Annotated in this window: 52 protein-coding genes (1 of these 52 cut by a window edge); 34 read left to right on the top strand and 18 right to left on the bottom strand. The window is 56.9% G+C overall.

Annotated elements, in window-relative coordinates; translation table 11 throughout:
• Window positions 1–297, top strand: the 3' portion of a protein-coding gene (locus tag C3F35_RS06955; RefSeq protein ID WP_103791809.1) for an aldo/keto reductase. It extends 690 nt beyond the left edge of the window; 297 of the gene's 987 nt are visible here — the last part of the coding sequence; its start codon lies off the left edge, out of view; it ends in the stop codon at window positions 295–297.
• A 420-nt stretch (window positions 298–717) separates the two neighbouring features.
• Here C3F35_RS06955 and fbpC read toward each other — a convergent pair whose 3' ends face one another.
• The 6 genes from fbpC to C3F35_RS06925 form a co-directional block, all read right to left on the bottom strand.
• The gene (gene fbpC, locus C3F35_RS06950; RefSeq protein ID WP_103791810.1) at window positions 718–1,764 is read right to left on the bottom strand and encodes a ferric ABC transporter ATP-binding protein; all 1,047 of its coding nucleotides are present in this window, start codon (window positions 1,762–1,764) and stop codon (window positions 718–720) included.
• Between the two features lie 4 nt (window positions 1,765–1,768).
• Window positions 1,769–3,847, bottom strand: a complete 2,079-nt coding sequence (locus C3F35_RS06945) for an ABC transporter permease (protein WP_103791811.1) — start codon at window positions 3,845–3,847, stop codon at window positions 1,769–1,771.
• Window positions 3,848–3,920: 73 nt separating this feature from the next.
• The gene (locus tag C3F35_RS06940) at window positions 3,921–4,952 is read right to left on the bottom strand and encodes an ABC transporter substrate-binding protein (RefSeq protein ID WP_032616757.1); all 1,032 of its coding nucleotides are present in this window, start codon (window positions 4,950–4,952) and stop codon (window positions 3,921–3,923) included.
• 13 nt (window positions 4,953–4,965) lie between these two features.
• Entirely contained in the window at window positions 4,966–6,267 is a 1,302-nt protein-coding gene (gene uhpC, locus C3F35_RS06935; protein WP_032616758.1) for an MFS transporter family glucose-6-phosphate receptor UhpC, read from the bottom strand.
• 85 nt (window positions 6,268–6,352) lie between these two features.
• Window positions 6,353–7,894 (bottom strand): MASE1 domain-containing sensor histidine kinase, encoded by a 1,542-nt coding sequence (locus tag C3F35_RS06930; RefSeq protein ID WP_059308640.1) that lies wholly within the window; start codon window positions 7,892–7,894, stop codon window positions 6,353–6,355.
• Window positions 7,894–8,523, bottom strand: a complete 630-nt coding sequence (locus tag C3F35_RS06925) for a response regulator transcription factor (protein ID WP_032616761.1) — start codon at window positions 8,521–8,523, stop codon at window positions 7,894–7,896. Before C3F35_RS06925 ends, C3F35_RS06930 begins: the two co-directional genes overlap by 1 nt.
• A gap of 270 nt (window positions 8,524–8,793) precedes the next feature.
• Between C3F35_RS06925 and tauA the strand changes: the two genes are divergently transcribed.
• The 4 genes from tauA to tauD are packed head-to-tail and all read left to right on the top strand — an operon-like array spanning window position 8,794 to window position 12,205.
• Window positions 8,794–9,756: a taurine ABC transporter substrate-binding protein gene (gene tauA / locus C3F35_RS06915; RefSeq protein WP_032616762.1), complete on the top strand. Its 963-nt coding sequence runs from the start codon at window positions 8,794–8,796 to the stop codon at window positions 9,754–9,756.
• Between the two features lie 9 nt (window positions 9,757–9,765).
• Window positions 9,766–10,533 (top strand): taurine ABC transporter ATP-binding subunit, encoded by a 768-nt coding sequence (gene tauB, locus C3F35_RS06910; protein ID WP_103791813.1) that lies wholly within the window; start codon window positions 9,766–9,768, stop codon window positions 10,531–10,533.
• Window positions 10,530–11,357, top strand: a complete 828-nt coding sequence (gene tauC / locus C3F35_RS06905) for a taurine ABC transporter permease TauC (RefSeq protein WP_103791814.1) — start codon at window positions 10,530–10,532, stop codon at window positions 11,355–11,357. The genes tauB and tauC overlap by 4 nt, the downstream gene beginning before the upstream one ends.
• Window positions 11,354–12,205, top strand: coding sequence for a taurine dioxygenase (gene tauD / locus C3F35_RS06900; protein ID WP_103791815.1), 852 nt, complete (start codon window positions 11,354–11,356; stop codon window positions 12,203–12,205). The genes tauC and tauD overlap by 4 nt, the downstream gene beginning before the upstream one ends.
• Window positions 12,206–12,628: 423 nt before the next feature.
• Here tauD and C3F35_RS06895 read toward each other — a convergent pair whose 3' ends face one another.
• Entirely contained in the window at window positions 12,629–14,341 is a 1,713-nt protein-coding gene (locus C3F35_RS06895) for a lysophospholipid acyltransferase family protein (RefSeq protein ID WP_103791816.1), read from the bottom strand.
• 126 nt (window positions 14,342–14,467) lie between these two features.
• Window positions 14,468–15,442 carry a porphobilinogen synthase gene (gene hemB / locus C3F35_RS06890; RefSeq protein WP_032616767.1) on the bottom strand — a complete coding sequence of 325 codons (975 nt, stop codon included), beginning with the start codon at window positions 15,440–15,442 and terminating at the stop codon, window positions 14,468–14,470.
• Window positions 15,443–15,969: 527 nt separating this feature from the next.
• Here hemB and C3F35_RS06885 point away from each other — a divergent pair.
• Together C3F35_RS06885 and C3F35_RS06880 are read left to right on the top strand one after the other, a co-directional pair.
• A complete protein-coding gene (locus C3F35_RS06885) occupies window positions 15,970–18,744 on the top strand; it encodes an autotransporter outer membrane beta-barrel domain-containing protein (RefSeq protein WP_103791817.1) in 2,775 nt (924 codons plus the stop codon).
• A gap of 66 nt (window positions 18,745–18,810) precedes the next feature.
• Window positions 18,811–19,437 carry a helix-turn-helix domain-containing protein gene (locus C3F35_RS06880; RefSeq protein ID WP_032616769.1) on the top strand — a complete coding sequence of 209 codons (627 nt, stop codon included), beginning with the start codon at window positions 18,811–18,813 and terminating at the stop codon, window positions 19,435–19,437.
• Here the strand turns inward: C3F35_RS06880 and ampH are convergent, their stop codons facing one another.
• Window positions 19,438–20,604 (bottom strand): D-alanyl-D-alanine-carboxypeptidase/endopeptidase AmpH, encoded by a 1,167-nt coding sequence (ampH, locus tag C3F35_RS06875; protein WP_059308631.1) that lies wholly within the window; start codon window positions 20,602–20,604, stop codon window positions 19,438–19,440.
• A gap of 288 nt (window positions 20,605–20,892) precedes the next feature.
• Between ampH and sbmA the strand changes: the two genes are divergently transcribed.
• Window positions 20,893–22,113, top strand: a complete 1,221-nt coding sequence (gene sbmA / locus C3F35_RS06870; RefSeq protein ID WP_032616772.1) for a peptide antibiotic transporter SbmA — start codon at window positions 20,893–20,895, stop codon at window positions 22,111–22,113.
• 14 nt (window positions 22,114–22,127) lie between these two features.
• Window positions 22,128–23,228, top strand: coding sequence for a DUF1615 domain-containing protein (locus C3F35_RS06865; RefSeq protein ID WP_077227009.1), 1,101 nt, complete (start codon window positions 22,128–22,130; stop codon window positions 23,226–23,228).
• Here the strand turns inward: C3F35_RS06865 and C3F35_RS06860 are convergent.
• The gene (locus C3F35_RS06860; RefSeq protein ID WP_032616774.1) at window positions 23,225–23,527 is read right to left on the bottom strand and encodes a DUF2755 family protein; all 303 of its coding nucleotides are present in this window, start codon (window positions 23,525–23,527) and stop codon (window positions 23,225–23,227) included. The genes C3F35_RS06865 and C3F35_RS06860 overlap by 4 nt on opposite strands.
• Window positions 23,528–23,774: 247 nt before the next feature.
• Between C3F35_RS06860 and C3F35_RS06855 the strand changes: the two genes are divergently transcribed.
• Window positions 23,775–23,993 (top strand): DUF2754 domain-containing protein, encoded by a 219-nt coding sequence (locus C3F35_RS06855; protein WP_032616775.1) that lies wholly within the window; start codon window positions 23,775–23,777, stop codon window positions 23,991–23,993.
• Here C3F35_RS06855 and ddlA read toward each other — a convergent pair.
• A complete protein-coding gene (gene ddlA, locus C3F35_RS06850; protein WP_032616805.1) occupies window positions 23,990–25,090 on the bottom strand; it encodes a D-alanine--D-alanine ligase in 1,101 nt (366 codons plus the stop codon). The two genes, C3F35_RS06855 and ddlA, sit on opposite strands and share 4 nt — an antisense overlap.
• Before the next feature lie 106 nt (window positions 25,091–25,196).
• On the opposite strand from ddlA, the gene C3F35_RS06845 reads away from it, so the two are divergent.
• The 6 genes from C3F35_RS06845 (at window position 25,197) to adrA (ending at window position 30,905) form a co-directional block, all read left to right on the top strand.
• The gene (locus C3F35_RS06845; protein ID WP_103791818.1) at window positions 25,197–25,916 is read left to right on the top strand and encodes an extensin-like domain-containing protein; all 720 of its coding nucleotides are present in this window, start codon (window positions 25,197–25,199) and stop codon (window positions 25,914–25,916) included.
• Window positions 25,917–26,049: 133 nt separating this feature from the next.
• Entirely contained in the window at window positions 26,050–27,273 is a 1,224-nt protein-coding gene (locus tag C3F35_RS06840; RefSeq protein ID WP_059308627.1) for a multidrug efflux MFS transporter, read from the top strand.
• Window positions 27,274–27,511: 238 nt separating this feature from the next.
• Window positions 27,512–27,772, top strand: coding sequence for an anti-adapter protein IraP (iraP, locus tag C3F35_RS06835; RefSeq protein WP_103791819.1), 261 nt, complete (start codon window positions 27,512–27,514; stop codon window positions 27,770–27,772).
• Between the two features lie 98 nt (window positions 27,773–27,870).
• On the top strand, window positions 27,871–29,289 hold the full coding sequence (gene phoA / locus C3F35_RS06830; RefSeq protein WP_077227008.1) for an alkaline phosphatase: 1,419 nt from the start codon (window positions 27,871–27,873) through the stop codon (window positions 29,287–29,289).
• A gap of 89 nt (window positions 29,290–29,378) precedes the next feature.
• Window positions 29,379–29,699, top strand: a complete 321-nt coding sequence (gene psiF, locus C3F35_RS06825; RefSeq protein ID WP_059308625.1) for a phosphate starvation-inducible protein PsiF — start codon at window positions 29,379–29,381, stop codon at window positions 29,697–29,699.
• 90 nt (window positions 29,700–29,789) lie between these two features.
• Window positions 29,790–30,905 carry a diguanylate cyclase AdrA gene (gene adrA / locus C3F35_RS06820; protein WP_098946226.1) on the top strand — a complete coding sequence of 372 codons (1,116 nt, stop codon included), beginning with the start codon at window positions 29,790–29,792 and terminating at the stop codon, window positions 30,903–30,905.
• Window positions 30,906–30,919: 14 nt separating this feature from the next.
• On the opposite strand, the gene proC is transcribed toward adrA, so the two are convergent.
• Window positions 30,920–31,729, bottom strand: a complete 810-nt coding sequence (proC, locus tag C3F35_RS06815) for a pyrroline-5-carboxylate reductase (RefSeq protein ID WP_103791820.1) — start codon at window positions 31,727–31,729, stop codon at window positions 30,920–30,922.
• A gap of 149 nt (window positions 31,730–31,878) precedes the next feature.
• On the opposite strand from proC, the gene C3F35_RS06810 reads away from it, so the two are divergent.
• From C3F35_RS06810 to ppnP, 5 genes are all read left to right on the top strand, one after another.
• Window positions 31,879–32,337: a YaiI/YqxD family protein gene (locus tag C3F35_RS06810; protein WP_032616782.1), complete on the top strand. Its 459-nt coding sequence runs from the start codon at window positions 31,879–31,881 to the stop codon at window positions 32,335–32,337.
• A 272-nt stretch (window positions 32,338–32,609) separates the two neighbouring features.
• Window positions 32,610–33,134 (top strand): shikimate kinase AroL, encoded by a 525-nt coding sequence (gene aroL / locus C3F35_RS06805; RefSeq protein ID WP_103791821.1) that lies wholly within the window; start codon window positions 32,610–32,612, stop codon window positions 33,132–33,134.
• Window positions 33,135–33,179: 45 nt separating this feature from the next.
• The gene (yaiA, locus tag C3F35_RS06800) at window positions 33,180–33,371 is read left to right on the top strand and encodes a protein YaiA (RefSeq protein ID WP_032616784.1); all 192 of its coding nucleotides are present in this window, start codon (window positions 33,180–33,182) and stop codon (window positions 33,369–33,371) included.
• 236 nt (window positions 33,372–33,607) lie between these two features.
• Entirely contained in the window at window positions 33,608–34,285 is a 678-nt protein-coding gene (locus C3F35_RS06795) for an AroM family protein (RefSeq protein ID WP_103791822.1), read from the top strand.
• 72 nt (window positions 34,286–34,357) lie between these two features.
• Window positions 34,358–34,642: a pyrimidine/purine nucleoside phosphorylase gene (gene ppnP, locus C3F35_RS06790; RefSeq protein ID WP_032616787.1), complete on the top strand. Its 285-nt coding sequence runs from the start codon at window positions 34,358–34,360 to the stop codon at window positions 34,640–34,642.
• A gap of 44 nt (window positions 34,643–34,686) precedes the next feature.
• Here the strand turns inward: ppnP and rdgC are convergent, their stop codons facing one another.
• Window positions 34,687–35,598, bottom strand: a complete 912-nt coding sequence (rdgC, locus tag C3F35_RS06785; protein ID WP_032616807.1) for a recombination-associated protein RdgC — start codon at window positions 35,596–35,598, stop codon at window positions 34,687–34,689.
• A gap of 124 nt (window positions 35,599–35,722) precedes the next feature.
• Here rdgC and mak point away from each other — a divergent pair, with 124 nt between their 5' ends.
• Entirely contained in the window at window positions 35,723–36,628 is a 906-nt protein-coding gene (gene mak / locus C3F35_RS06780; protein ID WP_059308622.1) for a fructokinase, read from the top strand.
• Between the two features lie 77 nt (window positions 36,629–36,705).
• On the opposite strand, the gene sbcC is transcribed toward mak, so the two are convergent.
• Together sbcC and sbcD are read right to left on the bottom strand one after the other, a co-directional pair.
• On the bottom strand, window positions 36,706–39,837 hold the full coding sequence (gene sbcC / locus C3F35_RS06775; protein WP_103791823.1) for an exonuclease subunit SbcC: 3,132 nt from the start codon (window positions 39,835–39,837) through the stop codon (window positions 36,706–36,708).
• Complete coding sequence (gene sbcD, locus C3F35_RS06770; protein WP_032616790.1) at window positions 39,834–41,039, bottom strand: exonuclease subunit SbcD; 1,206 nt, start codon at window positions 41,037–41,039, stop codon at window positions 39,834–39,836. Before sbcD ends, sbcC begins: the two co-directional genes overlap by 4 nt.
• A gap of 194 nt (window positions 41,040–41,233) precedes the next feature.
• Between sbcD and phoB the strand changes: the two genes are divergently transcribed.
• The 5 genes from phoB to malZ all read left to right on the top strand — a co-directional run bounded on the left by phoB (window position 41,234) and on the right by malZ (window position 48,371).
• Window positions 41,234–41,923, top strand: a complete 690-nt coding sequence (gene phoB / locus C3F35_RS06765; protein WP_032616792.1) for a phosphate response regulator transcription factor PhoB — start codon at window positions 41,234–41,236, stop codon at window positions 41,921–41,923.
• A 21-nt stretch (window positions 41,924–41,944) separates the two neighbouring features.
• Window positions 41,945–43,240, top strand: coding sequence for a phosphate regulon sensor histidine kinase PhoR (gene phoR, locus C3F35_RS06760; protein ID WP_032616793.1), 1,296 nt, complete (start codon window positions 41,945–41,947; stop codon window positions 43,238–43,240).
• A gap of 409 nt (window positions 43,241–43,649) precedes the next feature.
• Complete coding sequence (gene brnQ, locus C3F35_RS06755; protein ID WP_103791824.1) at window positions 43,650–44,969, top strand: branched-chain amino acid transporter carrier protein BrnQ; 1,320 nt, start codon at window positions 43,650–43,652, stop codon at window positions 44,967–44,969.
• A 79-nt stretch (window positions 44,970–45,048) separates the two neighbouring features.
• Window positions 45,049–46,422, top strand: a complete 1,374-nt coding sequence (gene proY, locus C3F35_RS06750; protein ID WP_077227004.1) for a proline-specific permease ProY — start codon at window positions 45,049–45,051, stop codon at window positions 46,420–46,422.
• 131 nt (window positions 46,423–46,553) lie between these two features.
• Window positions 46,554–48,371, top strand: a complete 1,818-nt coding sequence (malZ, locus tag C3F35_RS06745) for a maltodextrin glucosidase (RefSeq protein WP_103791825.1) — start codon at window positions 46,554–46,556, stop codon at window positions 48,369–48,371.
• Between the two features lie 117 nt (window positions 48,372–48,488).
• Here the strand turns inward: malZ and C3F35_RS06740 are convergent, their stop codons facing one another.
• Together C3F35_RS06740 and acpH are read right to left on the bottom strand one after the other, a co-directional pair.
• Window positions 48,489–49,091: a peroxiredoxin C gene (locus C3F35_RS06740; RefSeq protein ID WP_032616797.1), complete on the bottom strand. Its 603-nt coding sequence runs from the start codon at window positions 49,089–49,091 to the stop codon at window positions 48,489–48,491.
• Window positions 49,092–49,218: 127 nt separating this feature from the next.
• A complete protein-coding gene (acpH, locus tag C3F35_RS06735; protein WP_103791826.1) occupies window positions 49,219–49,800 on the bottom strand; it encodes an ACP phosphodiesterase in 582 nt (193 codons plus the stop codon).
• Between the two features lie 91 nt (window positions 49,801–49,891).
• Here acpH and queA point away from each other — a divergent pair, with 91 nt between their 5' ends.
• From queA to C3F35_RS06700, 7 genes are all read left to right on the top strand, one after another.
• Window positions 49,892–50,962 carry a tRNA preQ1(34) S-adenosylmethionine ribosyltransferase-isomerase QueA gene (gene queA, locus C3F35_RS06730; RefSeq protein WP_032616799.1) on the top strand — a complete coding sequence of 357 codons (1,071 nt, stop codon included), beginning with the start codon at window positions 49,892–49,894 and terminating at the stop codon, window positions 50,960–50,962.
• Between the two features lie 55 nt (window positions 50,963–51,017).
• On the top strand, window positions 51,018–52,145 hold the full coding sequence (gene tgt / locus C3F35_RS06725; RefSeq protein ID WP_103791827.1) for a tRNA guanosine(34) transglycosylase Tgt: 1,128 nt from the start codon (window positions 51,018–51,020) through the stop codon (window positions 52,143–52,145).
• 22 nt (window positions 52,146–52,167) lie between these two features.
• Entirely contained in the window at window positions 52,168–52,500 is a 333-nt protein-coding gene (gene yajC, locus C3F35_RS06720) for a preprotein translocase subunit YajC (protein ID WP_032616800.1), read from the top strand.
• A 25-nt stretch (window positions 52,501–52,525) separates the two neighbouring features.
• Window positions 52,526–54,373 carry a protein translocase subunit SecD gene (gene secD / locus C3F35_RS06715; RefSeq protein WP_032616801.1) on the top strand — a complete coding sequence of 616 codons (1,848 nt, stop codon included), beginning with the start codon at window positions 52,526–52,528 and terminating at the stop codon, window positions 54,371–54,373.
• A gap of 10 nt (window positions 54,374–54,383) precedes the next feature.
• Entirely contained in the window at window positions 54,384–55,355 is a 972-nt protein-coding gene (secF, locus tag C3F35_RS06710; RefSeq protein WP_032616802.1) for a protein translocase subunit SecF, read from the top strand.
• 139 nt (window positions 55,356–55,494) lie between these two features.
• The gene (locus tag C3F35_RS06705) at window positions 55,495–55,860 is read left to right on the top strand and encodes a VOC family protein (RefSeq protein ID WP_032616803.1); all 366 of its coding nucleotides are present in this window, start codon (window positions 55,495–55,497) and stop codon (window positions 55,858–55,860) included.
• A gap of 25 nt (window positions 55,861–55,885) precedes the next feature.
• Window positions 55,886–56,566, top strand: a complete 681-nt coding sequence (locus tag C3F35_RS06700) for a helix-turn-helix transcriptional regulator (RefSeq protein ID WP_103791828.1) — start codon at window positions 55,886–55,888, stop codon at window positions 56,564–56,566.
• 52 nt (window positions 56,567–56,618) lie between these two features.
• Here the strand turns inward: C3F35_RS06700 and C3F35_RS06695 are convergent, their stop codons facing one another.
• Window positions 56,619–57,503, bottom strand: a complete 885-nt coding sequence (locus tag C3F35_RS06695; RefSeq protein ID WP_103791829.1) for a nucleoside-specific channel-forming protein Tsx — start codon at window positions 57,501–57,503, stop codon at window positions 56,619–56,621.
• Between the last annotated feature and the right edge of the window lie 168 nt (window positions 57,504–57,671).

Here is a 57,671-nt window from a genome sequence, read left to right as displayed (position 1 = left end):
GCCGGTGGCCGCCGGGCAACACCGCAGTTGCAGGCACAAATCAACCGCCTGCGGCCGCAACTGGAGGCCTGGGAAACACTGTGTGATGAGCTGGGGGAAACACCATCAGACGTCGCGCTGGCATGGCTGCTGCAGAACCCTGTGGTTAGCGCCGTGCTCAGTGGTCCGCGTACAGTTGAACAGCTCCGTCAGAATCTCAATGCCCTGACGCTGTCTCTTTCAGACGATACGCTCAAAAGGCTTGATACCATCTGGCCGGGACCAGGCGGGGAGGCACCTGAAGCTTACGCGTGGTAAAACGGTTATCAGTGTTAACAATTACCGGCCTTCGGGTCGGTAATTACATTATTTCGGCGAAATTTATTACCTGAAGATGTTGTACTTTTCATCAATTCTTAGATGTCCGCTTTTCGCTCATAGCGGACGCTCATCTCACTACACCCACTACGTGCATTCCGAAACTCTCCCCGCTCATCGTAACTACCCAGCGTGCCGCACCTGTGGTGGCGGCGTTCAGGTGCAACGGCAGAATAAGGCATCTGTTGGAATAGCTGAAAGCCAGAGAGAAAACAGAAAAAGAGCGCGGCTCGAAGAACTGAGAAACCGCCGCAGCTAACTTATGATGTGATGAAATCCGAACGGAAAAGTCATGTTGAACTACCGCGTGCCGCAAGAGCGGCACGCGGTATCTCCTCCTGAATGGAAAGGGAGTACAACCTAGGCTGCATCCGCCAGCACAAACATCCCGTACGGATGAATTTCCAGGTAATACGTCTCCCCGACATCCGGTTGCAGACGCGTAGCATTCACCTGCAACAAAATCTCCTGCCCGTGCCACTCGACGATCACCTCATACTGCGGCCCCATATAGGCGACGTGGCGGATCACGCAGCGCTGGCTCTCGTCGCCGTGCTGGCTCAGGGTGATCGCCTCCGGGCGCACGCCCACGGTGCCGGTTCCCTGGGCGGCAAAGTGCAGCGGACGCGGCAGGCGGTAGCCGTGGATCGCCACAGACTCGTGGCTGAAGCTGGCCGGGAACAGGTTGGCATCGCCCATAAAGCTCGCCATAAAGCGCGACGCGGGCTGGCGATAGAGATCCTGCGGCGAGCCAATCTGCATGATGTTGCCCTTGTTCATCACCAGCACGGTGTCCGAGACCGCAAAGGCCTCGCTCTGATCGTGGGTGACGTACAGCGACGTAATGTTGAACTGCTTTTGCAGCTCGCGGATCTTGTCGCGCATGCTGCGACGCAGGTTGGCATCAAGATTACTCAGCGGCTCATCGAACAGCAGTACTTTCGGTTTGAGGATCAGCGCCCGGGCCAGCGCCACGCGCTGCTGCTGGCCGCCGGAGATCTGATCCACATAGCGATCGTCAAAGCCCTCCAGGTCCACCATCGCCAGCGCCTCTTTGACGCGGGTTTTGATCTCTACACGCGGCACGCCGAGCATCTTCAGGCCGTAGCCGACGTTCTCGCCCAGCGACATGTGCGGGAACAGGGCGTAAGACTGGAACACCATGCAGATATCACGCTGCTGAATGGAGCTGTGAGTCACGTCCTCGCCGTCGATAAAGATCTGCCCGCTGGTGGGCTTTTCCAGCCCGGCGACCAGACGCAGTACCGTGGTTTTACCGCAGCCGGAGGGGCCGAGCAGCGTCACCATCTCCCCCTGCGGGATCGCCAGGTTGATGTTTTCAATCACCGTGTTCGCGCCAAAGCGCTTGGTCACGTTACGCAGTTCAACAAAATGTTTCTGAGTCATAGTGTTACGCCTGGTTTTTGGCTTTAGAACGGGAGATACGCGCCTCACCGATCAGCCAGTCAAAGAGGAAAATGATCGCCAGCATGACCACAATCAGGATCGAGCCGTAGGCAATCGCCACGCCGTATTCGCCATCTTCTACGCGGTTCAGGATGTAAGCCGTGGCTACCCGGGTATCCGGGGTGACCAGGAACACAATGGCGCTGACGGTGGTAATGGCACGCACAAAGCTGTAGATCAGCGCCGACAAAATGGCCGGACGCAACAGCGGCAGCAGGATGTGGGTGATGGTACGCAGCGACCCGGCCCGCAGGCTGAGTGAGGCTTCGTCCAGCGATTTGTCGATCTGACCCAGACCCGCGATCCCGGCGCGAATACCCACCGGCACGTTACGCATCACCATCGAGATAATGACGATGGCGGCGGTGCCCGTGAGGTACACCGGCGCGCTGTTAAAGGCCAGAATGTACGACACGCCCGCCACGGTGCCCGGAACGGCAAAGCACAACATGGTGGTGAACTCGATGGTCTTTTTGCCTTTGAACTGCTGGCGCACCACGATCCAGGCGATCAGTAAACCGAAGGCGGCGGTGATCGGTGCGGCGATCCCGGCGTACAGCAGGGTATCGAGCAGCGAAGGCCATGCGCCGTCGCTCATCCCCTGGCCGAACAGCTTGATAAAGTTATCCAGCGTCAGGGTGTAATCCACCCCCCAGTTGACGGTAAAGCTGCCGTAGAAAATGCTGCCGTAGAGCAGGGCGTTAAAGGCGATCCACACGGCCAACAGGGCGATTACGCTCCACACCAGCGTCACCGGCAGGGGCTGTACGTCGCCGCGATAGGACTTGCCGGAGACGGTTACGTAAGAACGTTTGCCGATCCACATATACTGGATGCAGAACACCAGCAGCGAGAACAGCAGCAGGAAGGCGCCCAGGGTACTCGCCGCCTGGTAATCCAGCTGAGAACCAGTGATATAGAAGTAGATCTGCGTGGCCAGCACGTCGAAGTTGCCCCCCAGCACCAGTGGATTACTGAAGTCGGCCAGCGACTGCACAATCACGATCAAAAAGGCGTTCGCCAGCGCCGGTTTCAGCAGCGGGACAAAGACGCCGTTAAAGGTCTGCCAGCGGCTGGCGCGCAGGGTATACGAAGCCTCCTCCAGCGACGGGTGAATGGTCTTGATCGCGCCATCGAGGATCATAAACGCCATCGGGGTGAAGGCCAGCACCTGCGCCAGCCAGATGCCGGTAAACCCGTACAGCCAGTTGGTGTTGGTTAAGCCAAACCAGTCAACCATCAGTTCAGTGACGTAGCCGGAGCGCCCCATCATCAGCGTCACGCCCAGGCCCACCACGAACGGCGGGGTGACGATCGGCAGGATCGAGAAGATGCGGCCAATAATGGCGCTACGTCTGGCGATGCGGGTGGTGTAGATCGCCAGCACGAGGCCAAAGAAGGTACAGCCGATACCCACCGCAATGGAGAGCAGGATCGAGTTGATGATCACCTGGATGATGTGCGACTGCGACAGCACATTCATAAATGCCAGCGGGGCGAATTCCCCTGCGTCGTTGGTGAACATCGGGATAAAGATGGCGATGCTCGGCCAGACGATAAAGATGCCGATCAGCGCGACGATGGCGATCAGCGAGCCAATCACAAAGCGGTCGCCCCCCAGCCATTCGAGACGGGTCAGGGCCAGCGTCATAATCGCCCCCAGCGCCACAAACAGCACGATGGTGGCATAGCCTAAACCGCGCCCTTCAAGGATGGCGCTGATGACCACAAAGGCCATGCACAGCAGCGCCCAGCCGGCGTCGAGGTAGTGGCGGCTGCGCTGTTCGCGCTTCGCTTCGCTGAACGGACGTACCAGCAGCAGAGTGGGGAGCAGATACCACAGCCAGCTGACGTTAAAGTGCGACCAGCTATAGGCATCGAGGATCTCGTCGCCGGTGGATTCCAGCAGGCCATAATCCAGGCTCCAGCTCGGCAGCAAGGCAAAGGCCAGCCAGCCAACGAAAACCCAAAGGAAGACCGCATCCCGTTTTTTCACGGGATGAAGAGCGAGTGTCTGTGACATAGAGAGTCCGGTGTTGAGGAATGTACAGGCCGGGTGAGCGCAGCCGCCACCCGGCATTGACTGCGTCGTGGGCTTATTTACCCATCTTCACGTCGCTGACCCACTTGTTGATCAGCGCCTTACGCACGTCCGTAGAGCCGTACTTATCCATGTCGTAGCTGATGAGTTTCAGGTCATCCAGCTTCAGCGAGTTCGGCGAAGTCTCGGCGGTGGTATTGGTCAGGATCTGATAGGACTTGCCCTGCTTCCACGCCAGCTCCTGCGCCTCTTTTGACAGCACCCAGTCCACGAACAGCTTCGCGTTCTCTTCGTTACGTGCGCCTTTCAGAATGCTCACGCCGCCGATTTCATATCCGGTGCCTTCGCACGGCGAAATCAGCTCCAGCGGCGCGCCTTGCTCTTTTTCCAGGGAGTAGTCGTGCAGGAAGCCAATACCGATGGCCGTTTCACCGCGGGCGGCGTTACGCGCCGGGGCAATACCGGATTTGGTGTACTGGGAGACGTTGCCGTTGAGCTGCTTCAGGTAGTCGAAGGCCTGATCTTCACCCCACAGCTGGACGAACGTCGCCAGCGCGGTGTAGGCGGTGCCGGAGCTTTGCGGATCGGCAATCTGGATTTCGCCTTTGTATTCCGGTTTGGTCAGATCTTTCCAGCACTGTGGCACCGGCAGGTTCTTCTCTTTCAGGCGCTGGGTGTTGACGCCGAAGCCCAGAATACCCACGTAGACTGCGGAAGAGAGGTTGCCTTTCACTTTCGCCGGATCGCGGAATTTCTCCATGATCTGCTCCAGATTCTTCGACTTGTACGGCTGCAGCAGCCCCATTTCACCGGCCTGGGATTGGGGATCCAGGGTACCGCCGTACCAGACGTCAGCCTGCGGGTTTTTCTTCTCGGCATCCACTTTCGCCAGCGTGCTGCCGGAGCCGTTGCGGATAAACGAGGTTTTGACGTCGTATTTGTCGCCAAACGCTTTGGTTTCGGCTTCGCACATTTCGTTGGTGGCGCTACAGTAAACCACCAGGCGGCCTTTGGCCTGTGCGGCACCGGTTAAGGTGGCCAGCGCGATCCCGGAAGCAATGAGGGTAGAGAGAAGCGTTGTTTTCATTATTCAGCCCTTGTTATGACGTTATGTGACTGCGAGAAGCGGTGATGCCCGCCATCAGCAGCGGCATCAGGAGTAAACCCATCAGCACGGCGGCAATCGAGAGCAAACTGAACATCCCCGACCAGCCGTAGCGTTCGATAACCTGTGACAGCGGCCACCCGGCCAGCGCGGCCCCCAGATAAGCGAACACGCCAAGAAAACCGGTAATCGACCCTGCTGCCTGCTTGTGTCCGCACTCCACGGCGGCAAGGCCGATCAGCATCTGCGGACCAAAGACAAAAAATCCCACCGTAAAAAAGCACATTGCCAGCAGGGCGTAGTGGTGAACCGGCGCCAGCCACAGGGCGGCCACCGACACCATCAGCCCCAGCGTAAACAGCAAAATCATTGGCGCCCGCTGGCCGCTGAACAGCAGATCCGATCCCCAGCCAGCGAACAGCGCCCCGAGCAAACCGCCCACTTCAAACAGCATCACCGTGGCGTTGGCGCTTAACAGGTTGACGCCGTGGCTCTCCGCCAGCCAGATGTTGCCCCAGTCGTTGAGGGCGATGCGGATGAGATACACCAGCACATACGACGCCCCGAGCAGCCAGATCATCGGGTTTTGCAGCATAGTGGTGCGTAACATCTGCCACAGCCCCATCGGCGGGCTGTGCTGTTGCTGGCGCAACTCCAGCGGATCGTTGCGCCACTCGCCCACCGTTGGCAGACCCTCTTCCTGCGGTGTGCCCCGCAGTTGTGTGGTCAGCCACAGGCCGAGCACGATACTGATGATCCCCGGTGTCAGCATCGCTGCCTGCCAGCCCCAGCGATGGGCGGCAAAGGCACAGATCAGCGGAATTATGGCCCCGCCGATGTTGATAGAGGTATTCCAGCATCCCCACCAGAAGCCGCGCTCGTTACGCGAATACCAGTGGGTGAGCAATCTTGCGCAGGGCGGCCATCCCCATCCCTGAAAGAAGCCGTTCAGCGTCCAGATAAACAGCAGTAGCGGCAGCGAGTCGCCGAAGGCGAACAGCACGTTCAGCACTCCGGTTGCCATCAGGCCGATACCCATAAATGCCCGCTGACCTTTACTGTCATGCCACAGTCCGGCGGCAAATTTCGACAGGCCATAGCTCAGATAAAACAGCGACCCGATCAGGCCGATGTCGCTTTTGCTCAACCCCAGATCCATCTGCAAAGCAGGCAGGATGTAGTTGAGGCTTTTACGCGTCAGGTAAAACGCGGCGTAACCTATCACCATGCAGATCAGCAGTTTCGGGCGAAGCCGACGGTAGCGTTGAGTAACCTGTTCAGCTGACAGTGCGGGCATGGCGTTCTCCATTTGAGATGACTGTATGAAAGCGCGACGAAAAAGGGATGAGAGAAAGTCTGGCGGGACTAAGACTTTTTCCTGGTTAGCGGTGTGTTTGTTGCAAAATTGTGGGCAGGTTAACAATTACACGGGTGCCGCCCTGCGACTCCAGCGTCATTTCCCCGCCGAGAGCATGCACGCGCTCGCGCATCCCCTGAATACCAAAACCGGGCATCTGCTGCGGGCTGATGCCGCTGCCGTTATCCCGCACCTCCAGGCGCAGCTGATTGTCGTGCTGACAGAGCAGGACGCTGACCTCGCTGGCATCGGCGTGTTTGCTGACGTTATTCAGCAGCTCCTGCAGCAGGCGATAGAGGGTAAAGACCAGGGTTTCACTCTGGGGCGGGCCAGGCAGTTGGTAATCAAACCGGCAGTGGATCCCGCGCTCGGCAAAGGCGAACTCATTCACCAGGTGGTGCAGCGCCTCCTTTAAGGAGAGTTCATCCAGCACCGGCGGGCGAAGCTGACGCAGCAATTGCCGGGTGGAGTGATGGATGCGCCGGGCCAGCTCGTTGATCTGCCCGGCCGCCTCTAAGGCCTGCGGCGTGTCGCCCGCCCGCTTCACCAGCTGGGACTGGATCTGAATGGCGGTGATGTTCTGACCAATCTCGTCGTGCAGCTCGCGGGCCAGGTGCTTGCGGGTGTCCTCTTCGGTGTGGATCAGCTTTTCCGTCAGTTCGCGACGCGCCTGGAGTTCCGCCTCCAGCCGACGGCGGTAATGATCGAGGTTCATCGCCAGATGCTGCTGGCGGCTGATGGCGATCCCCAGCCCAATCCCCAGCAGCGACTGGGTGGCGAGGAAGATCTCCAGCTCCAGCAAGTCGCTGAATCCTACCCCCACCTGGCGGGCGATGGTGATCATCATGCTGCCCAGCAGCCCGGAGAGCACGCCGCCCTGCCAGCCGAACTTCCACGCCATCACCACGTTGGGCAGAAATACTACGATCAGCAGCAGCCGCTCCAGGGCGGGGGAGAGCACCATCTGGGTGCCGATACCGATAATAAAGAACAGGCTGCACCAGATGATCAGCGAAGTGCGCAGGGGTGGGTTGCTGGTATCAAGCCCGAGCAGATGATAGCGGTGCTGCTGGCGTAAAAACTCAAATACCAGATAGACGAACGGCGTCAGCAGCACGCCGCCGGTAAAGGAGGCCAGCGCCAGCAACGTGGTCGGGCTGGCGAGAAACGGCGCCAGAATCAGCGTCTGGAGCAGCGCGTTGAGGGTTACCGCGGCGATCAGCAGCGACAGGCGCTGCCAGTAGAGCGGAAAGCGGTGCCAGTAGCGTTGCGCCAGCCACGCACTGACGGTGCCCACCAGCGGCACTCCCAGCATCAGGTGATGGGTCAGGAGTTGTTCCCCCTGTAGCCAGAGCATGGCGGCCAGCGGGGGGAGGATCAACGCGGGCCAGAAACGGCGTGCCAGCACGATCAGCAGCGCCAGATAAACGCCCTGCGGCAAAAACAGCGCCGCCTGCTGCCCGTTGTGGGTGAGGTAAAAACTGAGCGTCCACAGCATCAGCCAGCCGGTGCCCCAGGCCAGCATAATAAACAGCGAGAGGATGATGTGGCGCAGGGAGCGTCGCATCAGTGGCCGGTCAACAGCTGGTGATCAAGGGCAAAATGCACCAGTTCGATGGTGCTGTTGCACTGCAGTTTGCCCAGCACGTTGGCGCGGTGGACGTGGACGGTCTTGTGGCTCAGTTCGAGTTTGAAAGCTATCTCCTTCACGCTTTCGCCCTGAACCAGCAGCTCGAACACCTCTTTCTCACGCGGGGTCAGCGCCGCCAGCGCCTGCGACACCGGTTCACCGCCGCGCAGGGCTTTGACCGCATCGGCACACAGATAATGGCCACCCATCCCGACGGATCGCACTGCCTGCACTAACTCCTCCGGGCCGCAACGTTTGGTGAGGTAGCCGCTGGCCCCGGCGTCCAGGGCGCTCTGCACAAAGGCGGGCGTGTCGTAGATGCTGAGGATAATGGCGCGGAACCCCGGGCGCTGTTGGCGCAGGCGTTTGAGCAGGCTCAGGCCGTTTTCATCAGGCATGGCGACGTCAAGCACCGCCACGTCGATGGCATCGCGGGTGAGGGCGGGCCAGGCCTCGGCGGCGCTGCTGTACTGGCCTTCGACAACCAGATCCTCTTCCAGATTTAACAGCTGGGCGAACCCGGAACGCACCACCACGTGATCGTCCACCAGCACCACTTTGATCATCACAATTACCTTTGCGGAATAATTTACCTATGATGCCTGTCAATGCTTATCTGGCAATCCCATGCCTGCGGTTATGTAACGAATGTAACAAAATTGCAATAGTGCCGGTAAGCGCAGCGCCGCCGGGCAAAACAAACCGCACAAAATTCACTATCTATTGCCGCTTTTTTTCTAAAAACGATTCGGCATTAACGATGCTTTTTAATTCCTTTATCAAAATTCCGCCGCCAGAAATACTGCCCTCGTAACAACAGAGGGGGAGCAGACATTATGGCAATTTCATCGCGGTTTACCTTATTTGGCGCACTGGCGCTGTGGGCCGTTCAGGCGCAGGCGGTGGAGGTCACCGTCGCGTATCAAACGTCAGCGGAACCCGCAAAAGTGGCGCAGGCGGATAAAACCTTTGAGAAAACGAGCGGCGCCAAAGTGGACTGGCGTAAGTTCGACAGCGGCGCCAGCATTGTGCGGGCGCTGGCCTCCGGCGACGTGCAGATTGGTAACCTCGGCTCAAGCCCACTGGCGGTTGCGGCCAGTCAGCAGGTGCCCATCGAAGTCTTCTTGCTGGCCTCGCAGCTCGGCAATTCCGAAGCGCTGGTGGTGAAGAAAAATATCACTAAACCTGAAGATCTGATCGGCAAACGCATTGCGGTGCCTTTTATCTCTACCACCCACTACAGCCTGCTCGCCGCCCTGAAGCACTGGAACATCAAGCCGGGGCAGGTAGAGATTATCAACCTGCAACCACCGGCCATTATCGCCGCCTGGCAGCGGGGCGATATTGACGGGGCCTACGTCTGGTCGCCTGCGGTAAATGAACTGCAGAAAGACGGCAGCGTGCTGACCGACTCCGCCCAGGTGGGCCAGTGGGGGTCGCCGACCCTGGATGTCTGGGTCGTGCGCAAAGATTTTGCCGAAAAACACCCGGAGGTAGTGAAAGCCTTCGCCAAAAGCGCCATTGACGCCCAACAACCCTACATTGCCAACCCGGATGAATGGCTGAAAAAGCCAGAAAATCTGGAGAAACTTGCCCGTCTGAGCGGCGTGCCGGAGACCGACGTACCGGGGCTGGTAAAAGGCAATACCTATCTGACGCCTGCCCAGCAGCAGCAACAGCTGGCGGGGCCGGTGAATAAAGCAATTATCGATACCGCAGGCTTCCTGAAAGAGCAGGGCAAAGTGCCCGCGGTGGCGGCTGACTACAGCCAGTACGTGACCGACCGCTTTGTGAAGTAAGGGGGCCGTATGCTGACTATTACAAATCTGTACGCCGATTACGCTGGCAAGTCTGCGCTGGACGATATCAACCTGACGCTGGACAACGGCGAGCTGCTGGTGGTACTCGGCCCGTCCGGCTGTGGGAAGACCACGCTGCTGAATCTGATCGCCGGGTTTGTACCCTGGCAGCACGGCACCATTCAACTGGCCGGTAAAAAGGTGGAAGGCCCCGGCGCCGAGCGCGGCGTGGTCTTCCAGAATGAAGGTCTGCTGCCGTGGCGCAACGTGCAGGAGAACGTCGCCTTCGGCCTGCAACTGGCGGGCAAATCACGGGATGAGCGGCTGGCAATTGCCCGGGAAATGCTGAAAAAAGTGGGCCTGGAAGGGGCGGGAAATCGCTTTATCTGGCAACTCTCCGGTGGCCAGCGTCAGCGCGTCGGCATCGCCCGGGCGCTGGCGGCGAATCCGCAGCTATTGCTGCTGGATGAACCTTTCGGGGCGCTGGATGCCTTTACCCGCGAGCAGATGCAAACCCTGCTGCTGCGCCTGTGGCATGAAACCGGCAAACAGGTGCTGCTGATCACCCATGACATCGAAGAAGCGGTGTTTATGGCCACCGAGCTGGTGCTGCTCTCGCCGGGACCGGGACGGGTGCAGGAGCGTCTGCCGCTCAGCTTTGCCCGTCGCTTTGTCGCAGGGGAGCCGGTGCGCAGCATCAAGTCCGATCCCCAGTTTATCGCCCAGCGCGAATACGTGCTGAGCCGCGTGTTTGAACAGCGGGAGGCTTTCTCATGAGCATTGTGGTGAGTGATAAAACCGCGCGCAAACGCCTGACCCTGCGCTGGCCCTTCTCCCGCCAGTTAACGCTCAGCGTCGGCACCCTGCTGGTGCTGCTTGCCGTGTGGTGGGCGGTGGCCGCACAGCAGTGGATTAGCCCGCTGTTCCTGCCGCCGCCGGGCCAGGTGCTGGTGAAACTCTTCACCATCGCCGGTCCAGAGGGGTTTATGGATGCCACGCTGTGGCAGCATCTGGCCGCCAGCCTCGGACGCATTCTGGTGGCGCTGCTGGCCGCAGTGATCCTCGGTATTCCGGTGGGTATTGCGATGGGCTTAAGCCCGACGGTGCGCGGCATTCTTGATCCGCTGATCGAATTGTATCGCCCGGTGCCGCCGCTGGCCTATCTGCCGCTGATGGTGATCTGGTTTGGCATCGGTGAGACCTCGAAGATCCTGCTGATCTACCTGGCGATTTTCGCCCCGGTGGCGATGTCGGCGATGGCGGGGGTCAAAAGCGCCCAGCAGGTGCGGATCCGGGCGGCGCAGTCGCTGGGGGCGAGTCGTGCCCAGGTGCTGTGGTTTGTGATTTTACCCGGCGCGCTGCCGGAGATCCTGACCGGGTTGCGTATCGGACTCGGGGTTGGTTGGTCGACGCTGGTGGCGGCTGAACTGATCGCCGCGACGCGTGGATTAGGTTTTATGGTCCAGTCGGCGGGGGAGTTCCTGGCGACGGACGTGGTACTGGCCGGGATCATGGTGATCGCCGTGATTGCCTTCGGATTAGAACTGGGGCTGCGTGCGCTACAGCGCCGCCTGACGCCCTGGCATGGAGAGAGACAATGAGTGAACGTCTGACTATTACCCCGCTGGGGCCGTACATTGGTGCACAGATTTCCGGCCTGGATGTCACCCGACCATTAAGTGATAACCAGTTTGAGCAGCTCTATCACGCGGTGCTACGCCATCAGGTGGTGTTCCTGCGGGAGCAGGCGATCACGCCCCAGCAGCAGCGCGCCCTGGCGCTCCGTTTTGGCGATCTGCATATCCATCCGGTCTACCCGCACGCCGAAGGGGTGGAAGAAATTATCGTGCTGGATACCCACAATGATAACCCGCCGGACAACGATAACTGGCACACCGATGTCACCTTTATTGACACGCCGCCTGCCGGGGCGATCCTCGCGGCCAAACAGCTGCCGGACAGCGGCGGCGACACCCTGTGGGCCAGCGGGATCGCCGCATTTGAGGCGTTATCCGCGCCGCTCCGCCAGCTGCTGAGCGGCCTGCGGGCGGAGCATGATTTCAAAAAATCCTTCCCGGAGTATAAGTACCGTAAAACGGAAGAGGAGCATCAGCGCTGGCGGGAGGCGGTGGCAAAACATCCCCCGCTGCTGCATCCGGTTGTGCGCACCCATCCGGTCAGCGGCAAGCAGGCGCTGTTCGTTAACGAAGGGTTCACCACGCGGATTGTGGATGTGAGTGAGAAAGAGAGCGAGGCCCTGCTGGGGTTCTTGTTTGCGCACATCACCAAACCGGAGTTTCAGGTGCGCTGGCGCTGGCAGGAGAACGATCTGGCGATCTGGGATAACCGGGTGACGCAGCATTACGCGAATGCAGATTACCTGCCGCAGCGGCGGATTATGCAGCGGGCAACGATTTTAGGGGATAAGCCTTTTTATCGTGCGCCCTGATCCCCTCACCCTAACCCTCTCCCCAAAGGGGCGAGGGGACCGTCCGATGCGGTTTTCCCCTTTTCCCCAAAGGGGTGAGGGGACCGTCCGATGCGGTTTTCACCCTCTCCCCAAAGGGGCGAGGGGACCGTCCGATGCGGTTTTCACCCTCTCCCCAAAGGGGCGAGGGGACCGTCCGATGCGTTTTTCACTCTCTCCCCAAAGGAGCGAGGAGACTGCCCGACACGGTTTTCACCCTCTTCCCAAAGGGGCGAGGGGACCGTCCGATGCGGTTTTCACCCTCTCCCCAAAGGGGCGAGGGGACCGTCTGACGCGGTTTTCACCTTCTCCCATAGGGGGGAGGGGGCTGTCCGATGCGGTTTTCACCCTCTCCCCAAAGGGGCGAGGAGACTGCCCGACGCGGTGGTTTTCTCCCTCTCCCTTTTAGGGAGAGGGCTGGGGTGAGGGTTGTAAATGCGCCTCTATATACCGCTGATAGCGGTTCGCCTTCAGATAGCGCAAGTCCACCAGCACCAGCCCATCCACGCAATTGTTAAACGCCGGGTCGCTGCCAAAATCGATAAACTGTACGCCGCCTGGCTCGCATAGCTCGGAATACTGCTTATATAACGGCGGGATGCCGCATCCCAGATTGCCGAGCAGCGATTTCAGACGGGTAAGATCTTCTACATAATCTTCCCCACCAAACTGCGCCAGCACCTCGGGTAACGAGGCGGGATAGGGGCGACGCGAGGCGGCCAGCGGGTGCGTTGCCGGGAACCAAAGCCGGTAAAAGGCCACCAGCAGATCCCGCGCTGCGGGCGGTAATCCACCAGAAATGGAGACGGGGCCGAACAGGTAGCGATAGTGCGGATAGCGCGCCAGATAAGCGCCAATCCCGGACCACAGGTAGTCCAGCCCGCGCCGTCCCCAGTAGCGCGGCTGAATAAAGCTGCGCCCCAGTTCAATGCCATGTTCAAGGATATCCCGCATTTTGTCGTCGTAGTGGAACAGGCTGTAGCTGTACAGCGCCTCCGGCTCCCGCATCGCCGTCGGGATAAAGCGGTAGGCGCCGACGATCTCCAGATCCTCGTCATCCCACAAAATCAGGTGCAGGTAGTCATCATCAAAGCTGTCGGTGTCGCGGCGCTTCCCGCTGCCTTCCCCCACCGCGCGAAAGGCGATCTCCCGCAGACGTCCCAACTCGCGCAGGATCGGGGCCTCTTCCTGGCCGTTACGCTGCCACAGATAGATGGTTTTGCCATCGGCGGTGGTACCCAGAGATTCCGCCTGCGCCAGCTCGCGCTTCAGGGTCGCCCGGTCTTCCGGTCGCGCAATGGCAGATTCGGTTTTGAATATCCCCGGCAGCCCCTTGCCGAGACGCAGCACGTGCTGGCGGCACTGCTCGGCCATCTCCCGCGGGGAAAGCGTGGGGCTGAACCAGTGACTCCAGCCAATCTGCTGGCCGATTTTGACCGGCAGCCGGCTGTGGCGGCGGCGAAACATCTGCTGCATCAGCAGCAGCATCGACAGATTCGGGGCGAGCAGGGTGCTGGCATAGAACAGCAGGCTGTTGCGGGCGTGGATGTTGACCGGCAGCAGCGGCGCGCGGAATTTGCCCGCCAGCTTGATAAAGCCAGGGTGCCACTTTTTATCGCGGATGCCTGTGCGCGTCGGGCGGGAGACTTCCCCCGCCGGGAAGAAGATCAGCACGCCGGCATGTTGCAAATGCTGCTCCATCAGGGTGAACGACGATTTCGCCGTCCGCCCGCCGATGTTATCCACCGGGATAAACAGCGAGCTTAGCGGCTCCAGATGCGTCAGCATGCGGTTGGTCACCACTTTTACATCACGGCGCACGCGGGAGACGGCATACAGCAGCGCCAGCCCGTCCAGCGTACCGGTAGGATGGTTAGCCATCACAATGAGCGGGCCGTGAGCGGGGATCTGTTCGAGGTCGTGAGCCGGAAGGGTGCAGAGGATATCGAGATGTTCCAGAACCTGTTCCACCATATCCAGCCCTTTCAGGTGGCGGTGGTCGGCGGCAAACTGCCGGAACTCCTCTTCGTGGAATAACTTCTTTAACAGCCTTTTTTGCCAGGGGGCAGGCCTCGCCTGCGGCCAAAGGTCATCAAGAACGCTGTCGAGACTAAACATGGTGGCACCTCCTGCTGTCCTGCTCAGACAGTAGAAGCGGCAGATGTCGGTTGTATTGCAGAGGAGTGAAGCTTGTGTTCCAGGTCGTAGGCCGGGCAGGACGAAGCCGCTACCCGGCAATACGGATTAACGCAGAATTTTCTTCTCGGCCAGATCCAGCGCGAAGTAGCTGAAGATCAGATCCGCGCCTGCACGTTTGATCGCGCCCAGACTTTCAAGGATCACTTTCTCTTCGTCGATCGCCCCCGCCTGAGCGGCGAATTTGATCATCGCGTACTCACCGCTCACCTGATAGGCACCCAGCGGCAGCGTTGTGCGCTCGCGGATATCACGCAGGATGTCCAGGTAAGCGCCAGCCGGTTTTACCATCAGGCAGTCGGCACCCTGGGCTTCGTCGAGCAGCGATTCACGGATCGCTTCGCGGCGGTTCAGCGGGTTCATCTGGTAAGTTTTGCGATCGCCTTTCAGCGCAGTGCCCGCCGCTTCGCGGAACGGACCGTAGAAAGACGAGGCAAACTTGGTGGAGTAAGACATGATCGCGGTATCGGTGAAGCCCGCGGCGTCCAGCGCCTGGCGGATAGCCTGCACCTGACCATCCATTGCGGCAGACGGGGCGATAAAGTCAGCGCCCGCAGCGGCGGCAACCACAGCCTGTTTGCCCAGGTTGAGCAGGGTCGCGTCGTTATCTACGCCATGATCGCACAGCACGCCGCAGTGGCCGTGGGAGGTGTATTCGCAGAAGCAGGTGTCGGACATGACGATCATCTCTGGCACCGTCTGCTTGGCAATCCGCGACATCCGCGCCACCAGACCGTCCTCTTTCCAGGCATCGCTGCCGGTGGCGTCGGTATGGTGCGAGATGCCAAAGGTCATGATCGACCGGATGCCTGCGTTGGCGATACGCTCAATTTCGCGGGCCAGGTGTTTCTCTGGAATACGCATGACGCCCGGCATGGCGTCGATGGCTTTGTAGTCATCGATCTCTTCTTCAACAAAAATCGGCAACACCAGATCGTTTAAGGTCAGTGTTGTCTCTTCGAAAAGCGCGCGCAGAGCCGGGGATTTGCGCAGACGACGGGGACGAGCAATTAAATCGTTCATGATATGCCTGACGAGTGTGAATCAAAGAGGGTCAGTGTACCCGAAATGCTCATCGTCTGTTTTACTAAAGTTGTCGTTTAGCCCGCACTATTCAGGGCGGAAAGGGTATCTTATTATTTTTCACGTCGGTTTAATACCTTGAAATAAGTTCAGGTGTGAATGGCCTTAATCCATTTTCGAAACGTTTTTTCGTTTTTCTGGTAAAAGCTACAAATATAAAAATGAAAAATTGCATAAACTTGGTAGCATCTATTTATTATATTTCTTGATTGCTTTTGTATTATCAGTCTCAATGATCTTTCGCGTTTTAGTATGTCTTTTACTATTTATATTAAGTTATTGTAATTATTGAATTAAATTATTATTTAATATGTCTAAAATATCCATTTCTGTATTCAGTCTGATTTCGGACTTAATGGCTGGATTTATTGAACTAATTTGTGGCGAGGCTGCATAATTCGCCTCGCAATATATTTGCACTGTATATACGGACAAACTTGCTTACGTCCCTGAGGAGGGATGACCCAATGCAAACATGGAAAAATAAACTTGTCGTATCTCAACTTGCATTAGCCTGTACGGTGGCTATCGCTTCTCAGGCCAATGCAAAAGATATTTCGGGTACAACCTATAACACCTTTGGTTACGATAATACCGCCACAGCGGCATGGTATAACGGCTATACCGACTGGAATTACTCCAGCGCGGCGCACGATGGCGATATCTACCCTGTCATCAACAAGTCAACCGTCAACGGCGTGATCTCTTCCTACTACCTGGATGACGGCGCAGGCGGCTATGCCAACGCACTGTCTATTTCCAACAGCACCATCAACGGCATGATCACCTCCGAGTGCATGACCACGGAATGTGCTGATAACCTGAATACGGACGGCACTGCGCACCAGCAGTTCGATCGTTTTCAGCTGACGGTAGACAACTCCACCATCAACGATACCTATGAGCACTACGCTTACGATGTCGTGGACGGTGACAAGACCACCACGCAATACTGGGATACCCACGCGCTGGGCAATGCCATTACCCTCGACGAAGAATCCGACATCGTTATCCAGAATAACTCCCGCATTGCCGGGATCACCCTGGTGCAGGGTTATCATCAGCTGGATAACACCCCGTATGATTCCGTCACCGGTATCGAAGACAACGGCCATGTCTTTACCAATACTTTGCAGGTCAATGATTCCGTTGTGACTTCCGGTGCGTATAGCGATCTGGGCACTGAAGGTTTCTATGGTCAGTCGGCGAAACCGAGCGATTACGGCAACGGCAACGCCACTGCGTTGGATGATGCGGCTCTGATTGTCGCGGCCAGCAGCGCGGATAACGCAATGCAGACGACGGCTAACTTCGATCACTCTACCTTGACCGGCGATGTGCTGTTCAGCAGCACCTTCGACAACAACTTCTACCCGAATGGCGATCCTGCCACCGACACCACTGCTGACGGCGTCTACAACCCAACCACCAACGGCTGGGATGGTACCGACAGACTGGATCTGACCCTGGACAACCACAGCAAATGGGTCGGTGCTGCCGTCTCCAGCGTGGATGCAATTGGCACAGCGCAGATGTATGGCCTCGGCTACAGCGGTGTTGACTTGCATACCCTGTCGCCAAACAGCATCTGGCCAGGCTCCACCTTCGACGACAACAACCATCTGGTCGGCAATGAGGTTTATCAGAGCGGTATTTTCAATGTTGCGCTGAATAACGGTTCTGAATGGGATACCCGTAAGCAATCCAACATCGATGCGCTGACAGTGAATAACCGTTCGCAGGTCAATGTTGAAAACTCCAGTCTGCTGGCTGACAGCATTACGCTCACCAATGCGTCTTCCCTGAACATCGGTGATGCCGGTGGCGTTGCCACGAATAGCCTGTATCTCGACAGCAGCAGCCAGGCTACCCTGACTGAAGAAACAGCAGAACTGTACGCCAACACCATTACGGTGGATAACCGCGCAGAACTGGCACTGGGTCTGGGCCAGGTGGACACCCACCAGATGGTGCTGACGGATGGCGGTGTGCTGAACGTTGCCAGCCGTGAATACGTCTTCAATTCCGATCTGAGCAATGCCCGTTACATCACCAACGACATCCACCATGCCGATTACGATTACGGGGTGATTGCCCTGAATTCCGATGGCCACCTGGCGGTTAATGGTGAAGTTTCCGGGAACTATAAAGTCCGTATTGATAACGCGACCGGTGCCGGTTCCGTTGCCGATTACAACAATAAAGAAGTGATCCGCATTTACGATAACAACGCGGATACCCACACCAGCTTCACCGCAGCCAACAAAGCGGATCTCGGTGCTTACACTTACGAGGCGCAGCAGCAGGGCGACACCGTAGTACTGCACCAGGAACGTCTGACTGACTACGCCAACATGGCGCTGAGCATTCCGTCTGCCAATACCAACATCTGGCATCTGCAGCAGGACGCTCTGGCTAACCGTCTGACTAACAGCCGTCATGGCCTGACAGACAACGGTGGCGCATGGGTGAACTTCTTCGGCGGTAATTTCGACGGTGATAACGGCACCATCCATTACGATCAGGACGTCACCGGCGTCATGGTGGGTGTGGATAGCCATATTGCTGGCAACAACGCCGACTGGATTGTGGGTGCGGCTGCGGGCTTTGCCAAAGGCGATATGAGCGATCGTAGCGGCCAGGTGGATCAGGATAGCCAGACCGCGATGCTGTACTCTGCGGCGCGCTTTGCTAACGATGTCTTCATCGACAGCTCCCTGAGCTACTCACGCTTCAATAACGATCTCACTGCCAACATGAGCAATGGCGAATACGTTGATGGCAACACCACAACCGACGCCTGGGGCTTTGGGCTGAAACTGGGCTACGACTGGAAACCGAACACCTCCGGTTACATCACGCCGTATGCTGCCGTTTCTGGCCTGTTCCAGTCTGGCGACGACTATCGTCTGAGCAACGACATGCGCGTGGGCAGTCAGTCTTACGACAGCATGCGTTATGAAGCCGGTATCGACGCAGGTTACACCTTCGGTTATGGCGATGATCAGGCGCTGACTCCGTACTTCAAACTGGCATATGTCTATGACGATGCGGGTGAAGATGCGAGCGTCAACGGCGATGACATTGATAACGGTATGAAAGGCTCCGCTGTACGCGTGGGTCTGGGTACTCAGTTCAGCTTCACCAAAAACTTCAGTGCTTACACTGATGCGACCTACGTCGGTGGTGGTGATGTTGATCAAAACTGGGGTGCCAACCTCGGTGTGAAATACACCTGGTAACATGCCTGATGCGGGGAGAGATATCTCCCCGCTTTTAGCGTCAGTTAAAGATGACTCGAGACCTGCATGAACCGGTATGCAAAACCTATTTCTGAATTCTCCCGGCTCGAAAAGTGCTTCTCTGCACACAGCACGCCGTTCAAACTCTCCGCCCAACTTCCGCTGTTTGAGGCTCGCAATGAAGAAAATTACTGCACGGTAGTGCTTCAGTCAGGCTCACTCAGTATTTACCGACAGCCGGATGATTTGCTTTTCGAGATTGTCGCCGCGCCTTATATCTTCGGAATTAATGCCGGCATGATGGGCTGCAGCACAGAGTATCAGCTGGTAACCCAATCCCCCTGTAGCGGGTTTTACCTTCCTGCCGCCAGCGCCCGCAATCTGATCCAACAGGCCGGTTTATGGGCTGATGCCTTCTGCTGGCTCTCCTGGCACCACAGGGTCATGGAGATCCGCGACAAACAGCTGGTGGGCAACAACTCGTACAGCCAGATCCGCGCCACGCTACTGAATATGGCCCAGTGGGATGAGACGTTACGGATGCGGATTGGGGTAATGAGCTACATTCAGCGCCGCACGCGGATTTCACGTTCGGTCGTGGCAGAGGTGCTGGCAGCGTTACGGCAGGGCAAATACATTACGATGGAAAGGGGCAAACTGGTTAGCGTCAACCGTTTGCCCGCGGAGTATTAATTATCCAGAGGTGGGGATCGCCTTCGGTTTATTCTCGCTCAGTTCCACCACCAGCTGGTTGACGCCGTCGCTCATGTTGACGAAACGCGTGAGCGGCGAGCGTGTCACGACCACGAATACCCCCACGTTAGACTGCGGGATCATCGCCATGTACGTGATGAATCCGCCGCCACCGCCGGTTTTCTGAATAATGCCCGGACGCCCGTTTTTTGGCGCCATATAGACCCAGCCGAGGCCCAACGCATCCGCGCGGCCTGGCACATCCATGCCGATCACCCGCGTTAACTGGTTACGCTGATAAATCAGCGTCTGCATTCTGTCGGCCTGGTTACTGCGCGCATAGAAATCAGACGAGAGGAACTGCTGCATCCAGCGCATCATGTCCCCTGGCGTGGAGTAAACGCCGCCGCTGCCGACCGCTGCCAGGGTGTTGTTACACGGGCTGGCCCCTTTCTCTGCCACCATCAGGCGCTTGCACTGATCGGGGGAGGGGGTAAAGGTAGTGTCTTTCATCCCCAGCGGACGGGCGATTTGCTCGTCAAACAGCTGAGCATACGGTTTACCCGCAGCGGTGCCCAGTGCATCGGCCAGCAGATCGAACGCCAGGTTTGAGTAGGCGGCCTGCGAACCTGGCGTTGATTTCAGGGTTGCCGTCGATAACCAGTTCCAGCGCTGATCCCGGGTCGGCCAGACAAACACCGGACGATGCGCAGCGCCGCCCGGTTGTTCACGCGGCAGGGCGCTGGTATGGGTGGCCAGATTGACAAGCGTAATAGGCGCGCCCTGGTATGTCGGCACCCGTGCGCCCGGCGGGGCGTATTTGCTTAACGGGTCGTTCAGCTTCACCACGCCTTGATCGAGCAGTTTCACCAGCATCTCGCTGGTCATTAATTTGGTCAGGGAGGCAATGCGCACCACCGAATCCAGCTGCGGGTGGACATTGTTGCCCGGACGCGTTTCGCCAAAGCTGCGGAATACGCGCTGATTGCCGTCAATCGCCACCAGGGCCATCCCCGTTGCGCCGCTGCCGTAAAATATCAGGTTCGCATAGCGATCGACCACATCGGAGGCGAAGGCCGGATCGGCAATCGGCTGGGCAGGGGCCGCCTGCACGCAGGTGAGGCTGGCCGCATACAGCGCGGCGGAGAGTAACAGACTACGTTTCAACGAAAGCATCCATGAAGTGAATGGTAAAAGTATGCGTATTTATACTACTAAACGGCGTATTGCAAAGGCCTGTACAGCTTAACGATAGCGCGAAAAAACGTAACCATGGGTAAATACGAACAATTTCGTTATTACCGATCTCATGTTTTGTGACATTGCGCTTATGATACCCGTCAGGTTGATTGACTTTTCCGCTCAGGTGGCGGTTGATGGCGAACTAAAAAGAGGTCGGCAGGTCTGATAATCCGTCGTCCACAGCAGTAGCGATAACTACAAGAAGGAAGCGTTATGTTTAAGTCGTTTTTCCCCAAACCGGGACCCTTTTTCCTTTCGGCCTTTATTTGGGCTTTGCTCGCTGTCGTTTTCTGGCAGGCCGGTGGGGGAGCCTGGTTTGAGCGCCTGCTCGGCATCACGAATGATGTGCCCATCAGCGCGGCGCGTTTCTGGTCTCCGGGCTACCTGCTCTTTTACGCTTATTACGCGTTCTGCGTAGGCGCCTTTGCCCTGTTCTGGTTTGTTTACTCGCCGCACCGCTGGCAGTACTGGTCAGTTCTCGGCACCTCGCTGATTATCTTTGTCACCTGGTTTCTGGTGGAGGTCGGGGTGGCGGTCAACGCCTGGTATGCTCCTTTCTATGACCTGATCCAGACCGCGCTCAGCGCACCGCATAAAGTCACCATTAACCAGTTTTATCATGAAGTCGGCGTCTTCCTCGGGATCGCGCTGATCGCCGTTATTATTGGCGTGATGAATAACTTCTTTGTCAGCCACTATGTGTTCCGCTGGCGTACGGCAATGAACGAATACTATATGGCGCACTGGCAGCAGCTGCGCCATATCGAAGGGGCCGCTCAGCGTGTGCAGGAAGACACCATGCGTTTCGCCTCTACCTTAGAAGATATGGGGGTGAGCTTTATCAACGCCATTATGACCCTGATCGCCTTCCTGCCGGTGCTGGTCACGCTGTCAGCCCACGTGCCGGAGCTGCCGATTGTGGGCCATTTGCCGTACGGTCTGGTGATCGCCGCGATTGTCTGGTCGCTGATGGGGACGGGGCTGCTGGCGGCGGTGGGGATCAAACTGCCGGGGCTGGAGTTTAAAAACCAGCGCGTCGAGGCCGCCTATCGTAAAGAGCTGGTCTATGGCGAAGACGATGCCAGCCGCGCCTCGCCGCCGACGGTGCGCGAGCTGTTCGGCGCGGTGCGTCGTAACTATTTCCGCCTCTATTTCCACTATATGTACTTCAATATTGCCCGTATTCTTTATCTGCAGGTGGATAACGTTTTCGGCTTGTTCCTGCTGTTCCCATCGATTGTTGCCGGTACTATCACCCTGGGTCTGATGACGCAAATCACGAATGTGTTTGGTCAGGTGCGCGGTTCATTCCAGTACCTGATCAGTTCATGGACCACGCTGGTGGAGCTGATGTCTATCTATAAACGTTTACGCAGTTTTGAACGTGAGCTGGATGGTCAGGATCTACAGGAAGTGACCCATACGTTGAGCTAATACAGGGAGTCGTTATGTCTTTTACCGTACCGCGTGCGATACCGTTTTCGCTGCTTGCCGCTCTGGCCTTAGCCGGATGTGCGGAGAAGGGGGCTGCGCCACTGAAAAAGGGTGAAAAGCCCGTCGATGTGGCCAGCGTTGTGCGGCAAAAAATGCCCGCTACGGTGAAAGACCGGGATCAGTGGGCCTCGGCGCTGGCAAAAACCTTCGAGAGCCAGAAGATCGCCCCCACCGAGGAGAATATCTGCTCGGTGCTGGCGGTGGCGCAGCAGGAGTCGCTGTATCAGTCCGATCCGGCGGTGCCGGGGCTGAACAAAATTGCCTGGAAAGAGATCGACCGCCGGGCGGAAAAGCTGCACATTCCGGCGTTTCTGGTCCACACCGCGCTGAAAATCACCTCGCCGAACGGCAAAAGCTACAGCGAGCGGTTGGATACGGTGAAAACCGAGAAACAGCTCAGCGCCATCTTCGACGATATGATCAGTATGGTGCCGATGGGGCAGACCCTGTTTGGCTCCCTGAACCCGGTGCATACTGGCGGGCCAATGCAGGTGAGTATCGCCTTCGCGGAAAAGCATACCGACGGCTATCCGTGGAAAATCGAGAATACGGTGCGCCAGGAGGTCTTCTCCCTGCGCGGCGGCCTGTGGTTCGGCACTTACCATCTATTGAACTATCCCGCCAACTATACGGTGCCACTCTACCGCTTTGCTGATTTCAACGCTGGCTGGTACGCCAGCCGCAACGCGGCCTTCCAGAATGCGGTTAGCCGCGCCTCTGGGGTGAAACTGGCCCTGGACGGGGACCTGATTGCCTATGGCAGCAGCGAGGCCGGGAAGACAGAGCTGGCGGTGCGTAAACTGAAAGGCAAGCTGGACATGAGCGACAGTGAGATTCGCCAGCAACTGGCAAAAGGCGACAGCCTGGCGTTTGAGAAAACCGACCTGTATCAGCAGGTCTATAAACTGGCGGAGCAGAAGAGCGGGAAGGCACTACCGAAAGCGATGCTGCCGGGGATCCAGCTTGAAAGCCCGAAAATCACCCGCAATCTGACAACCGCCTGGTTTGCCCAGCGCGTTGACGATCGCCGGGCGAAGTGTATGGCGCTAAATTAGCGGTAACGGCGCCAGCGCACCACCAACGCAACGGCGCCCAACACCACCAGACCTGCCAGGAACGGGATCAGCCCGAACACAGTGCTGACGCCCAGTCCAATGTCCACGCGCGGGCGAACGGAGTCTTCGACCTGCATCAGGTGTTCATACACGCCAGGGGCATGCACCAGGATGTTCAGCAGTTGTGAGCCTGCCCAGAAGCAGAACAGCACAAACAGAGCGTATGCAATATTTCCTGCCGTGGAGGTCTTAGGTTGTCTGGTGCTGAAAATCGGCTTCGACATCGTAAAGTCTGCCATAACTACCTCCGCAATGTTCTGTCTGGCTAAATGCCTGTTGTACACGCTGAGTTTGACACCTCATGGCAGATGTCAATATCGGAATGATGGTAATTTGGCCTGGAGAATTCTCCTGGATGTGCGAATTTTGCCGCACATCACAGATTTTTTACTTAAGTGAAATTCACTCTCATTTCAGATTTTCCGCATACGCCACAGACCTGACGGCGAAACTGTGCGAGGATAGATTTTTTCTTCTGGAGCGACCATGAAACTGCCTGCCAAAATTCGCCGTGACTGGCATTTCTACGCCTTTGCAATTGGGCTGATCTTTATTCTGAATGGGGTGGTAGGGCTGCTGGGCTTTGAAGCGAAGGGCTGGCAAACCTATGCGGTAGGGCTGGTGACCTGGGTGATCAGTTTCTGGCTGGCGGGGTTTATCATTCGCCGTCGCCCGGAAGAGGCGACGGCAAAAGACGCGGATTAACCGTTAACGGAAACCTGAAGCGCGCTGTCAGCGGCATGCCGTTCCAGCGCCAGTTCAATCAGGCGGGTGATCAGATCCGGGTAGCTGAGGCCGCTGGCCTGCCACAGTTTCGGGTACATACTGATGTTGGTGAAGCCTGGCAGGGTGTTGATTTCATTGATAACGACGCGGTTATCCGCCGTTAAGAAGACATCGACACGTGCCATACCGCGACAGCCCAGCGCCTGATAGGCCTCGATGGCAATGGCGCGGATCGCGTCGTTGACCTCAGCATCCAGCACGGCAGGTACAACCACCTGCGCGCCCTGGTCGTCGATGTATTTGGTATCGTAAGAGTAGAACTCGCTGTTCAGCACCACTTCGCCACAGGTGCTGGCCTGCGGGAAATCATTCCCCAGCACCGCGCACTCAATCTCACGCCCTTTAATTCCCTGCTCAACCACTACTTTGTGATCGAAGGTAAACGCCAGACGTACCGCGTCGCTGAACTGCGCTTCGCTGTTCACTTTGCTGACGCCGACGGAGGAACCCTGGTTTGCCGGTTTAACGAACAGCGGCAGGCCAAAGCGGGCGCTAAGATCGGCAAAGGTGTGTTGGTCGCGGTTGGCGCGGGTGAGGGTGACAAAGGGGGCCACGTTCAGCCCGGCATCGCGCAGCAGGCGCTTGGTGACGTCTTTATCCATGCAGGCAGCAGAGCCGAGCACGTCGGAGCCGACAAACGGCAGGTTAGCCATTCGCAGCATCCCCTGCAGGGAGCCATCTTCGCCCAGCGTGCCGTGGACAATCGGGAAAATGACATCGACAGACGAAAGCGCCTGCCCGGTACTGGCATTGATCAGTTGGCCTTCCATTACGCCTGGCACGGTAGCAACGCTAATCTCAGACGGGTTCAGCGCGATGTGCGCCGGATCGTCGGCGTTGAGCAGATAGCCCTGCTCGTCGTTAATGTGCCACTGGCCCTGCTTATCAATACCTAACAGCACGACCTCAAAGCGGCTTTTATCAATCGCGTTAACGATATTTTTGGCCGATTGCAGCGACACTTCGTGCTCGGCTGATTTTCCCCCAAAGACAATACCTACCCGCAACTTCGCCATCACTTCGCTCATCCACTCTGACTCAAAACGCTTACCATATCACGATGCCCGGCGGGATTCGCCGCCTTCTGCCATAATGTTTTGGCACATTGTTTCAGGAGGGTGAGTGAAAGGGAAAAGCCTGATTATCTGTCTTGCTGTCATTGCTGCGGCCATCGCGGGGTACCGTTGGCTGCCGTCGTATTACAACCCCTTTGTGCCGCTGACCCTCGACGATCCCCCCGGCACGTTGACCCAGTTTAAGCTGCGTCGCCTGACCCCTGAACATTGTGAAATACTGCTGGCGCAGGCCAATGCGCGCCAGCTGATCCGTACCCAGTCGGTGGCCGACAGCGCGGGGGAGTGTCCGCTCAGTGATGTGGTGCGGGTGCGGAGTTTTGGCCGCGTCAGCCTTAGCAGCAGTTTTCTAGCCAGCTGCCCGCTGGCCCTCAGTTCGGCGCTGTTCATCAACCAGCAAGCCCGGCCCCTGACCGAAACCATGATGGGCAGTAGCCTGTCGCGCGTTGAGCACCTCGGCAGCTTTGCCTGCCGGAATATCTATCATCGCCCCAATGCCCGGCGCAGCGAACATGCTAGCGCTCAGGCGCTGGATATCAGCGGTTTCACCCTTGAGAACGGGCAGCGGATCTCGGTCCTGCGCGGCTGGGAAAACGCCACTTCCGGCCCGTGGCTGCGCGCGATGCTGGACGCCAGTTGCGGCTATTTCGGCAATGCTCTCGGCCCGGATTACAATGCCGCCCACGCCAACCATTTCCATCTTGGGATGCGGGGTTTTGGTTACTGTCCGCAAAGCATAAATCACCAGACAAAAGGCAAAAATATGTGACATGTTTCACAAATATGATGACTGGGAAGATAAAACCCCAAAGTCACGGCAGGCGCATCTCTGATAACTTTCGGCGCATCGTAACTTGCTAATCTGATAGCGAATTCACGCAAAATGTAGACAGTATCCGCCTATGGAATCCTGGAAAGTTAACCTCATTTCGGTCTGGTTTGGTTGTTTTTTCACCGGCCTCGCCATCAGCCAGATTTTACCCTTCTTGCCGCTGTATGTGTCCCAGCTTGGCGTTTCCTCCCATGAGGCGCTGTCAATGTGGTCGGGGCTGACCTTCAGCGTCACTTTTCTGGTTTCAGCTATCGTCTCACCGATGTGGGGCAGCCTTGCCGATCGTAAAGGGCGCAAGCTGATGCTGCTGCGCGCCTCGCTGGGGATGGCGATTGCGATCCTGCTCCAGGCCTTTGCCACCAACGTCTGGCAATTGTTCCTGCTGCGGGCGCTGATGGGGCTGACGTCCGGCTATATTCCGAACGCCATGGCGCTGGTGGCATCGCAGGTGCCCCGTGAGCGCAGTGGCTGGGCCATCAGCACGCTCTCAACGGCACAGATCAGCGGCGTGATTGGCGGCCCGCTGATGGGCGGCTTTCTGGCTGATCACGTGGGGCTTCGCGCGGTGTTCCTCATCACCGCCGTCCTGCTGGTGATCAGTTTTCTGGTGACGCTGTTTCTGATTAAAGAGGGCGCCCGCCCGAGCGTGAGCAAGGCGGAACGTCTGAGCGGTAAGGCGGTATTTGCGTCGTTACCCTATCCCTGGCTGATGATTAGCCTGTTTGTCACTACCATGGTGATCCAGCTCTGCAATGGTTCGGTCGGGCCGATCCTCGCGCTGTTTATTCAGTCGATGGCGCCAGAGAGCAGCAATATTGCCTTCCTCAGCGGGATGATTGCCGCCGTGCCGGGCATTTCGGCGCTGATGTCTGCCCCGCGTCTGGGCAAGCTGGGGGATCGCATCGGCACTGGTCGCATTCTGATGGCGACGCTTGTTGTGGCGGTGGTCCTCTTTTTCGCCATGTCCTTTGTCACCACGCCCTTCCAGCTTGGGGTGCTGCGTTTCCTGCTGGGCTTTGCCGATGGAGCCATGCTGCCTGCGGTGCAAACCCTGCTGATAAAATACTCCAGCGATCGGGTGACCGGGCGGATCTTCGGCTATAACCAATCGTTTATGTATCTGGGGAACGTTGCCGGGCCGTTGATGGGGGCGGCGGTCTCGGCGATGGCCGGATTCCGCTGGGTATTTTTCGCCACTGCGGTGGTGATATTGCTGAATATTATCCAGCTGGCATGGGCTATGCGGCGGCGTCGTCAGCAGGAAGATCGAACGCGCCAGATTAAGCGGTTGTAGCGCTGCTGTATAAGATAGTTAAGCAGGACTGTCGTTATCCATAATTAAAAATGATGGTTCTGCGTTTATATTGCGTTGTCACGACGATTTGAATTTCATTTAAAGAAACCTTTTATTTGACGTCGCGCAGACTATTTAATCGGGAATAAGTTTTGGCTTAAAAATAGTACTTTTAGCCACTTTGCAATCCTCAGGCATAATGATAACGTCGGAAAAAACCACATAAGGAAATACCGCTGTGAAAAATCTCATTGCTGAGTTATTGCTTAAGCTTGCCCAAAAGGAAGAAGAGTCGAAAGAGCTGGTAGCCCAGGTCGAAGCGCTCGAAATTGTGGTGACTGCACTGTTACGTCAGATGGCGAAAAGTGAGCAGCAGGCGCTGATCGACAGTGTGGAAGGCGCGCTGGATGAGGTTCGGCCAGATAAACAGTTATCTGTTGAGGACAGCGAGATGCTGCAACAATACGTAAAAAAGCTGTTACGGCACCCGCGCAGCTGAACGGTCATATGATGTAATTCCCCGTCATAGAACCGTCACATCGGTTGCCTATAGTCGCTCTGTTTTATTTTTTATGTATTTTTACATGGAGAAAATAAGTGAAACAGAGCGCACTTTATATCGCATTACTTTCCTTGCTGGTTACCCCTACAATTTATGCTGAAACTGTGGCACCGACCACGGTTCTGGATAATCGTGCCGCGCAGGGGGATATCACTCAACCTGGCGGCGCTCGCCGTCTGTCAGAGGATCAGACTGCGGCAATACGTGCATCACTGAATGACAAGCCAGCCAAAAATATTATTCTGCTGATTGGCGACGGGATGGGCGACTCCGAAATAACAGCGGCACGAAATTATGCCGAAGGCGCGGGCGGCTTTTTTAAAGGCATCGATGCCCTGCCGTTGACCGGGCAATATACTCACTATGCGCTGGATAAAAAAACGGGCAAACCCGATTACGTGACCGACTCCGCAGCCTCCGCAACGGCGTGGACCACAGGCGTAAAAACCTATAATGGCGCGCTGGGCGTTGATATCCACGAAAAAGATCATCAGACCATCCTTGAGATGGCGAAAGCGGCGGGGCTGGCTACCGGCAACGTCTCCACCGCCGAATTGCAGGATGCGACGCCCGCGGCGCTGGTCGCCCATGTGACCTCGCGTAAATGCTACGGCCCGTCAGTGACCAGTGAAAAATGCGCCAGCAACGCGCTGGAAAAAGGCGGAAAAGGCTCCATTACCGAACAACTGCTGAACGCCCGCGCCGATGTTACCCTTGGCGGCGGCGCGAAGACCTTCGCAGAAACCGCCACCACCGGCGAATGGCAGGGCAAAACCCTGCGTGAGCAGGCTCAGGCGCGCGGCTATCAGCTGGTAAGCGATGCCGCATCCCTCGCCGCCATTACCGACGCGGGCCAGGATAAGCCGCTGCTGGGGCTGTTTGCCGAAGGCAATATGCCGGTGCGTTGGGAAGGGCCGAAAGCCAGCTATCATGGCAATCTCGATAAGCCTCCCGTCACCTGTACGCCTAATCCGCAGCGCAATGATAGCGTGCCAACCTTAGCGGCGATGACTGACAAAGCGATCTCCCTGTTGAGCAAAAACGAAAAAGGCTTCTTCCTGCAGGTAGAAGGTGCCTCGATCGATAAGCAGGATCATGCCGCGAACCCGTGCGGGCAGATTGGCGAAACCGTCGATCTGGATGAGGCCGTGCAGAAGGCGCTGGCGTTTGCGAAGCAGGATGGCAATACGCTGGTGATTGTCACTGCAGATCACGCCCACTCCAGCCAGATTGTCGCGCCGGATACCAAAGCACCGGGGTTGACGCAGGCGCTGACCACCAAAGACGGTGCCGTGATGGCGATGAGCTACGGCAACGCGGAAGGGGAGTCGATGGAGCATACCGGCAGCCAGCTGCGTATCGCGGCCTACGGTCCGCATGCCGCCAATGTGATTGGCCTGACGGATCAAACCGATCTGTTCTACACCATGCAAGCCGCGTTAGGTCTTAAATAAGCAACGCCCGGCAGGAAAATCGCCTGCCGGGTGGTTTTTTCACCAGCACGAACCAGACTTACTGTGATCATCCACAGAAGGATAGTGCTATGAAAATCACACTGCTGGCTACGCTGCTCCTGGGTCTGTTTACGCTAACCCCTGCCGGGGCGCAGAATCAACAGCCCAACCCGCAGCAGCAACGTATGACCACCTGCAATCAACAGGCGACCGCTCAGGCCCTGAAGGGCGATTCCCGTAAGACCTACATGAGCGACTGTCTGAAAAATGCCTCCTCTAAACCTGCCGAAAAAAGCCTGACGCCACAGCAACAAAGGATGCGTGAATGTAACGATCAGGCGACCCAACAATCGCTCAAAGGCGACGACCGGAATAAGTTTATGAGCGCCTGTCTGAAGAAAAAAGGCTAGTTCAAACGGGTGAGCGAGCCAGGCGGCTCACCCGAAATATCATACTTAGCCTCAAGTAAGCCTTTCTATAATTTGGGAAAATGCTTTTGAGTGTTCCCAAAAATTATGAATGATGAAAACTTTTACAGCAAAGTCTATGCCCGGGAAGGGATTATTCATGCGCGTACCGCAGATGAACATCACCGCTCGGGTATCCGCCTGGCGCGTCGGCTCCGTTGGCCGCGCGCGGTGGGTCTGGCAATTCTCTTTATCCCGATTGCCAGCGTGCTGGTCTCGCAGCCGGTCAACGGCGTCTGGTGGCTACTGCTGGTGGGCTGGGCGTTCGTCTGGCCCCATCTGGCCTGGCAAATAGCTGCGCGTTCTTCCGATCCGCATAGTAGCGAGATGTTTAACCTCAGAGTGGACGCCATTATGGCCGGGGTCTGGATTGGGGTGATGGGGGTTAATGCCATGCCCAGCGCGGCGCTGGTCATGATGATAAGCATGAACCTGATAGGCGTGGGCGGGATCCGCCTGTACGGCCCCGGAGTGATAATGACCGCGCTGGCCGCGCTGATCGCTTTGCAACTCACCCACGTAACGCCGGACTACGTCAGCACGCCGCTGGAGATTGGACTCGCCCTGCCAGTGATCGTCTGTTACCCGATGCTGTTTGCCTGGATGAGTTTCCAGACCACCCGTCGTCTGGTGGAACATAAGCGACGGCTTGAGTTGATGAGTACCCTGGACGGCATGACCGGCGTCTTTAACCGTCGTCACTGGGAAGTGTTACTGCGCACGGAATATGAAAATTACCGCCGCTACCACCGTAGCGCCACGCTTCTGCTGATAGATATCGATCACTTCAAGAACATTAATGACAGCTGGGGCCATGACGTTGGCGACCTGGCGATTGTCGCCGTCACCCGCCAGCTGCAGCTCACATTACGCGCCAGCGATATGATTGGCCGGTTTGGCGGAGATGAGTTCGCGGTGATCATGAGCGGTACGACAGCGGAAAGCGCCATTGCGGCGATGTCGCGGGTGCATGAAAGGCTGGCAGATTTACATCTGCCGGGAATGCCGCAGGTAAAGATTTCCATCAGCGTCGGCGTTGCGCCACTCACGACGTCGATGGTGCATTACCAGGAGTGGCTTAAAGCGGCGGATATCGCGCTCTACAAAGCGAAAAACGCCGGACGTAACCGCACCGAAGTGGCGGCCTGACGTCCGGCAGTCGGTCAGGACTTACTCAACAGCTCTGATTTTTCCATGCACTTGTTCATGGCTTCAATGACGGCGGCACGGAAGCCGCGCGCTTCCAGTTCCCGCACCGCTTCGATGGTGGTGCCGCCCGGGGAACAGACCATATCTTTCAGTTCGCCCGGATGCTTGCCGGTTTCGAGCACCATTTTGGCGGATCCCATTACCGCCTGTGCGGCAAATTTATAGGCCTGCGCACGCGGCATCCCACCCAGAACGGCCGCATCGGCCATCGCTTCAATAAACATAAACACGTAGGCAGGCGCTGACCCGCTGACCCCGACCACCGGGTGGATCATCGCCTCGGCAATCACTTCGGCTTCACCGAAGCAGCGGAAAATGTTGAGCACATCGGCAACTTCTTCGGCGGTCACCAGCGCGTTCGGCGTGATGGAGGTCATGCCCGCGTTGACCAGCGACGGCGTGTTGGGCATGGCGCGGACAATTTTACGGTCATGGCCCAGCGCACGCGCCAGCTGATCGAGGGTAACGCCTGCGGCGATAGAGACCACCAGCGTCTCTTTGTTGAGGCTGGAAGTGATGTCGCTCAGGACTTTCACCATCATGTTCGGCTTCACTGCACCGAAGACGATATCGGCGACCTGGACCACTTCCTGGGCGCTTTGCGCAGCGTTGATCCCGTACTGATCGTGCAGAGCGGCGACTTTGTCCGGCGAGGGGGTATAGACCCAAATCTGGCCGGGCAGCACCTGCCCGCTGGCAATCAGACCGCCGAGAATGGCTTTGCCCATATTACCGCAGCCGATAAAACCGATTTTCTTCTCCATCACGTCTCCCTCTTAGGCTTTGTTATGTGTGTGGAACTTTAGCCTATCGCGGTTTTTTACGCAGCATTAAAGCATCCGCTCCATCCGTTACTTTGCCTGGCGGGAAAAGCAGGCGACAATAGGCTCCTGTTCTATACCGGAGAGAGAAGATGGCGATTTGGGTGGATGCCGATGCGTGTCCGAATGTCATTAAAGAGATCCTGTTTCGTGCCGCCGAGCGCGTACAGATGCCAATGACGCTGGTGGCGAATCAGAACCTGCGTGTGCCGCCGTCCCGCTTTATTCGCACCCTGCGTGTTCCAGCAGGTTTTGATGTGGCCGATAACGAAATTGTGCGCCAGTGCAGCGCCGGAGACCTGGTGATCACCGCCGATATCCCGCTGGCGGCAGAAGTGCTGGAGAAAGGGGCGGCGGCGCTGAACCCGCGCGGGGAACGTTACTCCCCGGCCACCATCCGCGAAAAGCTGACGATGCGCGATTTCATGGATACCCTGCGCGCCAGTGGCGTCCAGACCGGCGGGCCGGACAGTTTGTCTCAGCGCGACAGACAGCTCTTTGCCGCCGAACTCGATAAATGGCTGCTGGAAGTGAAGCGCCGTCAGGGGTAATCATCATAGTGACATAGGCGTCTGCCACTATTACTCCCTTCCGGGGTTGTCAATGGCGGGTGGGTTCAGGTAAGGTGAGCGCACCGTCAGTGCAACTATTTCTTTACAGGATCTTCCCTGACTCTCTATAGCATTGACTGATATGGCATATTAATGCCACGCCTGATGTAATAAATGTTTTACGATTACTTATGTACTAGCTTAATGATATCATGGCACTCTTTTCGACTTCACCCACCGCACGCCTGCGGCCTTAAGGGGAACACCTGGTTATGACCCAGCCTATTTTTTTAATTGGCCCCCGCGGCTGTGGAAAAACGACCGTTGGTCTGGAACTGGCGCGTCTGTGCCAGAGCGATTTTGTTGACACCGACCACTGGTTGCAGACCCATGCCGGTCAGAGCATTGCCGAGATCGTTGAACAAGAAGGGTGGGAGAGTTTCCGCGCCCGCGAGACGGCGACACTCGAGGCGGTGGCGGCGGGTGCTGGCATCATTGCTACCGGTGGCGGCATTATTTTGTCGGCGTATAACCGGCAGTTTATGCGCGAGAAAGGCATCGTCATTTACCTTTGCGCGCCGGTGCCGGTACTGGTGGAGCGCCTCGAAGCCTCCCCGGAAGAGGGCCAGCGCCCAACCCTGACCGGTAAGCCCATCAGCGAAGAGGTGAGTGCCGTGCTGGCAGAGCGCGACGCCCTCTATCGTGAAGCCGCTCATCACGTGGTGGATGCGTCCCTGCCACCGGCCAAAGTAGTGCAAAACATCGTAACCGCACTGCATCTGGCTTGCGCTAGCTAACTGATGTCTATACTGATAGTTCAGCCATGAAAAAAAGGATGAACTATGCCAACCAGACCTCCCTATCCGCGTGAAGCCCGTATTGTTGCCGTTGAGAAAGGCGCGACGGGCCAGACTGTCACCTGGTATCAGCTGCGCGCCGACCACCCGAAACCCGATTCGCTGATCAGCGAGCACGAAACGGAGCAGGAAGCGCAGGATGCCAAAGTGCGATACGAAGACCCTGATAAAGCCTGAACAAAATCTTAAAGCGGAAAAAACGATACCGTAATCACACTATTTAAAAAGCGATAACTTTACTCGGAGGGTAATGTACAGGCTTTACAGACACATCCTGTCAGGCTCGCTGATCTTTACATTCCGGTGCGTTAATCAACTGCTACGCTTTTCAGCACTTTTCTGAACAGCGCACTGTACAGCGAAGCGAGCCTGTCTCTGTGTCCCGGTCGGTAGTAGTTAGTAAGGCGAGAACAATGAAAGCGACGTTGGCGATCCTCACCATTGGGGTAGTCCCGGTAAGCGAAGTGCTCCCGCTCTTAACGGAGCATATTTCTGAGCAACAAATTACACACCACAGTCTACTCGGCACGCTGAGCCGGGAAGAGGTCATGGAAGACTATGCACCTGAAGCGGGCGAGGTGCTTCTGCCGACTCTGCTTAGCGACGGTAAGCTGGGCAACGTCTCGCTTCCAAAGATCGAGCGCGCCCTGCAAAGCGTTATCGAAGTGCTCGATAACCAGGGCTATGAAGTTATTCTGTTAATGAGCACCGCACCCATTACCGGCCTCGTCGCCCGTAATGCGATCCTGCTGGAGCCGATGCGGATCATCCCGCCGCTGGTGGGATCGATCGTCGACAGCCATCAGGTTGGGGTGATCTTGCCGATCGAAGAGCTGCTGGAAACCCAATCGCAGAAGTGGCGCGGGCTGGTCAATACGCCGCTGCTTTCTGTAGCGAATCCGTTCTGGGACAGCGAAACGAAACTGATCGCCGCCGGACGCGATCTGCTGGAGCGCGGCGCAGACGTTCTTATGCTCGACTGCCTTGGTTTCCATCAGCATCACCGGGATTTACTGCAAAAACACCTGGATGTGCCGGTGCTGCTGTCAAACGTGCTGGTCGCCCGCCTGGCCTCGGAATTGCTGGTCTGATGATTTTGCGTGACAGGCATGGAGAGTCGCCCCTATATTGGATTCACATCCAATGACAATAAGGACCCGTCCATGCTTCAGAGTAATGAATACTTTTCCGGTAAAGTGAAGTCCATTGGTTTTACCAGCAGCATTACTGGCCGTGCCAGTGTTGGCGTGATGGCGGAAGGGGAGTATGCCTTCGGTACCGCGCAGCCTGAAGAGATGACCGTGGTCAGCGGCTCGCTGAAAGTGTTATTGCCAGGGGAAACAGAGTGGAAAGTGTATAACCCGGGCGATGTTTTCAATGTACCAGGTCATAGCGAATTCCATCTGCAGGTGGCTGAACCCTCCTCCTATCTGTGTCGTTATCTATAAAAAAAGAGCCGGGTTAACCCGGCTCCGATTTCTGGCGTAAAGCATTAACGCTGTGCTTCGCCGCCTAATCCTTCTACTACGCTCTGAATCAACGCCGCCAGTTCACCCGTCATCAGAATGAAGTCAGCATCAAAACGCTGGGCATAGTCGTCCCGGTCGATATCGTCGTTCTGATCGCGCAGTTCATCGGAGAACTTCAGGCGCTTAATGGAGCCATCGTCACACATCATGAACTGAATGCGTTGCTGCCAGTCGAGCGCCAGCTTGGTCACCAGCTTGCCGGCTTCGATATGCACCGCAATCTCGTCGCTAACCAGCTCCTGCTTCTTGGCGCGGATCACGCCGCCATCTTCAAGGATCGCTTTTAGCTCGGCTTCGTCCAGCAACTGGAAGCCCTGCGGGACGTTGTTGGCTCGCACCCACTCGGTGAGGGTCAGCTCGATTGGGTTTTCCATCGTCAGCGGCACCACCGGCAGAGAACCGAGGCTTTTACGCAGCAAGGCCAGGGTATCTTCCGCTTTTTTAGCGCTGGCGCAGTCGACCATAATCAGGCCGTTAACCGTGTCGATCCACATCATTGTCTGGCTGAAGCGGCTAAAGGCACGCGGCAGCAACGAGTGCAGAACTTCATCTTTCAGCGAATCTTTTTCCGTTTTTTTCAGCTTACGGCCCTGTTCGGCTTCCAGCTTGGAGATTTTGGCTTCCAGCGCCTGTTTCACGACCGGCGTCGGCAGGATCTTCTCTTCCTTACGCGCGCAGATGATGATTTGACCATTGGTGGTGTGGGTCAGCGCATCGCTCTGTGATCCCATAGGCGGAACCCATCCGGTTTTCGCCATGTCCTGGCTACCACACGGGGTAAATGCGTAAAGGTCTAACTGTTTTTCCATCTCGTCGGCGCGCAGCGGCACGTCACGGCTGAGACGGTAAACCATCAAATTTTTGAACCACAGCATGATAATTTCCACGGTCTTGTCGTTTAATTCAGCGGGCATGATAGCGAATTGTCGCATCGCTTGCATTGCTAATCGGGTAGCGGGCTTCTACTCTGTTGATAATCAAAAAAATGAGGAGCGTTCTGTGCGTATAGGTATTGATCTCGGTGGCACTAAAACAGAAGTGATTGCCCTGGGCGAGCAGGGGGAACAGCTGTTCCGCCATCGCCTCCCGACCCCGCGTGACGACTATCGGCAGACCATCGAAACCATCGCCACGCTGGTGGAGATGGCCGAAAAAGCAACCGGTCAGACGGGCACTGTCGGTATGGGCATTCCAGGTTCGATTTCGCCCTATACCGGCGTGGTGAAAAATGCTAACTCGACCTGGCTCAACGGCCAGCCTTTCGACCGCGATTTAAGCCAGCGCCTGAACCGGGAAGTGCGGCTGGCGAATGACGCTAACTGCCTGGCCGTGTCGGAGGCGATCGACGGCGCCGCGGCGGGCGCGCAGACGGTTTTTGCGGTGATCATCGGCACCGGCTGCGGGGCAGGCGTGGCCTTTGGCGGTCGTTCCCATATTGGCGGTAACGGCACCGCAGGCGAGTGGGGCCACAACCCGCTGCCGTGGATGGATGAGGATGAGCTAAAGTACCGTGCCGAAGTGCCGTGCTACTGCGGAAAACAGGGCTGTATCGAGACCTTTATTTCCGGCACCGGCTTTGCTACCGACTATCGTCGTTTAAGCGGCCATCCGCTGAAAGGCAATGAGATCATGCGGCTGGTAGAGGAGCACGATCCGGTGGCGGAACTGGCGCTCAGTCGCTACGAAATGCGGCTGGCAAAATCGCTGGCGCACGTGGTCAATATCCTCGACCCGGATGTGATTGTCCTGGGCGGCGGAATGAGCAACGTGGATCGTTTGTACACCACCGTTCCGCAGCTGGTGAAGCAGTGGGTGTTTGGCGGCGAATGTGAAACGCCGATCCGCAAAGCGGTGCACGGCGACTCCAGCGGCGTGCGCGGCGCGGCGTGGTTGTGGCCGCATTGATATAGTGACGGGTGCGGTCTTTCCCCCTTATCCCTGTGAGAGCGGGTAAAAGGGGTAAAGACCGCACCGACAAATCTCTACTCCACCGCAAACACCTTATCCAGCCTGCTATACCCCAGCCCGTTAATCTTCTTCACCTTGATTTGCACCGGGATGCGCTCTTTCATCGCCTCGACGTGGCTGATCACGCCGATGGTCTTCCCGCTCGCATTCAGCGCATCCAGCGCATCCAGGGCGGTATCCAGCGTTTCGCTGTCCAGCGTGCCGAAGCCCTCATCAAGGAACAACGAGTCAATTTGGGTTTTGTGGCTTACCAGGTCGGAGAGCGCCAGGGCCAGCGCCAGACTCACGAGGAAACTTTCTCCCCCGGAAAGCGTGCGGGTGTCGCGCACGGCATCCGCCTGCCAGGTATCCATCACTTCCAGCTCCAGCGCGTCGCTGGCCTTGCGTTGCAACAGGTAGCGGCCATGCAGGCGGGTCAACTGCTGGTTGGCGAGCCACACCAGATTGTCGAGGGTTAAGCCCTGGGCAAACTTACGGAAGCGATCTCCCTCTCTGGAGCCGATCAGCGCGTTGAGGTAACCCCAGTCATCCGCCAGCCGGGCCGCGGACTCAATTTCCTGCATCAGCGCCTGCTGGTGCATACGGTTATCGCTGTCCTGCTTGAGTTGCTGGCGGATCTCCCCCTGGCGGGTGGTGTTTTCACGCAGCTTCTGCGCAAGCTGCTGTAACTGCGCCTGGAGAACCGGCGCGTCGGCGCTCAGCCCCTCTGGTCGTTGTTCCAGATGTTCGTTCAGCCGCTGGCCTGCCTGCTGGAGCAGCGCCGTGGCCTGCTGGATCTGATTTTCCAGAGTCTGTTTCAACTGCTCGAGACGGTGAAGGGTGCTGTCATCCAGCAGGGCCGCGAGAAACGCGTCGCGATCGCTAAAGACGCTGGCGGCCAGCGCGGCGGCAAACTGCGCCTGAGCGTGCTGCAGACGTTCACTTTCCAGTTTGTGTTGCTGTTGCAGAGTGGCAAGCTGGCTCTGTAGCGAGACACATTCGGTATGGATGTCGCGCCAGTTCGCCGGGATAACGGTTTCTGCTTCATCCGACTCCACTGCCGGCAGGGTCTCCAGCAGCGGTGCCAGCGCAGTGATGCGTTCCCGCAGGGCGCTATGCTCAGATTGCTGTGCCTGCCAGTGCTGCGACTCTTTTTCACGTTCAGCGAGCCAGGCTGACTCCGCACCGTCATCAGGCATCGCCAGCGACATCGCCTGAAGCGAGGTCTCCATGGCGGTGCGCGTTGCCGCCAGCTGCTGGTGATAGCTTTGTTCCTGAGCGTCCTCTTCGCTTAGCTGGTTTTGCAGCGTCAGACGCTGGCTAAGCTGGTAAAGCTGCTGTTCGTACTGCTCCTGCTGATTCAGCCAGGGGGCGATATCGTCCTCAATATTCAGACTCACCGTCAGGGAAGCGCATACCTTCTGCCACTCCTCAGTCAGCACCTGCGCGTCCTGGGCCAGTGTCTGCGCCTCGGCGGTTTCCCGCTGCAGCTGGGTGGTGAGGGCATTCACCTGGCCCAGCACCAGCAGGCCTTCCTCTTTGAGGGCGGCGACCTCTTTTTCCATCGCCTCCCGGCGACGCTGGTTTTCGGTAAGCGCTAAGGCCTGATACTGGGCGATCGCCGGATGTTCGGTGGAGCCGCAGAGCAGGCAGGGTTTGCCGGCCTCGAGTTCAGCCCGATAACTCTCCAGCTTTTTGATCTTCTCTTCCTGCTCGCATAACAGTTTGAGATCAAGGTAGTGCTGATTTTTCTCTTTGTACTGCTGGCGGCGCAGGGTTAGCACGTCGTTCAGTTTTGCCAGCTCAATCTGCGCCTTTTGCACATTTTCGCCATTCTGGCTGAGTCGCTTTTGCAGGGGCTGATAACGGGCGTGCAGGGTGGTCAGACGCTGGCGCGCCGCACGGGACTGGGTTTGTAGCGCCATTTCGGCGGCGACTTGCTCCGCCGTGAGCGTGAGCGTGTTTTCCGGCAAGGCCGCCAGCTTGTGGCGTAATTCCGCGATACGGCGGGTCAGCGTCGCGAGCTGCGTTTTATCGCGATTCAGCTGGGCAAAGTGCGCCCGCCAGCCCGCCATCTCCTGACCCCACTGACGGAAGCGGTCGTGGTCGGTCAGCCACTGCGTCAGAGTGGTGAACTCGGTTTGCAGTTGCTCGCGCGCCCGCAACGCCCCGTTGCGGATCCTGGCGCGCAGCGCCTCGCTGGACTGTAAGCGAGTGTTCACATCCAGCATCTGCTGTTCTGTTTGTGCCAGGCGGGCGGTCTGCTCATGCTGCCGCTCCCACTGCGGGCGCAGCAGCGCGGCAGGTTGGGCCAGATGCAGCTTTTCCAGCTCGGGAGTCGCATCGGTCAGGGCCTGCTGCGCCTGCTGCTGCGCGGCCATCGCCTGCTGCTGCTCGCGCAATAACTCATCGTGGCGGGTCAGCCAGTGATAATCTTTCTGCTGCGCCTGCTGTTGGGCCAGGAGCTGATGTTCTTCGTCAGTAAGTACCTGCAAACCTTGCTGAAGCTGCTGTTGTTGCTCCTCGCTGAGTAACACCACCCCGGCGGCCTGGGCTTCACGCCGCTCCAGTTCGCTGCGGGCCGCTTTATGTTTTTCAAACACCATCGCCGAGATCTGGCCGTAAATTTCGGTGCCGGTCAGCTCCTCCAGCAGCTCGGCGCGCTCTTTTGGCCGGGCGTTGAGGAAGGCGGCGAACTGCCCCTGGGATAACAGCATCGAGCGGGTAAAGCGGTCGTAGTCCAGGCCGGTCAGGGAGGCGACAAGCTCCAGTTTATCCTTCACTTTATCCGCGAGGATTTTGCCATCTTCGCACTGGGCCAGCTCCACACGCGGGGCCTGGAGGTTGCCGTCCGGCTGATTGCGCGCCCGGTTCTGGCTCCAGAAAGCGCGATAGGCTACCCCTTTGACTTCAAACTCCACCTCTGCCAGACACTCGGCGGTATCGCGGGTCATCAGATCGTTTTGCGATTGTGAAACCGTATTCAGGCGCGGCGTCTCGTGGTACAGCGCCAGACAGATGGCATCCAGCAGGGTGGTTTTCCCGGCCCCTGTGGGGCCGGTGATGGCAAACAGGCCGTTGCTGAGGAATGGCTCGGCGGTAAAGTCGATTTTCCATTCGCCCTTGAGTGAGTTGAGGTTTTTCAGGCGCAGGCTGAGAATTTTCATGCGTTGTCCTCCTCGTTATCCAGGGCATGCAGGGCATGGCTGAACAGCTCGTTTAACCTTGCCCGCTGTGCGTCGTCCAGGGTCTCCTGCGCCAGGCGGCGCTCAAAGACCTCCTCCACCCGCAGCTCACTGAGGGTTTCACGCAGGCTGTTGGCGAGGAGTTTCTCGCGCAGCTCGCGACTGCGCCGCACCAGTAGCACCTCCACCGGCAGATCGTCCGTCAGGTGCTGAATTTTACGCTGCATGTCGTGCAGATACTCCTCGGTGGCAATTTCGATATCCAGCCAGACGGGAGGCGTCTGCTTCACGCCGCGCCACTGCTCCAGCTGGGCAGCAATGGCCGCCAGATCGCCCTTCAGTACCGCCAGCGGCTGGGTAATGGGCACGTCAAGGGATTCGACGGCGCTGAGCTTGCCGTGGTCGAAGCTCACCAGATGCACGCATTTGCTTTTGCCGGTTTCATCGAAGCTGAGGGGAATAGGGGAGCCGCAATAACGAATATGCTCGCAGCCGCCAATCTTCTGTGCGCGGTGGATGTGGCCCAGCGCAATATAGTCGGCCGCCGGGAAGTGCTGCGCGGGGAAGGCATCCAGCGTCCCGATGTAGATGTCACGTACCGCGTCACTTTTACTGGCACCTACGGTGGTAAGATGCCCGGTGGCAATGATCGGCAGGACGCTGTCGCCGCGCAGCTGGCAGGCGGCGGTATATTGATCGGCGTAATAATGGGTGATAGCCGTTAACAGCTGCTGCTGTTTCTCGATTCCTGAAAGACCCGCCTGGCTTTTCATCACGTCGCGAGGGCGTAAGAACGGAATAGGGCATAGCACCGCCCCTGGTGTACCGTCACGCTTGCGCAGAATTTGTGGCCCATGTCCGGCGCTGGCGACCACGGTCGTGTTGAGAAAGGCCAGGATTTCACGGGATTCATTCAGCGTGGCCACGGAATCATGGTTACCGGCCACAATCACCAGATGGCACCCGGTCTTTTGCAGGTTCACCACGAAACGGTTATACAGCTCTCGCGCATAGCTCGGCGGCGATCCGGTATCAAAAATGTCACCGGCCACGAGAATGGCGTCCACCTGGTGTGTTTGCGCCATCTCAAGCAGCCAGCTGAGGAAGGCTTCATGTTCGGCGGCGCGGCTTTTACTGTAGAAGTTCTGTCCCAGATGCCAGTCCGAGGTGTGAAGTATGCGCATAACAGATCCGTGGCAAAAAAATGTAAGCGGGATTATAAACATTCAGGGGAAGGAAGATAACCGCTACAATCAGGGCGACCAGAAAACAACGGTTTGCCTTTATTGGTGGGCGTCTTTTTCATAAATCTGTCATAAATCTGACGCATAATGACGCCGTATTACAAACATGTAACCTAAATAAGACAGGGCTAAGTATGGCGAGACGTATTCTGGTCGTAGAAGATGAAGCACCCATTCGTGAAATGGTCTGTTTCGTGCTCGAACAAAATGGCTTTCAACCGGTAGAAGCCGAAGATTACGACAGCGCAGTAAATCAGCTCAACGAACCCTGGCCCGATCTGATCCTGCTCGACTGGATGTTGCCCGGCGGCTCTGGTCTGCAATTCATTAAACATATCAAACGCGAAGCCTTAACCCGCGATATCCCGGTGATGATGTTGACCGCCCGTGGCGAAGAGGAAGATCGCGTTCGCGGCCTGGAGACCGGCGCGGATGACTACATCACCAAACCTTTCTCCCCGAAAGAGCTGGTGGCGCGTATCAAGGCGGTCATGCGCCGTATTTCACCGATGGCGGTCGAAGAGGTGATTGAGATGCAGGGTCTGAGCCTGGATCCCACCTCGCACCGCGTCATGACCGGTGAAAATCCCCTCGATATGGGGCCGACAGAATTCAAACTGCTGCACTTCTTTATGACCCACCCGGAACGCGTATATAGCCGCGAGCAGCTGCTTAATAATGTCTGGGGCACGAACGTCTATGTTGAAGACCGGACGGTGGATGTTCATATTCGTCGTTTGCGTAAGGCGCTGGAAACCAGCGGTCACGATCGTATGGTACAGACCGTCCGCGGCACGGGTTATCGTTTCTCCACCCGTTTCTGAACAATCACAGGAGTGTGACGCGTGCTGGAACGTCTGTCATGGAAAAGGCTCTGTTTTGAACTGGTACTTTGCTGTATTCCGGCCCTGATCCTCGGGGCTGTTTTCGGTTATTTACCCTGGTTTTTGCTGGCGGCAATCACCGGATTGCTGATCTGGCACTTCTGGAATCTGCTCCGCCTGTCATGGTGGCTGTGGGTAGACAGAAGCATGACCCCTCCGCCGGGAAGCGGTAGCTGGGAACCTCTGCTGTATGGTCTGCACCAGATGCAGATGCGTAATAAAAAGCGCCGACGCGAGCTGGGCAATCTGATCAAGCGCTTTCGCAGCGGCGCGGAATCCCTGCCGGATGCGGTGGTGCTCACCACCGAAGAAGGGGCAATGTTCTGGTGTAACGGACTGGCGCAACAGCTATTGGGCCTGCGCTGGCCAGACGATAATGGACAGAACATCCTCAACCTGCTGCGTTACCCCGAGTTTGCCCAGTATCTGAAAAAACGCGATTTTACCCGCCCACATAATCTGGTGATGAACAATGGTCGTCATCTGGAGATCCGCGTGATGTCCTACAGCGACAAGCAGTGGCTGATGGTGGCACGCGACGTGACGCAAATGCACCAGCTGGAAGGGGCGCGGCGCAACTTCTTCGCCAACGTTAGCCATGAATTACGCACCCCACTGACGGTGTTGCAGGGCTATCTGGAGATGATGCAGGAGCAGACTCTGGAGGGCGCGCCGCGGGAAAAAGCGTTGCAGACCATGCGCGAGCAGACGCAACGGATGGAAGGGCTGGTCAAGCAGTTGCTGACCCTTTCCCGTATTGAGGCCGCACCAACCCTGGCGCTCAATGAAACTATCGACGTGCCGATGATGTTGCGGATGTTAGAGCGAGAGGCGCAAACCCTAAGCCAGCAGCAGCATCAGCTCACCTTCGAGGTGGATAACACTCTCAAAGTGCGCGGCAGTACCGATGAGATGCGCAGCGCCATCTCCAACCTGGTCTATAACGCGGTGAATCACACGCCGGCAGGCACTCACATTACCGTGCGCTGGCAGCATGTGCCTACGGGGGCGGAGTTCAGCGTCGAGGATGACGGCCCTGGCATTGGCCCGGAGCATATTCCTCGTCTGACCGAGCGTTTTTATCGGGTGGATAAAGCCCGTTCCCGCCAGACGGGCGGCAGTGGGCTGGGGCTGGCTATCGTTAAACATGCCATCAATCACCACGACAGCCGTCTCGATATTGTCAGCACGCCGGGCAAAAGCACGCGTTTTAGCTTCGTGATCCCGGAACGTTTGATTGCCAGTAACAGCGCCTGACGCCCCGACTGTAATCAGATATTGCCACAGGCCAGCGTAAGCTGGCCTGTTTGCTTTGCAGTCAACCGAAGCGCGAATAAATTTTATACGCCTGATGCTTTTTTGTTCGCATGATTAGCCATGGGTTTTTCTTATAAATGGTGTAATGTTCCAGGTGTTAATTTCAAGCTGGCATATTGTTCTGGTTTTGCGATCCCATATTGCCTTTAAACGTTATAAGCGTTTAAATTGCCGTCCTGATATTGTCGGACAGACTGTATTTGCGTGGTAAATCGAAAAATTATTCCTGACCACGGCAGCAGGGGAGCATTTCCCGCTGAAATTGCACATTTTTTCCGCTGTTTTATTCCGCATGGGATAGCGAAAAATTCAACGTTTTCAACACCACATCCACAGGCAGTAAGGTTTTATGACCCATCAACTGAAATCGCGCGATATCATCGCACTGGGCTTTATGACATTTGCGCTGTTCGTTGGCGCAGGCAACATCATCTTCCCACCCATGGTTGGCCTGCAGGCAGGTGAACACGTCTGGACTGCAGCGATCGGCTTTCTGATCACCGCTGTGGGCCTGCCGGTATTGACCGTCGTGGCGCTGGCGAAAGTCGGCGGCGGCGTCGATAGCCTCAGTGCACCGATTGGCAAAGTGGCTGGCGTGATGCTGGCCGTGGTCTGCTACCTGGCGATCGGTCCGCTGTTCGCGACCCCTCGCACCGCGACCGTCTCCTTCGAAGTGGGGATCGCCCCGCTGACCGGTGACGGCCCGCTGCCGCTGTTTATCTACAGCCTGGTCTACTTCGCTATCGTGATCCTGGTGTCGCTCTATCCTGGCAAGCTGCTGGATACCGTGGGCAACTTCCTGGCCCCGATGAAGATTCTGGCGCTGCTGGTACTTGCGATTGCGGCAATTATCTGGCCTGCAGGCCCGCTGAGTTCGGCCACTGAAGCGTATCAAAACGCAGCCTTCTCTAACGGTTTTGTGAATGGTTACCTGACCATGGATACGCTGGGTGCGATGGCGTTCGGTATCGTGATCGTTAACGCTGCGCGTTCCCGTGGCGTGACCGAAGCGCGTCTGCTGACCCGTTACACCGTCTGGGCTGGCCTGATGGCGGGCGCGGGTCTGGCACTGCTCTATCTGGCGCTGTTCCGTCTGGGTTCCGACAGCAGCGTGCTGGTTGACCAGGGCGCGAACGGTGCGGCCATTCTGCATGCCTACGTGCAGCATACCTTTGGCGGCGCGGGCAGCACGATGCTGGCTATCCTGATCTTCCTGGCCTGTCTGGTGACTGCGGTTGGCCTGACCTGTGCCTGTGCGGAGTTCTTTGCGCAGTACGTTCCGCTCTCTTATCGTACGCTGGTGTTTATCCTTGGCGGCTTCTCGATGGCGGTGTCGAACCTGGGTCTGAGCCACCTTATTCAGGTCTCCATTCCGGTGCTGACCACCATCTACCCGCCGTGCATCGTGCTGGTGGTGTTGAGCTTCACCCGCGGCTGGTGGAATAATTCCACACGAATTATCGCCCCGGCCATGTTTATCAGCCTGCTTTTTGGTATGCTTGACGGGATTAAGGCATCGGCAATCAGCGCCATGCTGCCCGCCTGGACACAGCGTCTGCCGCTGTCTGAACAAGGTCTGGCCTGGCTGATGCCTACCGTTGTTGCACTGGTACTGGCTATTATCTGGGATCGTGCTGCAGGGCGCCAGGTTACATCGAACGCGCACTAATCAACGGCTGAATGTTAAACCACGGGGCGTAATGCCCCGTGGTTTTTTGTTTTTTTTAGTCTGAATGGCATGACAACAAATGGAAAGCACTAACAAACTCAAGCGTGGATTAAGCGCCCGCCATATCCGCTTTATGGCGCTGGGTTCTGCAATCGGCACCGGTCTTTTTTATGGCTCGGCAGATGCCATCAAAATGGCCGGTCCCAGCGTTCTGCTGGCCTATCTTATCGGCGGTGTTGCCGCCTACATCATTATGCGTGCGCTGGGGGAAATGTCCGTTCATAACCCGTCGGCCAGCTCCTTCTCCCGCTATGCCCAGGAAAACTTAGGCCCGCTCGCCGGGTATATCACCGGCTGGACCTACTGCTTCGAAATCCTGATTGTGGCCATTGCCGATGTCACGGCTTTCGGCATTTACATGGGCGTCTGGTTCCCGACAGTGCCACACTGGGTTTGGGTCCTTAGCGTGGTGCTGATCATCTGCGCCATCAACCTGATGAGCGTGAAGGTGTTCGGCGAGCTGGAGTTCTGGTTCTCCTTCTTTAAAGTCGCCACCATCATCATCATGATTGCCGCCGGTATTGGCATTATCATCTGGGGGATTGGCAACGGCGGACAACCGACCGGGATACACAATCTCTGGAGTAACGGCGGCTTCTTCAGCAACGGCTGGATCGGCATGGTGATGTCGCTGCAGATGGTGATGTTCGCCTACGGTGGGATTGAAATCATCGGCATTACCGCTGGTGAAGCGAAAGATCCTGAGAAGTCTATCCCGCGCGCCATCAACTCGGTGCCGATGCGTATTCTGGTCTTCTACGTGGGCACGCTGTTTGTGATCATGTCTATCTACCCGTGGAACCAGGTTGGCACCAACGGTAGCCCGTTCGTACTCACTTTCCAGCATCTGGGGATCACCTTTGCCGCCAGCATACTTAACTTTGTGGTGCTGACTGCGTCCCTCTCCGCCATTAACGCCGACGTCTTTGGCGTGGGGCGTATGCTGCACGGCATGGCAGAGCAGGGGAGTGCGCCTAAGGCCTTCGCCAAAACCTCCAGCCGCGGCACGCCGTGGGTGACGGTGCTGGTGATGACCGTTGCGCTGCTGCTGTCGGTCTATCTGAACTACATCATGCCGGAGAACGTCTTCCTGGTGATCGCCTCGCTGGCGACCTTCGCCACCGTCTGGGTGTGGATCATGATTCTGATGTCGCAGATTGGCTTCCGTCGTCGTCTGTCGCCTGAAGAGGTGAAAGCGCTGAAGTTTAAAGTGCCGGGCGGCGTGGCAAGCACCGTCGCTGGCCTGATCTTCCTGGTCTTTATTATCGGCCTCATTGGTTACCACCCGGAAACCCGCATCTCGTTGTATGTTGGCTTCGCGTGGATTGCCTTGCTGCTGGTGGGCTGGGTGTTCAAACGCCGCCGCGAGCGTCAGTTAGCAGAAGTGCAGTAATCAGAATGCCCGGCAAACGCCGGGCATTTTTCTCCTCCCCCTTTCTCCTCCCCCAATAAACCGCTTCGCGATGAGTGAACATCAACTACCCTGTGGCAAGGTGACCTCATTTCTGGGATAGGGGATAAGAGATGTTGAATGCATGGCACCTGCCGGTTGCCCCATTTGTTAAGCAAAACAACGATAAACTTGTCATTACGCTGTGGCTGACGGGTGAGCAGCTGCCTGAGCGGGTCACGCTGCGCGCTGAATTCGATAATGAAGAGACCTCGCTGCCGATGCATAAGGTGCGCAGCCAGCCGCAACCCGGCGTGACCGCCTGGCGCGCGACCATTGACGCAGCGAAAGGGCAGCCGCGGCACCGCTACAGCTTTAAAATGCTCTGGCATAACCGTCAGCTTTGGTTTACCCCACAAGGGTTCAGCCGCTTTCCACCCGCCCGGCTGGAGCAGTTCGCCGTCGATTATCCTGATGCCGGGCCCGAGTGGGTGGTTGAGCAGGTCTTCTATCAGATTTTCCCGGACCGCTTTGCCCGCAGCCAGCAACGCAACCCGGAAAGGGATAAAACCTACTATCACCACGCCGCCGGTCACGAGACGATCTTCCATGAATGGGATGAGCCGGTCACTGCCCAGGCAGGTGGCTCCACCTTTTACGGCGGCGATCTCGACGGCATTAGCGAGAAGCTGCCGTATCTAAAAAAACTGGGTGTCACGGCGCTGTACCTTAACCCGGTGTTTGTTGCCCCCAGCGTGCATAAGTACGACACCGAAGATTATCGCCACGTGGATGCGCAGTTTGGCGGCGACGAGGCCCTGTTACGCCTGCGGGAAAATACCCACCGGGAAGGGATGCGCCTGATCCTGGACGGCGTGTTTAACCACAGCGGTGATTCTCACGCCTGGTTCGACCGCCACAACCGGGGAACAGGCGGTGCCTGCCATAACCCGGACTCGCCCCAGCGGGCCTGGTACAGCTTTGATGAAGAAGGCCGCGCCCTCGATTGGCTGGGCTACGCCAGCTTACCGAAGCTGGATTACCAGTCACCCACGCTGGTGGAGGAGATCTACGGCGGCGAAGACAGTATTGTTCGTCACTGGCTAAAAGCCCCGTGGAATATGGACGGCTGGCGGCTGGATGTGGTGCATATGCTTGGCGAGGCGGGCGGAGCGCGGAACAACCTGCAACATGTGGCCGGGATCACCCGTTCCGCGAAGCAGGCCCGGCCCGATGCCTTCGTCTTTGGCGAGCACTTTGGCGATGCCCGCCAGTGGTTGCAGAACGATGCGGAAGATTCAGCAATGAACTACCGCGGCTTCACCTTCCCGCTGTGGGGCTTCCTCGCCAATACCGATATCTCCTACGATCCGCAGCTGATCGACGCGGAAACCTGCATGAAGTGGATGGATAACTACCGCGCCAGCCTGTCGCATCAGCAGCAGCTCCGCATGTTCAACCAGCTCGACAGCCATGACACCGCGCGCTTTAAGTCGCTGCTCGGCAAAGACGTGGCGCGCCTGCCGCTGGCGGTCACCTGGCTGTTTACCTGGCCGGGCGTACCCTGCATTTACTACGGGGATGAGGTGGGGCTGGATGGCAATAACGATCCCTTCTGCCGCAAGACCTTCCCGTGGGAGGCTGAAAAACAGGATCCGGCGCTGTTCACGCTTTATCAGCGGCTGATTAAACTGCGTAAACAGAGCCAGGCGCTGCGCTATGGCGGCTGCCAGGTCGTCTACGCTCACGACAATGTGGTGGTGTTTATGCGTCTCTACAACCAGCAGCGGGTGCTGGTGGCTATTAACCGGGGCGATGCCTGTGAGGTGGTAATAGACGATTCGCCGCTACTTAACGTAAAACAGTGGCAACTGAAAGAGGGGAAAGGCGTGGCGCAGGAGGGTGTGCTCTCTCTGCCAGCGATCTCGGCTTCCGTCTGGTTCGGGCATTAATCTTCGCTGCCGGGCGGCACTGCGTATCATTCAGGCCCGGCAAGCGTAGCGCCTACGGGCATGATAATCGCCATAAAAAAGGCCCGCATCTGCGGGCCTTTTCGTAAACCGTGCCGATTACAGGCTGGATACGTTTTCGGTCAGGTATTTCGCAACGCCTGCTGGAGACGCGGCCATACCTTCTTTACCTTTTTCCCACTGAGCCGGGCACACTTCACCGTGCTCTTCGTGGAACTGCAGCGCGTCAACCATACGCAGCATTTCATCGATGTTACGACCCAGTGGCAGATCGTTCACAACCTGGTGACGCACGATACCGTTAGCGTCGATCAGGAAGGAACCACGCAGGGCAACGCCCGCATCCGGGTGCTCGATACCGTAAGCCTGCTGGATTTCGCGTTTGATATCCGCAACCATCGCGTATTTCACTGGACCGATGCCGCCATTGTCGACAGGGGTGTTACGCCATGCGTTGTGGACAAACTCAGAGTCGAAGGAGACGCCAACCACTTCCACGCCACGCTTCTGGAATTCTTCATAACGCTTGTCGAAAGCAATCAGCTCAGACGGGCAAACGAAGGTGAAGTCCATTGGCCAGAAGAACAGAACGGTGGCTTTACCGTTGGTATGCTGTTTGAAGTTGAAGTTTTCAACGATTTCACCGCTGCCCAGTACAGCTGCTGCTGTAAAATCCGGGGCCGGACGAGTTACCAGAACCATATGATTCTCCTGTGATTACTAAGGTTATTTGGAACGCAACGCGGCCCAGTATAGAGAGTCCTCGCGCGAAAGACAAAGAGGCGCTGACAATCGTTAACCCAGCTTTTACCTATCAATCACATTCACATTAAAGCAGATTATATTTCGCCTGCTCCATCATGCGCGGGTAGAACTGCCAGAAACGTATTTCAAGTGCATCGTAATGGGCATCCAGATCCTGCCAGGAGTCGCGCAGGGCGTCGAGACGAGGACGGCGGCTGGCCATCCCATTCAGTACCCGCTGAATAAAGTCCATATCGCTATAGCGTTCGAGCCAGCGCTCTGACCACAGGTAATCATTCAGATTCACAAAGCGCGGCGGCGAGTCCGGGAGGATGATTGCCACCTGGGCGTGGGCATAGCGGACGAATTCCGGCAGCGGCATGTCGGGAGAGAGCTGTTCCCAGTGGCGAGAGACGAAGTGATCCCACATGACATCGAGCGTAATAGGGGCGACCCGGCGAGTTTCCGGGCGGAACCACTCTTTTGCTTCTTTTACTTCAGGCAGGTTGTCGGTCATGACGTCAATCCGGCGGTGCATAAAAATGCCTTCCACCACGTCAGGGGGGTAATCCTCGGCGGGATTGCCACGCACAAAATCGGCCAACAGATTGCCGGAAAGAGAGCTGTCAGCGAGATGGGCGAGGTGCAGGTGAGCGAGAAAATTCATGCGATTCGTTATCCGGTGTCGGCTAGTTGTTGCAGCAAAGAGGTGTGAGCACTAGACTAAGCCGCCTGTTTTTAAGTCACGAGTATATGCCATGCGCGTCGCCGATTTCTCCTTTGAATTACCCGAGTCCCTTATTGCCCACTATCCTATGCCTGAGCGCAGTAGCTGCCGCTTATTGTCGCTGGATGGGCCGACGGGTGCGCTGACGCACGGGACTTTCACCGACCTGCTCGACAAGCTTAATCCGGGCGACCTGCTGGTGTTCAACAACACTCGCGTCATTCCGGCCCGTCTGTTTGGCCGCAAAGCCAGCGGCGGTAAGATCGAAGTGCTGGTCGAAAGAATGCTCGATGATAAACGTATTCTGGCACATATTCGCGCCTCTAAAGCGCCAAAGCCGGGGGCGGAACTGCTGCTGGGCGATGACGAGAGCATCAACGCCACCATGGTGGCGCGCCATGACGCGCTGTTTGAAGTGCAGTTTAACGATGAGCGTCCGGTACTGGATATCCTCAACAGCATCGGCCATATGCCGCTGCCGCCGTATATTGACCGCCCGGATGAAGACGCTGACCGCGAACTGTATCAGACCGTCTACAGCCAGAAGCCGGGTGCCGTCGCTGCCCCGACCGCGGGCCTGCATTTTGACGATCCGCTGCTGGCAAAACTGCGCGAGAAAGGCGTGGAGTTGGCTTTTGTCACCCTGCACGTGGGCGCGGGCACCTTCCAGCCGGTGCGGGTAGACAGCATTGAAGATCACATCATGCACTCCGAATATGCCGAAGTGCCGCAGGACGTCGTGGATGCGGTTCTGGCAGCGAAAGCGCGCGGTAACCGCGTCATTGCCGTCGGCACTACCTCGGTTCGTTCGCTGGAAAGCGCTGCCCAGGCCGCCAAAAACGATCTGATTGAGCCGTTCTTCGGCGACACACAAATCTTCATCTACCCGGGTTATCAATATCAGGTAATCGATGCGCTGGTGACCAACTTCCACCTGCCGGAGTCGACGCTGATTATGCTGGTGTCGGCATTTGCGGGTTATCAAAACACCATGAATGCCTACAAGGCTGCGGTAGAACAAAAATATCGGTTTTTTAGCTACGGTGACGCGATGTTTATCACGTACAATCCGCAAGCTTTGAATGAACGTGTCGGGGAATAACTCTCCGGTACCAGAATAATGTGTCGGACTGTTTTTCTGGCACAGAGGAATGAAAATGAAATTTGAACTTGATACCACTGATGGTCGCGCGCGCCGTGGCCGTCTGGTGTTCGATCGTGGCGTAGTAGAAACGCCAGCCTTCATGCCTGTTGGCACCTACGGCACCGTAAAAGGGATGACGCCGGAAGAAGTTGAAGCCACGGGCGCGCAAATTATCCTCGGTAACACTTTCCACCTGTGGCTGCGCCCGGGCCAGGAAGTGATGAAGCTGCACGGCGATCTGCACGATTTTATGCAGTGGAAAGGCCCAATCCTCACCGACTCCGGCGGTTTCCAGGTCTTCAGCCTCGGTGACATCCGCAAGATCACTGAAAAAGGCGTTCATTTCCGTAACCCTATCAACGGCGACCCGATCTTCCTCGATCCGGAAAAATCAATGGAGATTCAGTACGATCTCGGCTCCGATATCGTGATGATCTTCGACGAATGTACCCCATACCCGGCCGACTGGGATTACGCTAAACGCTCCATGGAGATGTCGCTGCGTTGGGCGAAGCGCAGTCGCGACCGTTTTGACGGCCTTGGCAACAAAAATGCGCTGTTTGGCATTATTCAGGGAAGCGTTTACGAAGATTTACGCGATATCTCGGTTAAAGGTCTGGTAGAGATAGGTTTTGATGGCTACGCTGTCGGCGGTCTGGCTGTAGGGGAGCCGAAGGAAGATATGCACCGTATTCTGGAGCATGTTTGCCCGCAAATTCCAGCAGATAAGCCTCGATACCTGATGGGCGTCGGTAAGCCAGAAGATCTGGTCGAAGGCGTGCGTCGCGGCATTGATATGTTCGACTGCGTTATGCCGACCCGTAACGCCCGTAATGGTCACCTGTTCGTGACCGACGGCGTGGTAAAAATCCGTAATGCGAAGCATAAAAGCGACACCAGCACGCTCGATGCCGAGTGCGATTGCTATACCTGTCGCAATTATTCTCGTGCCTATTTGCATCATCTTGATCGTTGTAATGAAATACTGGGCGCGCGTCTCAACACGATTCATAACCTTCGCTATTACCAGCGCTTAATGGCTGGTTTACGCAAGGCTATCGAAGAGGGTAAATTAGAGAGCTTCGTGACCGATTTTTACCAACGACAGGGTCGGGAAGTCCCACCTTTGAACGTTGATTAATTTATTTAATGAGGGAATTTTAATGAGCTTTTTTATTTCTGATGCGGTAGCGGCAACAGGTGCACCGGCGCAGGGCAGCCCGATGTCTCTGATTCTGATGCTGGTGGTGTTCGGTCTGATCTTCTATTTCATGATCCTGCGTCCACAGCAGAAGCGCACCAAAGAGCACAAAAAGCTGATGGACTCCATCGCTAAAGGTGATGAAGTGCTGACTAACGGTGGTCTGGTTGGTCGTGTGAGCAAAGTTGCAGATAACGGCTACATCGTTATCGCGCTGAACGATACCACTGAAGTAGTGATCAAACGTGACTTCGTCGCTGCCGTTCTGCCGAAAGGCACCATGAAAGCGCTGTAATTAACTTTTCCCAAAGGGAACTGCCGTGTTAAACCGTTATCCTTTGTGGAAGTACATCATGCTGGTCGTCGTCATTGTCGTCGGCCTGCTGTATGCGCTTCCCAACCTGTATGGTGAGGATCCGGCTGTTCAAATCACTGGCGCGCGCGGTGTCGCCGCCAGTGAGCAAACGCTGATCCAGGTCCAGAAAACTTTACAAGAAGAAAAAATTACCGCTAAGTCTGTGGCACTGGAAGAGGGCGCTATTCTTGCTCGCTTCGACTCCACCGACACGCAACTCCGCGCGCGTGAAGCGCTGATGGGCGTGATGGGTGATAAATATGTCGTGGCGTTGAACCTTGCTCCTGCAACGCCGCGTTGGTTAGCTTCTATCAACGCGGAACCGATGAAACTCGGTCTCGACCTGCGTGGCGGCGTCCACTTCCTGATGGAAGTCGATATGGAAACCGCGCTTGGCAAACTCCAGGAACAAAACATCGACAGCCTGCGTAGCGATCTGCGCGACAAAGGCATCCCTTACACCACCGTGCGTAAGGAAGATAATTACGGGATGAGCATCGCGTTCCGCGACAGCAAGGCCCGCGATCAGGCGATGGATTACCTGACCCAGCGTCATCGCGACCTGGTGCTCTCTTCTCAGGGCAGCAACCAGCTGCGTGCGGTGATGACCGATGAGCGTCTGAAAGAAGCGCGTGAATACGCGGTTCAGCAGAACATCAACATCCTGCGTAACCGTGTTAACCAGCTTGGCGTAGCTGAACCGCTGGTACAGCGTCAGGGTGCTGACCGTATCGTGGTAGAGCTGCCGGGTATCCAGGATACCGCACGTGCTAAAGAGATTCTGGGCGCAACCGCGACGCTGGAATTCCGTCTGGTGAACACCAACGTCGATCAGTCCGCAGTCGCCTCTGGCCGCGTTCCGGGCGACTCTGAAGTGAAGCAGACCCGTGAAGGCCAGCCGGTTGTGATGTACAAGCGGGTGATCCTGACCGGTGACCACATCACCGACTCGACCTCCAGCCAGGACGAATACAACCAGCCGCAGGTTAACATCTCGCTTGATAGCGCAGGTGGTAATATCATGTCTAACTTCACCAAGGACAACATCGGTAAGCCGATGGCGACCCTGTTCGTGGAGTACAAAGACAGCGGTAAAAAAGACGCTAACGGTCGCGCCATTCTGGTGAAAGAGGAAGAGGTGATTAACATCGCCAATATCCAGTCTCGCCTGGGTAACAGCTTCCGTATTACCGGTATCAACAACCCGAACGAAGCGCGTCAGCTTTCGCTGCTGCTGCGTGCCGGTGCGCTGATTGCGCCAATTCAGATCGTTGAAGAACGTACCATCGGTCCAACACTGGGCATGCAGAACATCACCCAGGGTCTGGAAGCTTGTCTGGCAGGTCTGGCGATCTCCATCGTCTTCATGATCTTCTTCTATAAGAAGTTTGGTCTGATTGCGACAAGTGCGCTGATTGCGAACCTGGTGTTGATCATCGGTATCATGTCCCTGCTGCCAGGGGCGACGCTGACCATGCCGGGTATTGCGGGTATCGTTCTAACCCTTGCGGTAGCGGTCGATGCCAACGTACTGATTAACGAACGTATCAAGGAAGAGTTAAGCAACGGTCGCTCTGTTCAGCAGGCGATTGACGAAGGCTATAAAGGCGCTTTCAGCTCCATCTTCGATGCGAACGTAACAACACTGATTAAGGTTCTTATCCTGTATGCAGTGGGTACTGGCGCTATCAAAGGCTTTGCGATTACGACCGGTATCGGTGTCGCAACGTCGATGTTTACCGCTATTGTCGGCACCCGTGCCATCGTGAACCTGCTGTACGGCGGCAAGCGCGTTAAAAAGCTGTCTATCTGAGGAGTGCGTTGTGGCACAGGAATATACTGTTGAACAATTGAACTACGGCCGTAAAGTCTGGGACTTTATGCGCTGGGACTACTGGGCCTTCGGCATTTCAGGTTTACTGCTGATCCTGTCCATCGTCGTTATGGGCGTGAAAGGCTTTAACTGGGGCCTTGATTTCACCGGTGGTACGGTGATTGAGATCTCCCTGGAAAAACCGGTCGATATGGACCAGATGCGCGAATCCCTGCAAAAAGCAGGCTTCGAAGAGCCGCTGCTGCAGAACTTTGGCAGCAGCCGCGACATCATGGTACGTATGCCTCCCGTACACGATGCTAACGGCAGTCAGGAGCTGGGCAGCAAGGTTGTTAACGTGATTAACGAAACAACCAGCCAGAGCGCGACGGTTAAGCGTATTGAGTTCGTCGGGCCAAGCGTGGGTGCGGATCTCGCCCAGACCGGTGCGATGGCACTGCTGGTCGCGTTGATCTCCATCCTGGTCTACGTCGGTTTCCGCTTTGAATGGCGACTGGCGGCAGGTGTGGTTATCGCCCTGGCGCACGACGTAGTGATTACCATGGGTATTCTGTCGCTGTTCCACATTGAGGTTGACCTGACAATCGTGGCATCCCTGATGTCCGTTATCGGTTACTCACTGAACGACAGTATCGTGGTATCTGACCGTATCCGTGAAAACTTCCGTAAGATCCGTCGCGGTACGCCGTACGAAATCTTTAACGTGTCGTTGACCCAGACGCTGCACCGTACCTTGATCACCTCCGGTACTACCCTGATGGTGATCCTGATGCTGTTCCTCTTCGGCGGTCCGGTTCTGGAAGGCTTCTCGCTAACCATGCTGATCGGTGTCTCCATCGGTACGGCGTCGTCCATCTACGTCGCGTCGGCACTGGCACTGAAACTTGGCATGAAGCGCGAGCACCTGCTCCAGCAGAAGGTCGAGAAAGAAGGGGCGGATCAGCCCTCTATCCTGCCGTAAGATAGGTAGCGCGCTATCGAAATCCCGGTCTGATGACCGGGATTTTTTTTATCTGCTCCTGACAAACACTCCTGACAGTATGCTGTCAGGAGGCCTGTCATACACTCCTCCTGAACCCAAACAACAGGCAGGAGGATGTATGAAAAGTGTGATTAACTGGTTTGAAATTCCGGTCGCGGATATGGATCGTGCCATCAAATTTTACGAGCCGGTGATGCAGGTGGCGCTGAAGCGCGAGACAATGGACGTTGCCGAGCTGGCCATTTTTCCTCATGAGGATCCGGCTACCGGCGGCGCGCTGGCAAAATTTGACGGCATTACACCCTCATCGCAGGGCGCTATTATTTATCTGCATACTGATAACCTGGCGGCAACGCTGGATCGTGTGGTGTCAGCGGGTGGGGCATGCGTGTTTGGCCCACTGGAACTGCCGCGCGGTATTGGCACCATTGCGCTGTTTACCGACAGCGAAGGCAACCGGGTTGGACTTCATCAACCTGCCTGACATCAACCTGTAAAGCGAATAAACAATGACCCGACGCGCTGACCGTTTGTTTCAGATTGTGCAAATCCTGCGAGGCAGGCGGCTGACCACAGCAGCGCATCTGGCAGACAGGCTCGGCGTTTCTGAACGCACGGTTTATCGTGATATCCGCGATCTATCGCTCTCTGGCGTGCCGGTGGAAGGGGAGGCGGGAAGCGGCTATCGACTGATGTCGGGCTTTGACTTGCCGCCCCTGATGCTGACCAACAGGGAGTCCGAAGCGCTGATGGTGGCGATCCGCCTGCTTAAAACCTGGGGCGGGGAGTCGCTGTCGCGTGAGCTGGAGTCGGCCCAGGAAAAGGTGCTGGCGATCCTGCCGGAGGAGAGCCGCCGCAAGGCCGAGCAGACGCGGATCTACGCCCCGGATATTGCCATGCAACACCACTCCCGCAGCGGCTTCGATGTGATTCATCAGGCGATCTCTGCTCAGCGGGTGCTGGGACTGCACTATCGTGATGATAGCGGGCACCTCTCTTCCCGCGACGTGCAGCCGCTGGGGTTGTTCTTCTGGGGCGAGCACTGGCTGCTGGCAGCATGGTGTGAACGGCGCGATGACTATCGCTGTTTCCGACTCGACAGGTGTCTGAATATCACGATGACGGACAGACGCTTTAGCGAAGGTGCAGATCGATCGCTGGCGGACTTTTTACGGAAGGTTAAGCAATAAAAAAGCCAGCTCTTGAGCTGGCTTTTTTGCCGGGTGGCGTTACAGGCACAACTTAGAAGTTGTAACCCACAACCAGGTAACCACCCCAGCCGGTAGAACGCACGCTGAAGTTACCGTCGCCGAAGTTCAGGCTGGCGTCGTCGTTCCACTGACCACCGTTGTGCCAGTAACGCGCCACAACAGAGTAGTGCCAGTGATCGTAGTTCAGCGCCAGGATGTGGCTGGAGGCGATAGAGTCGTTGGTACGCGCTTTCTTACCGTTCAGGTCACGGAAGTCGTTGTCGCCCAGGTCTGAACCCCAGTCAAAGTTGGTGAAGCCGATGTAGCTCAGGTTGCCGCCCCACAGCTGGGTGATTGGCACAAAGTATTTCACTTTGAAACGGTAGCCATCCCACTCGTTTTCGTTCGCTGCACCGTAGTTCTGCCACTGGTATTTGGCATAAACGTTCATGGACAGGCTCATCGGCAGACCGGTGTCGATGTCAGTACCCAGACCCATGTACCAGGTGCTCTGGCGACCGGACTTGTTGCGGCCCATGTCGTAGATGTAGTTGTTTGCGAAGTACCACTCTTTAAACGGACCAAAGGCCAGGCTGGTATCGGTCAGCTTGTCGATGGAGAAGCGCGGTTCGATCTCCATGAACAGTGGGGAACCGTGGTTCCAGATACCTTTCGCGTCAGTATTACCACCGAAGAAGACCGGTGCATCCATGTAACCATAGAAATCAAACCAGTCTTTTTTGGCAAACGCTTCGTATTCCAGGTAGGTATCGTTGCGGATCTGTGGTCCGAAACGGGTGTGGTAGCTGCCAACGACGTTGACGCTCTGGTGCCACCAGTCGGAAACGTACTCTGGTTTATCGTTTTCTGCTGCCTGAACAGAGAAAGTAGAGGAGAGCGCCAGCGCTGCACCGGCTGCCAGTAATGTTTTTTTCATAATAATGCCACTGATTTGAAATCCCTTACGGGAGTGAAAAAGGCGCGAATTGCGTTTCTAAATATTTCGTGTTTCTGGGAGCCTATTATAGGAATCCTTGCTCACAAAAATATGTGTTGTTTCACAGTTCTCTCACATACGTAATCGATTGCGTTCACGTTTGCGTAT

The sequence above is a fragment of the Leclercia sp. LSNIH3 genome, from assembly GCF_002935105.1.
GTDB classification, from domain to species: Bacteria; Pseudomonadota; Gammaproteobacteria; order Enterobacterales; family Enterobacteriaceae; genus Enterobacter; species Enterobacter adecarboxylatus.
Note: the sequence above shows the minus strand (reverse complement) of the source record. Positions and strands in the feature narration are given on the sequence as shown.

Coding starts and splice junctions, on each gene's coding strand:
- C3F35_RS06885 (WP_103791817.1), top strand. CDS start 15,970: ATGCAAACATGGAAAAATAAACTTGTCGTATCTCAACTTGCATTAGCC.
- sbcD (WP_032616790.1), bottom strand. CDS start 41,039: ATGCGCATACTTCACACCTCGGACTGGCATCTGGGACAGAACTTCTAC.
- tauA (WP_032616762.1), top strand. CDS start 8,794: ATGGCAATTTCATCGCGGTTTACCTTATTTGGCGCACTGGCGCTGTGG.
- sbcC (WP_103791823.1), bottom strand. CDS start 39,837: ATGAAAATTCTCAGCCTGCGCCTGAAAAACCTCAACTCACTCAAGGGC.
- C3F35_RS06940 (WP_032616757.1), bottom strand. CDS start 4,952: ATGAAAACAACGCTTCTCTCTACCCTCATTGCTTCCGGGATCGCGCTG.
- psiF (WP_059308625.1), top strand. CDS start 29,379: ATGAAAATCACACTGCTGGCTACGCTGCTCCTGGGTCTGTTTACGCTA.
- C3F35_RS06865 (WP_077227009.1), top strand. CDS start 22,128: ATGTCTTTTACCGTACCGCGTGCGATACCGTTTTCGCTGCTTGCCGCT.
- tauD (WP_103791815.1), top strand. CDS start 11,354: ATGAGTGAACGTCTGACTATTACCCCGCTGGGGCCGTACATTGGTGCA.
- C3F35_RS06795 (WP_103791822.1), top strand. CDS start 33,608: ATGAAAGCGACGTTGGCGATCCTCACCATTGGGGTAGTCCCGGTAAGC.
- phoB (WP_032616792.1), top strand. CDS start 41,234: ATGGCGAGACGTATTCTGGTCGTAGAAGATGAAGCACCCATTCGTGAA.
- hemB (WP_032616767.1), bottom strand. CDS start 15,442: ATGAACGATTTAATTGCTCGTCCCCGTCGTCTGCGCAAATCCCCGGCT.
- malZ (WP_103791825.1), top strand. CDS start 46,554: ATGTTGAATGCATGGCACCTGCCGGTTGCCCCATTTGTTAAGCAAAAC.
- queA (WP_032616799.1), top strand. CDS start 49,892: ATGCGCGTCGCCGATTTCTCCTTTGAATTACCCGAGTCCCTTATTGCC.
- C3F35_RS06840 (WP_059308627.1), top strand. CDS start 26,050: ATGGAATCCTGGAAAGTTAACCTCATTTCGGTCTGGTTTGGTTGTTTT.
- proY (WP_077227004.1), top strand. CDS start 45,049: ATGGAAAGCACTAACAAACTCAAGCGTGGATTAAGCGCCCGCCATATC.
- tgt (WP_103791827.1), top strand. CDS start 51,018: ATGAAATTTGAACTTGATACCACTGATGGTCGCGCGCGCCGTGGCCGT.
- C3F35_RS06700 (WP_103791828.1), top strand. CDS start 55,886: ATGACCCGACGCGCTGACCGTTTGTTTCAGATTGTGCAAATCCTGCGA.
- C3F35_RS06945 (WP_103791811.1), bottom strand. CDS start 3,847: ATGTCACAGACACTCGCTCTTCATCCCGTGAAAAAACGGGATGCGGTC.
- C3F35_RS06895 (WP_103791816.1), bottom strand. CDS start 14,341: ATGTTTAGTCTCGACAGCGTTCTTGATGACCTTTGGCCGCAGGCGAGG.
- C3F35_RS06860 (WP_032616774.1), bottom strand. CDS start 23,527: ATGGCAGACTTTACGATGTCGAAGCCGATTTTCAGCACCAGACAACCT.
- proC (WP_103791820.1), bottom strand. CDS start 31,729: ATGGAGAAGAAAATCGGTTTTATCGGCTGCGGTAATATGGGCAAAGCC.
- brnQ (WP_103791824.1), top strand. CDS start 43,650: ATGACCCATCAACTGAAATCGCGCGATATCATCGCACTGGGCTTTATG.
- C3F35_RS06880 (WP_032616769.1), top strand. CDS start 18,811: ATGAACCGGTATGCAAAACCTATTTCTGAATTCTCCCGGCTCGAAAAG.
- fbpC (WP_103791810.1), bottom strand. CDS start 1,764: ATGACTCAGAAACATTTTGTTGAACTGCGTAACGTGACCAAGCGCTTT.
- yaiA (WP_032616784.1), top strand. CDS start 33,180: ATGCCAACCAGACCTCCCTATCCGCGTGAAGCCCGTATTGTTGCCGTT.
- C3F35_RS06740 (WP_032616797.1), bottom strand. CDS start 49,091: ATGGTTCTGGTAACTCGTCCGGCCCCGGATTTTACAGCAGCAGCTGTA.
- C3F35_RS06695 (WP_103791829.1), bottom strand. CDS start 57,503: ATGAAAAAAACATTACTGGCAGCCGGTGCAGCGCTGGCGCTCTCCTCT.
- C3F35_RS06855 (WP_032616775.1), top strand. CDS start 23,775: ATGAAACTGCCTGCCAAAATTCGCCGTGACTGGCATTTCTACGCCTTT.
- aroL (WP_103791821.1), top strand. CDS start 32,610: ATGACCCAGCCTATTTTTTTAATTGGCCCCCGCGGCTGTGGAAAAACG.
- yajC (WP_032616800.1), top strand. CDS start 52,168: ATGAGCTTTTTTATTTCTGATGCGGTAGCGGCAACAGGTGCACCGGCG.
- rdgC (WP_032616807.1), bottom strand. CDS start 35,598: ATGCTGTGGTTCAAAAATTTGATGGTTTACCGTCTCAGCCGTGACGTG.
- ppnP (WP_032616787.1), top strand. CDS start 34,358: ATGCTTCAGAGTAATGAATACTTTTCCGGTAAAGTGAAGTCCATTGGT.
- tauB (WP_103791813.1), top strand. CDS start 9,766: ATGCTGACTATTACAAATCTGTACGCCGATTACGCTGGCAAGTCTGCG.
- ddlA (WP_032616805.1), bottom strand. CDS start 25,090: ATGGCGAAGTTGCGGGTAGGTATTGTCTTTGGGGGAAAATCAGCCGAG.
- C3F35_RS06705 (WP_032616803.1), top strand. CDS start 55,495: ATGAAAAGTGTGATTAACTGGTTTGAAATTCCGGTCGCGGATATGGAT.
- C3F35_RS06930 (WP_059308640.1), bottom strand. CDS start 7,894: ATGCGACGCTCCCTGCGCCACATCATCCTCTCGCTGTTTATTATGCTG.
- sbmA (WP_032616772.1), top strand. CDS start 20,893: ATGTTTAAGTCGTTTTTCCCCAAACCGGGACCCTTTTTCCTTTCGGCC.
- C3F35_RS06925 (WP_032616761.1), bottom strand. CDS start 8,523: ATGATCAAAGTGGTGCTGGTGGACGATCACGTGGTGGTGCGTTCCGGG.
- acpH (WP_103791826.1), bottom strand. CDS start 49,800: ATGAATTTTCTCGCTCACCTGCACCTCGCCCATCTCGCTGACAGCTCT.
- tauC (WP_103791814.1), top strand. CDS start 10,530: ATGAGCATTGTGGTGAGTGATAAAACCGCGCGCAAACGCCTGACCCTG.
- C3F35_RS06810 (WP_032616782.1), top strand. CDS start 31,879: ATGGCGATTTGGGTGGATGCCGATGCGTGTCCGAATGTCATTAAAGAG.
- uhpC (WP_032616758.1), bottom strand. CDS start 6,267: ATGCCCGCACTGTCAGCTGAACAGGTTACTCAACGCTACCGTCGGCTT.